The following is a 44558-nucleotide window of genomic DNA, read 5'->3' on the forward strand; positions in this document are numbered from 1 at the left end:
GTAAAGGAAATAACCGTATTGACGTTAATGCCCATAAGCATAGCCGCGTCATTATCAAAGGAAACGGCGCGCATAGCTTTGCCGAGCTTCGTATATTGCACGACGTAGGTCAGGATCACCATGAGGACGACAGAAACAACGAGAATTAGAATCTGCTGGCTATTAATCACGAGAGGTCCTAGGTTATATACATCGGCTGTAAAAATGGCCGGAAATGTTCGAGGCTGAGGCGTTACAAGCAATACACCGCCATATTCTAACAAGAGTGATACGCCAATGGCGGTAATTAAGACGGCAATTTTCGGCGCATGGCGCAGCGGGCGATAAGCCAGCCGCTCAATGACCATACCGGCAATACCAGTTAAAACCATCGATGCTAGAAGTGCGGGAAGAAAAGACATGTGTAAAAATGTCGTTGAGAAAAATCCTACATAAGCCCCCACCATATAAATGTCGCCATGAGCAAAGTTAATTAGACGAATGATACCATAAACCATGGTGTACCCCAGGGCGATCAGCGCATAAATGCTGCCGAGAGAAATGCCATTGATTAACTGTTGTAATAGTTGTTGCATAAAAGAATCCACTAGCTTTCTCCTCCCATCTTTTCGTAAAATTAGAATCAATTTGAGAATATCTTGGAATAATAAGGGATAAGGCCGCGGCCTTATCCCTTTGCTGCAGTATTTTTCTAATAAGCCTCTAGGGGCCTTTTCACTCTACTAGCTTTCCAAAGATCAAGGGTTAATTTTTTCTTTAAAGGTTTGTTTACCATCTTTCATTTCAATAATAACGGCACTCTTAATCGGATTATGGCTGGCATCAAGGGTGATAAGTCCAGTTACCAGTTTCAGATCCTTCGTAGCTGCTAAAGCATCTTTAATCTTAGCAGGTTCAGCGCTGTTAGCCCGTTTAATCGCGTCAACTACAGTCATCGCCGCATCAAAACCAAGCGCTGCTAAAGCGTCAGGATTCTGGTTATATTCTTTTTTATAGTCTTCCACAAATTTCACAACAGCTGGGTCTTTATCTTCCGGAGAATAGTGATTACTGAAGAAGGTATTATTCAAGACATCTTTACCAGCAATCTCTACCAGTTTCGGCGAATCCCAACCATCGCCACCGAGAATTGGTGAAGTAATGCCAAGTTCACGGGCCTGTTTTACGATTTTGCCAACTTCTTCATAGTAGCCAGGAACATAGATAACATCGGCATTGGCTGCTTTAATTTTCGTCAAAGTCGCTTTGAAGTCCTGATCTTTTTGCAGATAAGCTTCTTTGGCAACAATCGATCCGCCATTTTTCACAAAGTTTTCTTCAAAGAATTGAGCCAAACCTTTAGAATAATCGGAGCTGTTATCAATATAAATTACTGCCGTTTTCGCTTTTAAGGTTTTTCCGGCAAAATTAGCCATAACCGTGCCTTGGAAAGGATCGATAAAGCAAGAACGGAAAATATAATCTTTTACTTTTCCACTATCATCAACAGTAACTTTAGGATTCGTCGACGTAGGTGTCAAGAAAGGAATTTTGTTATCAGTAGCAACCTGTACAGCGGCTAAAGTATTCGAGCTGGCTACAGCTCCTAAGATCACAGATACTTTATCCTGAGTAATCAGCTTAGTTACAGCATTAGCTGACTCAGATGGCTCTGATTTATTATCAGCTACCACAAAATTGATTTGTTTTCCTAAAACCCCACCGGAAGCATTGACTTGTTTAAAAGCAAGCTTAGCCCCATTTACGGCTGATTGACCATAGGAAGCAACACCACCTGTTAATTCGAAGTCACCGCCGATTTTAATTTCTTTAGAATCAGCGCCGCTGCCGCCGCCACAGCCAGCTACCACACCAGCCAGCATCGTTAAGCCAATTGCTAAACTCAATAATTTTCTCTTTTTTGTAAACATAGTCCGCCTCCTCGAATTCAGTTCCAAAGTAATCATAAAATAATTTCGCTTTACAATTATGCACATTAATAATTAGTTACGTTCTTTTAAAACGTATTTTTGTGCTTGTTTTTAATTATATGTGCACATTTACATAGTGTCAATATCATATTTTTAATTTTGTTTTCCCAATAGAGACATTCGCTTTTATTATAATTAAAATAAATTATCTATGTTTAACTAATTGCATTTTGGCTTAATCCATATTTTAAAATTCTCATTCCCCTAAAATCATAATCTTTACGGCCTTGTATAAAAATGGACTTCTTTTGTTCATACTAGAATAAAATGCAAAAATGCAGGAGTTTTACTTATGTTAAATGACTTCATCAAGTCCTTTTGTCCGCAAGGAGAAAACTACCATGTCCATGAGGAAGAAACGCCCTTTAAGATTGCACAGAACTTGTCAGCATTCGCCGCTGCCGCTGCTGCCGCCAACCAACCCTTAGTGCTGGTTTGTATTGGTAGTGATCGTTCTACCGGCGACTGCCTTGGCCCGCTTACCGGAACAAAGCTAACGACTCTTTTACCTCAAATACCTGTATTTGGTACCCTTGATGAGCCGGTTCATGCCACAAACTTAGTAGAAAAACTTGACTATATTCACCAAAGCTTTCCTAACCCTTTCTTGATCGCGATTGACGCCTGCCTAGGGAAACTGGATCATGTAGGCTCCATATCATTAGGGCGAGGCTCTCTGAAGCCAGGAACAGCTCTGCGCAAAGATCTTCCGGCTGTCGGTGATGCGTACATTACTGGCATCGTAAACGTAGGCGGCTTTATGGAGCAACTGGTTCTACAAAGTACTCGCCTCAATCTTGTCGTAAAAATGGCAGAAACGATTTCTTATGGTATTTTCTTAGCCTTACTGCCCAATACCAAAGTAACCATGACTGCAACTCACGTTGAGGCTTTACCTAAGTATTAAAAGCAATTTCCTTGCCGATAAAAAATAGCGCTGACCATAGGAAATCAGCGCTAGCTTATTTTGAGACAACGATAGAATCTATAATTTTTCTAGTTCAGCTAGAATCTCTTCGGTCGTCTTACCTGAAGCGTTAATAATCGGTACATCAACCAATTCTTCCGTAGTATAGAGGTCCGGACTTTCCAACCCGCTTACTACCAAAGCGTCAATATCCTGCTCGGGCATCTTTACATCAAAAACAACGACCTCATAACCTTCCGTTTCTAGTACAGGCGATAAACGGTCAAGTTCTTTTTCCAAACCAATAATACCCTGCATAAAATTCACCTCGTCTTAACTAATTTTTATAAAAAATGGTAGTTACTGAAAGGGCGCTTGCAAGTTTTCAACAACCTGCTCTTTCGTTAAAGCGGTGGCATTAATAAACAAGGGGCTATCGCCATCGCAACGACAACAAAACTGCTCTTTCACTACGGGTCCAGCATAAACAATAGCCTGCACAGGTCTGATTGTTTCGGCCATATCAACAACTTCGTAGCCTTGACTATGCAAATGTTCTTTCACTTCCCGTAGCCCCGTTTCTACTGACACGCGAAACATAAAAAAACACCTCCTGTTCAAGACTCTAAGGTTAGTGTCTTTCAGGAGGTGCAAAATCATGCCTGCCATTGTTTTCAGAACAAAAGCCGCTATGCTATTAAGATTTTATTCTAGTACTGGTTCAGAACTGTAATTATTACTCATAGCGCAAGCGCCTTTAAATACGGCTCCTTCGCCAATGCTCAGTACATTCGCCGCAATATCACCGTAAAGCTTTCCTGTCGGTAAAAGCTCCAGCTTTTCCTGAACAGTAGCATTGCCTTGCAGAGTTCCAGCAATTGTCAAACTTTTTGCCTGAATCTGAGCTGTTACCACACCGGATTCGCCAATAATCAGATCACCACTTGATAGGACTTCGCCTTCAAAGCGTCCATCAATTCGAATCGTCCCGGTCGCTTCCACTTTCCCCTTAAAAAGAGTTCCTTGACCGATAATTGTTTCAATATGTTCCGTATGGACTGACTTTGTTTTTCCACCAAACATTCTCATCTCTCCTATTATCAGTTAGAAGCTGCTCTGGATTCAGCTAAAAATCAAACAAGCAGGCTATACTATATCAACTGCTATCGTTTTTTCTTATAAGAAGGAAGTAGGGTCAACGGCTGTTCCATTTACGCGAATCTCATAATGTACATGAGGTCCTGTACTTAAACCAGTGCTGCCCATTTCAGAAATAACATCACCTTTTTTGATAGTCTGTCCCACTTTTACGAGCAAAGCCTGATTGTGACCATAAAAGCTTACAATCCCGTTGCCATGATCAATCTGAACAAGCTTACCGTAGCCGCTATACCAATCCGCATATATTACAACGCCGTCGGCCACAGCATGAACGGGTGTTCCATAATTGTTGGCAATGTCAATTCCTGGATGAAAATCAGCACCGCCGCCAAACGGAGAAGATCGATAGCCAAACCGCGATGTAACATCGCCTTCAGCAGGCCAAATCGAAGGTGTCTTAGCTAATTTGGCATTTTTATCGGCAATTCTCTGTTTAATTTCGAGTAGGCTCTGTTCACGAGCGTTAATGGCTTGATCCAAGGAATTCAAATTGCTGGCAATATCAGTAATCTGGGGAATAGGACCTGGACCACCCTGACCATTAAAAGCACCTTTAGGGCGAGGAGCTTCCATCGATCTAGAAGTCTGAGCTGCTTCTTCTGAGTTAAGCATCCGCCGAATATCGGCGTCAAGAGCATTCAATCGATTCATATTTTCCTGCAATTTAGCCGCTTGCTGTGCTAAATTAATAATCTCTTGCTCTTGTTCGTGATTGACCTGCTGCAAACGAACATATTCGCTTTTGTCAAAAACAGCTCGTGCAGATTTGTACTGCAGATGAAATAGGGTTCCAAAAAACAGGAGTGTAACCACAAGTACGGAACTTACTGCATATTTAAAGTAGCGTATGGGAATGCGTATACTGCGAACGTCTTTGCCGTGATGAGGCACCAGCATTAGCGTATATTCCCGCTTATCTGGTTTTGCCTTTTGTTTCATTTCATTCATTTCTTTCACCGCCTAAAAAATGCGTTGTTCTAACCTTGATTACTTCTCCATGTTTTAAAAAAATCCTGCCAAAATTTAATTTTTTTGTGCCCGTTGTAAAGCTTCCTTTTCTTCATCTGATAAAAAGTAAGTAGACAGTCCAGCTTCAATCGGCTTAGCATAAACTCGTGCTTCATTACGGCCAAAAATATTGGAAAGAACAAAGCCATTGTTTTTCTCATCAAGAATAGCAATCGCAAAACTCAAGTCACTGCCTGTATCCTCAAAGGCATTGAACCGAACCATCCCAACTTTCTTCAAATTCGTCCGACTGTCTTCGCGAATGCTTTTGCACTCCTGTTCCACGGCAGTAATTGTTTTCATGCCTGTTCTTAATTCTTCAATATGCTGCATTAAAAGTTGTTCAATATTAGCCCCTTCGGCACCGCTCATCAGTTTGCGATACCGCTTATTTAAGCGTGATAATTTAATATTAATGCTAATGAAAATTAATAGGGCTAAAAATAAACAAACCGTTAAGCCAAGAATCATGGTTCCCAAATTTGCCATAATCAAATCTGTAATGTACTGCATAAACTCCATTTTCGTGCACACCTTTCTTTTCCTTAAATCAAAAGGGCCATAGCAGCGTAAGTACTAAAGCCGCAGGAATTGCCGGCAGCCAGTTTGCTACAGGAATTTCCTTTATTTCCAACATAATTAATCCAATTGCCATAATGAGAATTCCACCAACTGCAGTCATTTCATGAATCACAGCCTCAGACAGAAAAGGGCTTAAAAAACCGGCAATTGCTGTAATCGTACCTTGATATAGCAGAATCGTCAAGCTGGAAAGTCCAACACCGATCCCTAACGTAGCGGAAAAAATGACCGACGCAATTCCATCAAGCATACTTTTAGCATAAAGTGTGGTCGGATCGCCTGTCAGACCTTCCTGCAGTGAGCCCACAACGGCCATAGCCCCTACGCAAAATACGAGGCTTGCTGTAACAAAGGCCTGGCCGATTTTAGCGTCCTTGCCGCCGCATTTCTGATTGATCCATTGCCCTAAAGCTTCTAGATGAGCGGAAATTGCCAAAAACTCACCAATGATTGCTCCGATGATTAAACTAAGAATCACAATTAAAATATTCTCAGTTTTTACGGCCATCATCATGCCAATAAGCAAAACACAGAGCGCTAAAGCCTGCATAATACTTTGACGATATTTTTCTGGGAATCCCCGTTTTAATCCAGCCCCCAAACAAGTGCCGCCAAGTACTGCAACGGCATTTACAATCGTTCCTTTCAATACTTCATCTCCCTATATTCCTCTGCTCTTCTCTATTGTACGCATAAGAATTGTTCTAATGCTATTCTTCATCCTCATAAATCATCTTTGCTAAGGGAAACGGCCGAAGCGCTCGACTTAAAATGCCATGAAGATGAGCAATCAGTACACCATAATTTACAATTGGAACATTTTGTTCCCGCGCCATCGCTAAGCGATGCAGCATCTCACGACGATTTAGCATACAAGAACCGCAATGAATAATGAGGCGATAGGGTGATAGGTCATCGGGAAATTGGCTCCCAGCTACCCAATCAAATTCCAGTTCACCACCAACATGCTGCCGCAGCCAACGAGGAATTTTAACTTGTCCAATATCATCAGCCTGACGATGATGGGTACAACCTTCAGCAATAAGAATCTTATCACCAGGCTGCAATTGATCAACTGCTCTCGCTCCGGCTACTAGAGTATTTAAATCGCCCTTATGGCGTGCAAAAAGAATTGAAAACGAAGTTAACAAAACTTCAGGCGGCGTATCGGCCGCTACTTTTAGGAATTCCTGCGAATCCGTAACGACGAGTTTAGGTGGTTCCTTTAGATTCTCTAAGGCCCGCTTTAACTCCCGTTCCTTTACAACAAGACAAAAAGCATCATGATCAAGCAAATCACGGATCGTCTGTACTTGCGGTAAAATCAGTCTGCCTTTTGGCGCCGCCAAGTCAATTGGCACAACAAGCACGACCGTATCGCCGCCCTGTACTATATCCCCAATGACCGGAGTCCCTTCCCAGTCATCAGGCGCTTTCGCAATAAGCGTCTTTTTCAATTTCTCAATACCAAGTTTTTGAATTGCACTGACTGGAATTGGCAAAGCCTTCAGTTTCTCTTCCCAGTCTTTAGCCTGAGCTTCACTGAATGGTTTGAGATCTGTCTTATTCGCCACAACAAGTAGTGGGATTTTCTTTTCTATTACCTTGTCCGCCAATTCTATTTCGTAATTACTAATTTCTGCTTGGCTATCAATGACGAGTAACGCCACGTCAGCCTTATTTAAAACCTGCAGACTGCGCGCTACTCTTTTTTCTCCCAACTCACCTACATCATCAATTCCAGCAGTATCAATAATCATAACAGGACCAATCGGCAGAATTTCCATTGCCTTATAGACAGGATCTGTTGTTGTCCCTGGTACATCTGATACAAGCGCAATATCTTGATTTGTCAAAGCATTAATTAAGCTCGATTTGCCAGCATTACGACGACCAAATAGAGCTATATGGAGGCGCGATCCTTTTGGTGTTTCATTCATGGTATTCACCTTCTTGCTATAAAATTATCATTTTGCGAATAACTTTCCTGTAGTGACTATAAATCGGAGTGTTTCTTAGAAATATTTTTTTAGAAATATTTTTTAGAAGTTTTTCTTAGGATCGTTTTGACGATTTTACTTGGAGCGGTCGTGTCATTCGTTCTGGTTTTAACATTTCATTCAGATCCGCTTCATTCACCAATAAACTGGCAGCGGCAGCCTCACGAATTGACTTGTTTTCGGCTTTCGCCTGATGGGCAATTTTGCTTGCTGCATCATAGCCAATATGAGGTACAAGAGCCGTCGCCAGCGATAAACTTTCTTCCACCCATTGATGACAACGAGCTGCATCTGCTTCAATGTGCCGAATACATTTTTCGCCTAGCATTTTCACTGTATTCGTCAAGATCTGTCCATTACTAAGAAGATTCTGTGCTAATAGCGGTAGGAAAGCGTTTAATTCTAATTGACCACCTTGAGCTGCCAAAGTAACGGCCAGATCGCCAGCCATCACTTGATACGCCACTTGATTTACGGCTTCTGGAATAATTGGATTGACCTTGCCTGGCATAATGGAAGATCCGGCCTGAAGTTCTGGTAGACGAATTTCGGCAAAACCGCTGCGAGGTCCTGACGACAATAAACGAAGATCATTAGCGATCTTCGTTAGATTCACAGCAAGAGCTTTTAAAAGACCTGATACTTCAACGAAAATATCAGCATTTTGTGTAGCATCAATCATATCTTCCGCTCGCGATAAACCAAGTTTCGTACTATGTTGCAATTTTTCAATCACTAAATATATATATTTACGATTGGCATTTAAGCCTGTTCCAATCGCGGTTCCACCCAAATTTACTTGTCGTAAACGCTCTTCTACTTTATAAAGACGCCAACGGTCCCGCGCAATCGCCTGGGCAAAGGCGCCAAATTCTTGCCCCAACATCATCGGTACAGCATCTTGCATTTCCGTTCGTCCCACTTTTAATATCTGAGCAAATTCATTTTCCTTTTCCTGTAAAAAAGCTTGTAATTCAGCACAAGCCTCACTTAGATCTTTAATAAGCCAGATGACCGCTATTTTTAGTGCTGTTGGATAGACATCATTCGTAGATTGATGCAAATTCACATGATTAATCGGATGAATTTCCTGATAGTCGCCCTTAGCAAAGCCGAGTATTTCGAGAGCGCGATTGGCTAAAACTTCGTTCATATTCATATTGGTCGAAGTCCCCGCACCGCCTTGGAGTGAATCAAGGGGAAACTGTTCGAGCCAACTTCCCTCTAAAATTTCTTGCGCAGCTTGAGCAATAGCTTTTGCCTTGTTAGTGTCTAGTAATCCAAGCTCACCATTTGCTTCAGCACAGCTTTTTTTCACTAATGCTAGCGCTTTTAATAGAATGGGTTCTGTTCTCTGAGTGGAAATTTGAAAGTTCTCTCTAGCTCTAGCAGTATGGATTCCATAATAACAATCGTCAGCAAGCATTTTTTCGCCAAGCAAGTCTACTTCGCACCGCATATTTCGTCACTCCCTTGCAATTGTTTCACGTGAAACACAGAAATATCCCTAATTTGTCAAACGACGAAAGGAGTTCCGTTTTTCTTTTCATTCGACTTAGGTCCTTGTTGAAACAATTCCAGGAGACGTTCTAAATCTTCATTTGAGTAATATTCAATTTCAATTTTGCTTTTCATTTTACCCGGCTTAATTCTAACCTGCGTACCTAAAAGCAATTTCAAGCGATCTTCCGTTTCCATTAAATAATATTCTTTTGTTTCAGCTTCGCGTTGCTTTTGTTCTAGTTCTTCCGGTAAATTGTGATTTGCTGCTAATTTCTTGACAAGATCTTCTGCATCCCGCGCCGACAAATCATTTTCAATAATCAATTCTGCCCCTTTTATTTGTAGCTCCGTGTCCTCTAAAGCCAAAAGGGGTCGAACTTGCCCGATTGTTAATGTTTCACGTGAAACATAATCTTGCACGATTTCCGGTAAATTGAGTAAGCGAACCATATTCGCAATTAAAGAACGGCTACGACCAATTTTTTGTGAAACTTCCTCTTGAGTCAAACCGAATTCAGCCATCAATTTTTTATAAGCATAAGCTTCTTCAATAGGGTTTAAGTTTTCCCGCTGTAAATTTTCGATAAGTGCAATTTCGGTCATTTCACCATCGCTATAATCTTTGAGAATTCCGGGGATATCATTCAATCCAGCCAATTGAGCTGCTCGCCAGCGTCGTTCACCCGCAACAAGTTCATAGCCTTGCATCGTTTTTCGTACTACTATCGGTTGAAGTACGCCATATTGTTTAATGGACTGCGATAATTCAGCTAAAGCTTCTTCATCAAAAATCCGTCGAGGTTGAAAGGGATTGGGCTGAATTTCTTTGACGGAAATTTGTAATATTTCATGACTATGTTCTGTTTCTGATCCGGCAAACAAAGCATCAAGACCTCGTCCTAAACCACGTTTACTCATCACCAATCACCTCATTCGCTAAGTCACTATATACTTCGGCGCCTTTGGATTTTGGATCGTATAAAATAACAGGTTTACCATGGCTAGGCGCTTCACTAAGACGTACATTCCGCGGAATAATTGTTTGGTAAACTTTATGCCGAAAATGTTTTTTTACTTCCTCAACGACTTGAATCGATAGATTTGTCCGCCCATCAAACATAGTCAAGACAACACCCTCTAAGGTTAATGCCGGATTCAAATTCTTTTGGACAAGCGACACTGTATTCATAAGCTGCGTTAGACCTTCTAACGCATAAAACTCACATTGAATAGGAACTAATACAGAATTTGCTGCTGTCAAAGAATTAATCGTTAATAAACCTAATGATGGCGGGCAATCAATTAAAACAAAATCAAAATCATGCTTTACCTGATCAAGAATTCGCTTTAATTTTGTTTCCCGAGACATAACGGCAACAAGTTCAATTTCCGCCCCAGCTAATTGTATATTGGCTGGGATCAATTTTAAATTTTCCATCTCTGTCGCCACAATAATCTCTTCTGCTGGCATATCATTGACCAAAGCATCATAAACGGAACGAGTCATTGTCATTTTATTATGCCCTAAGCCACTTGTTGAATTTCCTTGCGGGTCCAAGTCAACAAGTAATACTTTCTTCCCTAGCATAGCGAGACAAGCGCTTAAATTTACTGATGTAGTCGTCTTACCAACGCCGCCCTTTTGATTGGCTATTGCAATTACTTTACCCACTATTTTCACCTCAACTTCACACAATAAGCTACAAATTCCACGAAAGAAGAGTCTTTTCCTGCTCTAAAAGGGCTGGCAGAAGCTTGCTTCTATAAATAAAAAAATAATCTTACCTTAATATAAGGCAAGTCAAGAAAAGCCAACTTGACATGATTACAATTCTATGATAGATTTTAGCAAAAACTGGTTGTGATATTATGCCTTTCTATCATGGGCAACTCTTATCCGTCTCTTTTGCTGAAACCAAACGTTATGCGGGATTACGTCAAAAAGAGTCCTTCCCTGATCATCTGATTGAAGAAGCCTGCATGGAAGCACAGATCTTATCAGTACCCAAAGGCATTTATGAAGTATTTGATTATGAGTCCCATTCAGACTACGGCCTTATTACGGCGCCAAGCCCACTATCCCTCACAGGGAAAAGCATCACGAATCATTTAGCGCAAAGTACGAAAGTAGCACTTCTTGCAGTAACCATTGGCGAAGCCATTGAAGAAGAAGTGCGCTCTCTCTTTGCTAAAGGCCGCTATACAGCCGGACTGCTCCTTGATGCCGCAGCAACAACAGCTGTCGAGAGTATTGCTGATCAAATTAATGAAGAAATCAAGCGCGTCGCTTCCCGTTCAGGGTTTCAGACAACCTGGCGATTCAGTCCTGGTTATGGCGATTGGCCTGTAACTATACAACAAAAACTCCTTGATACTCTAGATACAAAAAAAATTAATTTACAAGCAACCGAATCTTCCATGCTCATGCCTCGCAAGTCTGTTACAGCAGCAATCGGTTTTTTTCCCCATACAGATTGTTCTACTATTAAAGCTAAAACAGAACGAGGTTGCCCGCACTGTTCTAATACAAGTTGTATTGCTCGAAAGGAGACAAATTGAATGTTCTATATATTTGATGGTGCTATGGGCACTATGCTGCAAGAAAAAGGAATGCCTTCTGGCTATTGTCCCGAGGCCTATAACTTAGAAAATCCTGAAGCAATTCAATCGATTCATGAAATATATATTGCTTCAGGCGCACAAATTATTGAAAGTAATACCTTTGGCGCCAATCGAATTAAATTGTCCCATTATGGTCTTGCCGAAAAAGTAAGCGAAATTAATGCGGCTGCTGTAAAAATTGCAAGACAAGCCGCTGGAACAAAAGTCAAAGTAGCCGGTTCCGTGGGGCCAACAGGAAAATTAATTGCACCACTTGGTGATCTTGATTTTGAAACAGCTTATGAAGTCTTTGCTGAACAGATCAAAGCACTAGATCGTAGCGGTGTTGACCTTATCCTAATTGAAACAATTATTGATATTCAGGAAATGCGCGCTGCCCTGCTTGCAGCCAAAGCTGTATCGACGAAGCCTGTTATCTGTCAGCTCACCTTTGGTCCGGATGGACGTACCGTAACTGGAACTGACCCACAGTCTGCTGCAATTCTCCTAGAAGCTATGGGAGCTTCAGTTATTGGAGCTAATTGCTCCTTGGGACCACAACAGCTTATCCCCATTATTCGTCAACTCAGTGAAGCAACAAGCCTCCCCATCAGTGCACAGCCAAATGCTGGAATGCCGGAATTAAAAGACGGTCAAACCGTCTTCCCCCTCGATCCAGAAAGTATGGCCGCCTATATCCCTGAATTGATCGCTGCAGGCGCCACCTATATTGGCGGTTGCTGTGGTACAACACCGGAGCATATTCGCGCCATAAGTAAAGTAGTACAAAAATCGCTTCCGGCAACACGTAAAAAAATCGCGCCACAACTTCGCCTGACAAGTCGCAGCCAAACAGTTATTGCTGCCCACGGCCTAGCACCCATTCTGATTGGCGAACGAATTAATCCCACAGGCCGCAAACTTTTACAGCAAGACATTCGTGATGGCGCTTTTCTGCTGGTAAAAAAGGAAGCCCTGCTCCAGGTAAAAGCAGGCGCTCATGTACTTGATGTCAATATGGGCGTTCCCGGTATTGACCAGCCAGCGGCCATGAAAAAAGTCATTGAAATGCTGTCTCAACTCGTAGCAGTGCCACTGGCTATTGATACGACAGACCCTAAAGCACTGGAAGCAGGGCTTAGAATTTATCCTGGCCGAGCTCTAATCAACTCAGTTAGTGATGAGCCAGAAAGAATTGCCGAGTTTTTACCACTGGCCAAAAAATATGGAGCTGCTGTACTGTGTCTGCCCCTTTCCAACGAAGGCGTACCTGCTACAGCTAAGGAACGCCTCGCTGTAGTAGATCGTATTATCGCCGCAGCCAAAAAACATGGTCTAAAAGAAGAAGATCTATTACTTGACGCTTTAATTATGACTGCCGCAGCAGCCCCTACGGCCGGAGCTGAAGCTTTAAAAACAATTGAACTGTATCAACAAAACTACACCTCTTCCATTACAGGCGGACTAAGCAATATTTCATATGGGCTGCCTGAACGCGACGTAATTAACAGCACCTTCTGCGCTATGGCCTTTGCCAAAGGGCTGAATGCTCCAATTATCAATCCCTACAACGAGCGTATGGCCGAAACGGCGGCAGCAGCGGCTGTCTTATTAGGACATGATGCCGGTGGCAGAGAGTTCAGTCGAAAGCATAGTAAACCGAAAGAAGAACAGGTAACTACCCCTACCGCTGAACAACCCATCTTGGAGCAAATTAAAGCCTCTGTAGTCAACGGCGAAACTGACAGTGTCATTCCCCTTGTTATAACAGCACTGAAAGCAGGACATACGCCACTTGAAATTACCGATTTCAGCTTAACTGCTGCAATGAATGATGTTGGCGAAGCCTTCGGCTCTGGCCGTGCTTTCCTGCCACAAGTTCTCTTGTCGGCTGAAACAATGCGTCATGCCTTTACAACGATTAAATCTGAGCTTCCTGCTTTAAGTCTATCCAGCCAAGGTAAAGTACTATTAGCAACAGTAAAAGGTGATATACATGATCTTGGAAAAAACATTGTTGCCGCCTTACTGGAAAATAATGGTTTTGAAGTAATTGATCTTGGTAAAGATGTTCCCCCAGAAGAAATCGTGGCAAAAGCACAACAAGAAGCGGTCGATATTGTCGGCTTGTGCGCCTTAATGACAACGACATTACCGCAAATCGATGTAACAATTGCTCAGCTAAAAGCAGCAGGAATACCGTCAAAAGTCATTGTCGGCGGAGCTGTCCTGACAGCTGACTATGCAGCATCAGCAGGCTCCGATGCCTATGCAAAAGACGGTGTAGCAGCCGTAAATCAAGCTAAAGAATACTGTAAAAAATAAACAGAGCTCTCTGGCAGCCTTAACTAAATAAATGATTCCAAATTTAATAGACATAAAAATACCTTCAGTCGTGGATCTACCATTTACGACTGAAGGTATTTTATTATTAGGATTGGTTTCTATTGATTAAATTCAAAAAGAGTGCTGGAGATCTTATTATATAGATAAATATTTATTTGTCATATTTCTGTCACATTTGAAATTTATACTATAGGTGGATAATATTGAGCTAAAATAAGGGGGTGATTTAATGACAGTTACAAGTATTTCAACGCCATCATTAATTGCCGGTTTAATGAGTAGTTCATCTAGTTCTCCGACAAATTCTATTTCAAATCAACTAGGGAATGATATTACTGAACTTACTACAACATCTCCAGACTTTATGTTAATGCAAGACTTATATTCCCAACCAGATGATTCTTTCTTGTACAATTATACAAATAGTTTAAACTTTGTTAGTAGCCCTACATATCAAAGTTTGCTATCTGCAACCTTAACAACAGCCAGTTCAACACTAACTGATCAAGTATCACCAATCGACTTTAATCCTGTAGATCCTTTTGCTAATGATACGACAATCCCCTCAATTAACAACGCTGCATCACCTACTAGTACACCAGAGGCCACTGCTTCCTCTAACGATAATAACGCTCCTAGCTCTTCAAATACTAATTCGGTCAATAATACTCAAGCGCCACTTGCTTATGACAATAATTTTGGTTATATGGACCCCAGCAAACTGATTGCGACTTTAGGCGGAACACTAGCAACCTCTACATCTATGATAAGCAATACCTATAACACTACTCCTACAAATCTCGCTTCACTTGACATAAGCGTATAATAATAAAAGCCCTCATTCGAGGGCTTTTATTATTATATCCGCTGCATCACGAGCGGCATTTGGCTTAGCCAATACAGAGCACTGCCTTTTCATTACTGTCTGAAGGCTTGGCTGGGTCAAAATTAACTGGGCCAGTCTTGCTACATCAGGCATATCAATAGCGGTAAGCGCTACCCCAGATTCCTCAAGATAAGAGGCATTATCTTCTTCTTGGCCCCCCATGGCATCAACAAGTAACATGGGTATGCCAAGACACAAGGCTTCACAAGCGGTTAACGCGCCAGGCTTAGTAACAAGTAAAGCCGCCTTAGCCATAAGCTGATCTACATCAGGCGTAAAGCCGAGAACTGTGACAGGTTCCTTCGCGTAAGTCTTAGAAATCTCTTCTTTTAACTCTTGATTGTGACCGCACACGACAGTAATATGATCAATACTAGTAACCTTAGTAAGGGCTGATACAATATCACTGGTCGGGCCAAAACCTAGGCCGCCGCCCATTACTAACACCTCTCCCGCTAAAGGCTCAGCGGCACGTACAGCGAAACGCTCTTGTACGGGAATACCTGTTACATGAAATTTATCAGCAGAAAAACCTCTTGCCGCCATTTGCACAGCCAAAGGCACCGAAGCAACGCAATAATGATCAACTTCGTTATACTGCCATAAACGATGAACCGCAAAATCAGTTACAATCCCCACAATAGGCAGGGTCAGCTTCTGCAGACGCTTCAGTCCCGCTGCTGCTGCACAGGGAAAGGGATGGGTAAAAACGATCCCTTGCGGCTCAAAACGTTCAACTAAGTCAAGAATATGCTGCTCCATCGTATGGTAAAGCAGACTTTTGATCGGGATCGCCGCATAATGCGACACATCGGTATAGCGATAAAAATAATCATATACTTCTGGAAAAATTTGTATAGCTTTATAATAAGCTCCCTTAATGAGTTTGCCGAGATAAGGATTGCCTTCGCCTAAAAAATCCACAACAGTAACCTCGGCCTGATAGAGCGATTCTAATGATTGTTTTACAGCTGCTGCAGCCTGATTATGCCCATTTCCAACAGATGCTGATAGTATCAATATATTGGGCTGATTACTCATTCTTATCCTCCGCTAGGATTTTTTCTTAGTCCGGCTTGTCTTTTGCTGAATCCGCTTTGGAATTTTGAGTTCGATCGTAATATATTCGTCCGACTGCGCTTGGTTCATTTTTACTTTTAAACCGGTCTTTTTCATTTCACCGACTACTTTATTAATACTATTTAAAAAAATTCGTACGTCACGAATCACTTTTACAACATTTTGCCGCGGTTTTTCTGCGACTTCTATTTCCCGGGAAAAGTTTTCGATATAGTCTTCCGTTTCTCGCACATTCATTTTATGCTCAATAACTGCGGCAAGAACATTTTCCTGCTGCTCTGGTTCACTCACTTTTAATAAAGCCCGGGCGTGACGTTCAGTAAGATTTTCATCTTGTAGTTTTTTTCGTACAGGCTCGCTCAATTTGAGCAAACGAAGTTTATTGGCAATTGTTGATTGATTTTTGCCAACTCGCTGCGCCAAGTTTTCTTGAGTTAAGCCGAAATTTTGAATCAAGTGATAAAAGCCTTCCGCTTCTTCTAAAAAATGCAGGTCTTCGCGCTGCAAGTTTTCGATCATGGCGAGTTCTGCCATTTCTTTATCAGTGAGTTCCTTTACAATAACAGGAACAGTAGCTTGCTCTGCTAATTTAGAAGCTCTTAACCGCCGCTCGCCAGCAATCAATTCATAATGATCTGCTGTTTTGCGGACTAAGAGCGGTTGGATTACGCCAAACTCACGAATCGAAGCCGACAATTCCGCAAGTGCCTCATCGGAAAAAGTCTTGCGCGGTTGAAACGGATTAGGTACAATTTCGCTCACTGCTAAAAAGATAACTTCGGCAGCCGCTTTTTCCCGCGGCGCACTTTCTATTTCTGGTATTTCTGGTATTTCTGCCATAACGACAGGTTCAGCAGGAGCAGTTTTTTCAGTACTTAACCCCAAAAATTTTGCAAAACTTTTGATGGAAATCACATCCTTACAAATCAGAAAACAGCCGTTTTCTTAAAATAACTCCATGCTCACTATTCGTCAATTTGAAAGAAATTTCCTTTGTTTACAGGGGCTTTTTTTCAATGGAAACAGGACGACGCGGATAGGCCTGCGGCGTTTTCGCCGTTTTTTTCACAATGACCACAAAGCGTTCATCGGTAAGTTCCGGCAAAAAGACTTGCTTTACTGCCTCTATTTTTCCGCCCAAAAGAGTTAACGCACGTGACGCTTCTTTAGCTTCAGCCTTCGCATCACGCCCCTTAAGGGCCAGAAAAAAACCGCCTGGCGCTGCAAAAGGAAGACAATATTCCGTAAGAACATTTAAGCGAGCCACAGCACGGGAAACAACAACGGCAAAACGATCACGCAACTTTTTATCACGGCCAGTATCTTCCGCTCGTCCATGAATAAATTCAATGGGACCAAGCTCAAGCTCTGTTTGCAGCGTTTTTAAGAAGGTAAGCCGTTTGTTTAGTGAATCGAGTAAGGTTAACTGTATATCGGGACGGTATATCTTTAAAACCATACCGGGAAATCCCGCTCCAGTACCAACATCAATCACCGAAGCTCCCTGAGGAAATAAAGCTTCATCATAGCAAGACAAAGAATCGATCATATGTTTCACTGCCACTTCCTGCGGTTCCGTAATCGCAGTAAGATTCATCTTCTGATTCCATTCTACTAATAGTTCATAGTAGCGAACAAGCTGATTCAACTGTTTCTCAGAAAAAGAAAGACCTGCTTTCTCGCCTGCTTCAAGCAGAAAATCACGAAACTCCATTATATACCGTCCTTTCGGCGCTGCTGTTCTAAATAGATCAGCAAAATCGAAATATCAGCCGGAGAAACGCCAGAAATCCGTGAAGCTTGCCCCAGCGATACAGGCTGAATTTCTCCTAGTTTCTGCCTAGCTTCAAGCGACAAGCCTTGAATACTTTCATAGTCAATCCCACTCGGAAGTTTTTTAGCCTCCAGTTTAGCTGACCGCGCCACTTGTTCAAACTGTTTTTCAATATAACCTTCATATTTTGAAGCAATTTCGATTTGTTCGGCCACTTCCGCCGCCACTTCCGGCAGCGAAAAAGCTTGCTGTAACAAAGCAAAATTCATTTCCGAGCGTTTTAAAAGATCATAGAGCGAAATTGGATTCTTTAATTCAGTCGTACTGATCGAACGAATTTTTGTCTGATTTTCCGCTGTAGGCGTCAAAATCGTGTTTTTCATCGCTTCCGTCAATTGATCAATGCCCTGTTTTTTCGTTTGGAACATAGCATAACGTTCTGCTGATACAAGACCAATCGACCGTCCTTTTTCGGTAAGGCGCAGGTCCGCATTATCCTGACGCAAGATAAGACGATATTCCGCCCGGGAGGTCATCATCCGATAAGGTTCTTGGGTTCCCTTCGTAACAAGATCATCAATTAAAACGCCAATATAGGCGTCAGAACGGCTCAAAACGAAGGGGTCCTTACCTTGCACCTTAAGCGCGGCATTAATCCCCGCAATGAGCCCCTGAGCGGCTGCTTCCTCATAGCCTGATGTACCATTAGCCTGACCAGCCGAGAACAAATTAGCGACTTTTTTCACTTCTAACGAAAAAGTTAATTGCGTCGGATTGAGACAGTCATATTCGATGGCATAGCCAGGACGCATAATTTCGGCCTTTTCTAACCCAGGAATGGTCCGCAAAAATTCGGTCTGTACATCAATAGGCAGACTTGTCGACATGCCCTGTACATACATTTCATTCGTATGTAGTCCTTCCGGTTCAACAAAGACTTGATGATTCTTCTTTTCGGCAAAACGTTCAATCTTTGTCTCAATGGACGGACAATAGCGCGGTCCAGTTCCTTCAATCAGCCCGGTATACATGGGGGCCCGATGGAGGTTAGATCGAATAATTTCATGGGTTTTTTCATTCGTATAAGTAAGCCAGCAAGCTTTTTGCTGTAGCTTGCTAGGCTGATTGTAAAAAGAAAAAGTATGGGACTCTTCGTCGCCGGGCTGAATCGCCATTTTCGTAAAATCAACAGTTCTGCGATCCACCCGCGCCGGCGTCCCTGTTTTAAAGCGCATCAATTCAATTCCCAAATCTTTAAGCGACTGGGAAAGATTTATTGCCGCTCTTTGGCCATTTGGACCGCCATCATAAACAAGCTCGCCTAAAATAATACGGCCTTGCAAATAAGTGCCTGTAGCCAAAACCACGGCCTTGGCCTCATAACGATCGCCATTTTCCGCAACGACTGCTGTAACCTTCCCGTCCTCAGTTTCAATGGACTCAATAAGCAATTGACTTACCGTAAGATTCAGCTCATTTTCCACTGTCTCAGCCATTAATAATTGATAAAGCTTTTTGTCGGCTTGCGCCCTGAGAGCATGAACAGCCGGGCCCTTACCGGTATTGAGCATACGCATCTGAATGGATGTTTTATCAGTATTAATGCCCATTTGGCCTCCTAATGCATCGATTTCCCGCACCAAATGACCTTTCGCCGGGCCACCCACAGCGGGATTACAAGGCATTAAGGCTATATTATCAAGATTGAGCGTAGCAAGCAGCGTTTTACAGCCTAATCGCGCACTGGCAAGAGCCGCTTCACAGCCGGCATGGCCCGCCCCAATTACAATTACATCATAGGAACCTGCCTGAAACAAACCAATCATCTCCTACTTTCCAATACAAAATTGACTAAAAATCTGGTCAAGTAAATCATCCTGAACCGTTTCACCAGTTACCTCACCGAGAAATTCCCAGGCAGAACGTAAATCAATTACGACACAATCAACGGGAAAAGATTGCTCTAAAGCGCCAAGAGCTGCTCTTAAATGACCCGCAGCCCGTTCTAAAGAATGTTGTTGCCGTAAATTCGCTACATAGACACTTTCCGCCGTTACTTCGCCGGAATAGACAGTAGCTATAATCTGTTCTTCTAAAACATCAATGCCCTCGCCGGTCTCCACCGAAATAGGAATAAGCGGCCAATCAAGGAATTCTGCTACGTCCGCTTGCTCAATTAAAGGCTCTAAGTCGGTCTTATTCAAGAGAACAAAACCTTTTTGTCCTGATACAAGCGAAATAACTTTTCGATCTTCTTCGCTCAAAGCGCGGGAACGATCCAAAAGTAACAGTACTAAATCAGCGCTTTCTAAAAGTTTATGCGCTTTTTCTACACCGATTTTTTCTACTAAATCATCGGTTTCATGAATTCCTGCTGTATCAATCAATCGCAGCGGCACGCCGCGGACGCTCACATATTCTTCGATACTGTCTCTAGTAGTGCCTGGTACACTTGTTACAATAGCCCGCTGCTCTTTTACTAAAGCATTTAACAGGCTCGATTTGCCTACGTTAGGCTTACCGATAATGACTGTTTTAATGCCGTCTTTTATCATTCTACCACTTTCAGCCGAAGCAAGTAAAATCTCTACTTTGTGGTGAATCTCCTGGGTCGTTTCAGCTACTTTTTCTAAGGTCATCTCTTCAATATCTTCGTCGGGAAAATCAATCATCGCTTCAAGTTGAGCAATCATTGCCAACAGATTATGACGCAGCTGTCCTACTTCCTTAGAAAGAGCTCCTTCTAAATGACCAACAGCCTGCTTTAGCGAAGCATCCGTCTTAGCCCGGATTACATCCATAACCGCCTCGGCTTGTACCAAATCAAGGCGCCCATTTAAAAAAGCCCGTTTCGTAAATTCTCCAGGCTCCGCTAATCTAGCGCCATAAGTAAGTGTCAGAGCTAGAATCCGACGCAATGCTGCCGAACCGCCATGGCACTGAAACTCTACAACATCCTCAGTCGTATAGGAATGAGGCGCTTTCATGATAATAAGCAACGCTTCATCAACGACCTCGCCTGATTTTGGATCAATTACCCGGCCATAAACAGCCTCATGGGAACGGAAGGAATCTATGTTACGACCAGAAGCGCTTTGAAATAAAGCACCAGCAATACAAATAGCCTTATCGCCGCTCACGCGGATAATACCGATCCCGCCTTCGCCCATAGCTGTAGCTACAGCACTAATTGTGTCATCTGTCATAACCTACTATTCACTCCTAAAAAATAAAATGATACTCAAAACCCAGTAATAGAGTCTATTACTGGGTTTTCATTCAAACAATTATTTTTTTAATGCAATAACTACCTTACGGTAGGGTTCGTTGCCTTCACTATAAGTAGCAATTTTGGGATCGCCCTGCAATGCCATATGTATGGTCCGTCGTTCTTGCGGACTCATTGGTTCAAGAGCAACTCGATCGCCGCGGCGTTTTACCTTATCAGCCAACCGATGCGCTAAGGCAATCAAAGTGTCTGATCGACGTTTACGATAATCTTCTACATCAAGTAAAATACGAACACGGTGCTCCGCATCGCGGTTCGCCGCTAAATTGACTAAATACTGTAACGCATCAAGAGTTTGACCATGTTTGCCGATTAAAGTACCTAGATCATTGCCACGGACTACAAATTGAATCGCATCTTCTGTTTCACTTTGTTCTAACGTAGCATCTAGATTCATTTGACCAAAGATCTCGTTTAAAAACTTTTGTGCTTCTTCGACAGGGTTAATCGGAATCACTGATACCTTTACCTTTGCCGGTTTGCTGCCGAAACCTAAAAACCCTTTACTAGGCGCTTCAACAACTTCTACGGCAATTCGTTCACGCGGCACAGCTAGTTCAGTTAAAGCTAAATCCACTGCTTCTTCAACGGTTTTACCTGTTTTTTCAACACAGACCATGGTTCATTTGCCTCCTTATTAAACGGCAGGTTTCTCCCGGTACATCCACCATTGCTGTGCAATCTGAATAATATTGCCGAAGCTCCAATACAGTACCAGACCAGCCGGAAAAGTCAAACTAATGTAACCTACAAAGAGTGGCATAAAAATCATCATCATCTTATTTTGCTGTGTCGCTTCTGTCATTGTCTGATATTGTTGATAAAAAGTCGTGGCAGCTGATAACACAGGAAGAACATAAAGATGATCCGGTGATGCTAAATCGGCAATCCACAAAAAGCTGGCATTATCGCCAAAACTAAAATCGCGCAAAGCATAAAAAATTGCAATAAGGAATGGCATTTGAATCACTAAAGGCAAACAACCTGCCAAAGGATTCACGCCTGCCGAACGATAAAGTTCAGCCATTTCTTTATTGAGTTTTTCTTTGTCGCCTTTATATTTTTCCTGCAAGGCTTTCATTTTTGGCTGTAATTCCTGCATGGCTTTCATCGATTTGACTTGTTTTACCGTTAATGGATAAAGAGCCATTTTAATGACAAAGGTAAGTAATAAAATAGCTAAGCCATAATTTGCATAGCCGGTCATTGCAGTCAGTCCGTAAAAGAACACTAAAACTTCCTGCATAATCTGACTCAAAAAATCCAAAAAAATCCACTCCTCTAATCTCGATCGGAAACTTTATATACTAAACAGGATCATAACCGCCGGGATGAAAAGGATGACAACGTAAAATCCGCTTTAACGCCATCCAGCCGCCTTTAAAAATCCCGTATTTTTCAATAGCTAAGCGGGCGTATTCACTGCAAGTAGGAAAAAAACGGCAAGATGGTCCCTTTAGAGGAGAAATTCCGGTTTGGTAAAACCAAATTAACCAAAGTGCCAGTTTTTTCATCAGGACTGCCTTCTTTCTTCGTCCAGTAAAATTTTAGCCCTTTTACATAAATCTAAAAAAGCTTTCGTGACCGTCGCTTGACCTTGTCCGACAACAGGACCTCGTCCGATGACGATGAGGTCAAAACCATGTTTTAATTTTGACTGATTGAGCCGATAAGCTTCTTTAAAAAGCCGTTTGACACGATTGCGTACTACAGCGCCGCCCAAACGTTTTCCTGTTACAAAACCGGCGCGGCGGTCAACCGAAGAGTTTTTCATAACATAAAGCACAGCAAATCGATTTGCCACCGATTTGCCGCAGCGATAAACAAACTGAAATTCTTTATTTTTTCGCAGCAAGTGTGCTTTTTTCAAAAAGAAAGTTTTTTCTTTATCCAATCGCTAATCACACCTTAATCATAAGGAGAAAAAAAGGCCACTCATAGGCGGCCTTATTATGCGGACAGTTTTTTTCTGCCTCTGGCACGTCTTCTTTTTAATACAAGACGTCCGCCTTTTGTTTTCATGCGTTCACGAAAACCGTGAGTTCTTTTTTTCCAAAGCGTATTTGGTTGATATGTGCGTTTCATCTATTGACACCTCCCTCAAAAGAACGCGGATAATCCCATGTTAAAATTCATACATTTTAACTACTAAAGATTATAGACCAGCCTCCAGAGAGTGTCAAGGAAATTACCAAGAAAAATCGCCTATTATTCCAGGGTTTGTTTTCCTAACAACATATTTTATAAAGTTATCGACAAATTATGTGGATAAGTTGGTGATTATCCATAAATAAGTGTTGATAACCCCTAGCTATTTTGTTACTATTATCTTAATGAAATTTTAAATAGGATTTCTTTATTTATTATTATCCCACAAACAAAACGGAGTTATACACAAAATCGCCTCTTTATACACAGAATTATCCACATAAATTTATAAATCAATAATACCACTAAATACCTGAGCGCAAGATTGATCTTTCCTCGCTGATGTATTTTTTTTTCGCCTTTACTTCTGTTTTATAAAAAAACTTATGCACACCTGTTGATAAGCATGTGGATAACTTATGTTATCTTATCTATTTTATATGGAAACTGTGAAAGGATTGACATGACTTTGGATAATCACACAAGTATGGCCTCCGTTTGGGAGCAAGTTCTTCATATTATGGAAAAGGAAGTAATTAAGCCGCTGTTTGATACTTGGATCAAATCAAGCATTCCCATAAAAATGACAGATACTACTTTTCAGATCGGCACGCCCAAACAATTTATTAAAGAATGGCTAGAAAGTCGCTATAAGACAAAAATTGAACAAACCTTATTATTTATTACGGAGAAGCCTTACGAAGTCCAATTCATTAATCTTGATTTGGCTGATGAAGAAGAAAAAGAACCCATTGAGCCAGAGCAGCCAGCCATAGAAGCAATACCAACCACTACAAACGAGCTTTTTTCAGAAGAAAAACCAGCGCGACCGTCAGAAAAACCGGAAAAAATAGCAACTCCCGAAGACTTCCCCTCTACTTTAAATCCTAAGTATGTCTTTGAAACTTTTGTTATTGGTAATTCCAACCGCTTTGCCCACGCAGCTTCACTCGCTGTAGCCGAAGTACCTGCCAAAGTTTACAATCCCTTTTTTATTTATGGCGGCGTCGGTCTTGGCAAAACCCATCTGATGCACGCGATTGGCCACCGCATCTTGCAACATCATCCTGACAGCAAAGTCTTATATATTTCCAGTGAAAAATTCACCAATGAATTGATTAATTCGATCCGCGACGGCAATCCCGAAAGTTTTCGTAATAAATATCGGAATATTGACGTCTTATTAGTCGATGATATTCAATTTCTTTCGAAAAAAGAACATACTCAGGAAGAATTTTTCCACACTTTTAATACACTGCACGAAGCAAACAAGCAAATTATTATTTCCAGTGATCGACCGCCAAAAGAAATACCTACACTAGAAGATCGCTTACGGTCCCGATTTGAATGGGGTTTGATTACAGATATTCAGCCGCCTGATCTCGAGACACGTATTGCCATCCTACGAAAAAAAGCACTTCTCGAAAACTTAAACGTGCCCAATGATGTAATGGTTTATATTGCTAGCCATATTGATAATAATATTAGAGAACTAGAAGGCGCTCTGATCCGAGTCATGGCCTTTGCTTCGCTAACGAATAAAGCAATTGATATTACTGTCTGTACGGAAGCTTTAAAAGATATTTTACCGAATAATCGTCCCAAACAAATTACGCCTGATTTAATTCAAGAGGAAGTCGCTGCTTTCTTTAAAATTAAACTTGAAGATTTTTCGGCCAAAAAACGAACCCGTAATGTAACCTATCCGCGTCAAATCGCTATGTATCTTTGTCGCGAACTAACTGATATTTCGCTGCCGCGTATCGGCGAACTGTTTGGCGGCCGCGATCATACCACTGTAATTCACGCCCATGACAAAATTAGTCGTGAACGCAGCGAAGATTCAAAACTGCATAATATTATCATTGAATTAATCAAACGCATTGAAAATAACTAACCCCCACCTTTTGTGTATAACCGTCTAATAAAACTGTAGATCAAATGTGTATATCTTTTTCCCCATTTTTTATCTGGATTATGTGTAAAAGTTAGGCTACTTTATCAACACTCTATACACAGCTACTTTATTGAGTCTATATGAGCTTTATCGCCCTTTCCACAAATCCACAGGCCCTACTATGATTACGACTATCTTTTTTATTTATTTCTTCTTTAAAAATAATAATATAACTCACAAAATCTGTTCATAACTTACAAAATTTCGTGCTTAATTCCTACCAGACAAATTTCAAAAAGTAGGTTATACTATAAAAATTAACGACTCCTTTTATTTCGTACACAGTTTGGAGGAATAACACATGATAGTTACCTGTTCTCAGGATCGTCTTAATAAGGCAGTACAAACTGTCCAAAAGGCAATCGCATCAAAAACTCCTATGCCTATATTGACCGGTATTTATTTAGCCGCAAAAAATAATCGCCTTGAATTACAGGCGACTGATTATGAAATCGGTATTAGTTGTACCATTGACGCTGAAGTCGATGAAGAAGGCGTCACAGTATTATCGGGTCGTATGTTTCAAGATATGGTCAGACGTCTTCCCGGCGAGAAGATTCGCATTGAAACAGATCAACAAGATAAAACCATAAAAATTACAGCTGACACATCAACTTTTAATTTATTATGCCTACCGGCAGAAGAGTTCCCCGTACTAACTCCATTTGCTGATGACAATGTCTTATATATTAAAGATAATGTGCTAAGGGAAATGATCAAAAAGACCACCTTTGCTTGTGCCACCGAAGATTCACGCCCTATCTTTACGGGCGCTTTACTAGAAGCTTCCAATCAGAGTGTATGCATGGTTGCTACGAATACCCATCGCTTAGCACTGAAAAAAGATGCCATTGATAGTTTTGAAGGAATGCTCAAGATGATTATTCCCTCAAAAATTTTAAATGAAATTGCCCGTCTTTTGACTTCGGACATTCCTTTTGATGTAAAAATTTCCTGGCAGAAAAATCAAGTATCCTTCTTTTTTGATGATGTTTATATTGTGTCTAGACTCATTGAAGGAGCTTTTCCTGACTATAACAAAGTAATTCCTCAGGATTTTGCCACGATCGTTACTGTTAAGACGGATCTCTTTCTTGATGCCGTGGAACGTGTTTCGCTAATTGCCCGTGAAGGTGATTATAATATTATTAAATTCCATTTCAAAGACAATCAGATTGTAATTACTTCTGCCAATCCAGAGCTCGGCAAAGCTCAGGAAATTATTACTGCTGATATTAAGGGGAATGAACTGGATATTGCTTTTAATGCAAAATATGTCAGTGATATTTTAAAAAATAGCAATAGCGAACAGGTCATCTTTTCTTTAAATACACCGCTTAGTCCGGCTGCGATTCGACCGGAAGCAAATGATCAATATACTTATATTATTACGCCTGTAAGAGCAAACTAAGGACTAAAACGATAGAACGTAAGCAGGAGAAGTTATGGAATCTATTGAAATTAACACAGATACAATCCAACTTGATCAATTTTTAAAATGGGCAGGCATTGTGGAATCGGGCGGTCAAGTCAAGCTTTTGCTCGCTGATGAAATGATTTATTTGAATGACCAGCTTGTTACGGAAAAACGTAAAAAGTTAAAAGCTGGCGATATTATTACGATCGAGGGCGTCGGAACTTATCAAATCGTTACAGGGTGAGTTATGAGAATTGAACGCCTAATATTGACAGCCTACCGCAATTACAGTCATGTAGAACTTATTTTTCCTGAAAACATCAATTTGTTGATCGGAAAAAACGCCCAGGGAAAAACAAATCTACTAGAATCGCTCTATTTAGCGATTTTGGGACGGTCCTATCGGACAGCCCATGATGAAGAATTGATCCAGTTTGATCAGACGCAGAGCTTAGTGAAAATCATTTTTTCTACCGAACAAACCGATCATGAGGTTACTTTTCGGTATACCCGACACAAGAAAAAAGAGATTTTTCTCAACTTAACGCCGATTAAGCAAAATGAGCTAGTCGGTTTGTTTCATGCTGTGCTTTTTTCTCCAGATGACCTCTTGTTATTAAAAGGTTCACCGGCGCTTCGGCGTCGGTTTATTGACATTGAATTTTCTCAAACAAATTCCAGTTATTATAAACTGCTTATCAAATACAATCGCTTGCTGCAGCAACGGAATAACTTGTTAAAAGAAATTCGCGAACGAAAAGCGGCGGAAAACCTTCTGCCGCCTTGGGACTTGCAGTTAGCGGAAGTTGGTTCTTATATCGTCAATCGACGGTTGAACTCTATGAAAAAGCTTGCCATGCTATCTCATTTAATGCATCGAAAACTAACGGGAAACCTGGAGACTCTTACGGTGAAATATGTACTTCAAGGTTTTGAGGGAAATGAGATTCCGGTAGAACGAGAAGAAATCAAAGATTGGCTTTCTTACTGCTTAGAGCAAAACCGTCAGAAAGATATTTGGCGTGGCAGTACTTCTGTGGGGCCCCATCGGGACGATCTTGATTTTTTTATTGATCAGATTGATGCGAAGACCTATGCTTCGCAGGGGCAGCAGCGTACAGCGATTCTTGCCTTAAAACTGGCGGAAATTGAATACATTAAGTCAGAAACAGGCGGCTATCCCCTGTTGCTCTTAGATGATGTCATGAGCGAACTGGACATGAGCCGCCGCGCTTATTTACTGGACTTTATAAAAGACCGGATTCAAACTTTTATTACAGCCACCGATGACAGGGATTTTCCTGAAAACTACGGCGGTAAAGTATATCGCGTCAATCAGGGGGCGATTGTATGGAAAGAGTAGCTGCTGTATTGCCGAAAACTTTTCAGAAACTTGGACTTACGAAAAAATTTCGCGCTGAAACAGTCATGTACCGTTGGGGGGAGATTGTTGGCAGTGATATTGCTCAACATACAAGGCCTGTTTCGCTTCAATTTGGGTTACTCTTTGTCGCCGTAAATAATCCTGTTTGGATGCACCATTTGTCCTTGATGAAGGAAAAGCTGATTCGTCAGATTAATCAATTTGCCCAATTGGAGCTCCTTAAAGATATTAAATTTCAGCCGGGCGCTGTGAAGATCATTGCTGGTGATACGAATGAACAGCCTGATTTATCGTTAAAGCGGAAGCTGAATCAAATTGTTTTATCAAAAGAGGATGTCACAGAAATTCGCGCATTAATTAGCGAGGTTCAGTCAGAGCCGCTGCAAAAACAGCTTTTTTCTTTGCTAGTAAAAGAAAAGAGGTTACAGCGCTATAAAGAACAGCAAGGCTATCATCCTTGTCCTAATTGCGGGATACTTTGTCCTAAAGAAGAAGCGACTTGCTTTATTTGTTCGCTTCAGTCTAAGCATGATAAAATTGAAGTGGTCTATAAATTTCTTTATGACGCTCCCTGGCTGGCTTATCGTGAGTTAAACAAATTTCTTTCAGCCAGTGAGTTTGAATATAACAAAGCCAAAGAGCGGCTTATCGAAAAGTTTTCGCAAAAGATTTTTGAAACCAATCCGCCGCCTCTGACAGAAGAAACACTAGTTATGCTGCTTACAGGAGCCAAACCAGATCAGTTGAATCAGGCTCTGATTGAAAGAACCTTACGCAAAGTCAGGAGGAAGAAATATGTTTTTACACCTCGGCAGTGATTACGTAGTTCCTCTGAAAAATGTCATTGCAATTACTGATATGAAAAATGTAAAATCAGGAATCAATCAAGAATTTATTAAGGCAAAACGCAGTCAAAAGGTTGTTATTGACATTTCTGAGGGAAATCCTAAAAGTTTTGTCATTACTGATAAAAAAATTTATTTATCAGCTATTTCGGCTTTAACTTTAAAAAAACGAGCTGATCATGTACCAGAGTCAGAAGAAGAGTAAGTAAAGGTTGGAGGTAATTATGAGCAACGATACGAATGAAAGACCGGAAACAGAGGGGCTTTTTGCAGAAGAAGAAATTACGACAACAGTCAATGGGGATTATGGCGCGCAACAGATCCAGATTCTAGAAGGATTAGAGGCTGTTCGTAAGCGTCCTGGTATGTATATTGGCAGTACCTCGTCAAGAGGTCTCCATCACTTAGTATATGAAGTCGTTGACAATGCCATTGACGAAGCTCTAGCTGGCTACTGCGATACAGTCCATGTGTTGATTCATCCTGATAACAGTATTACTGTATCTGATAATGGCCGCGGCATCCCTGTTGATATGCATGAAGTCGGGAAACCTGCTGTGGAAGTTGTTATGACAGTTCTTCACGCCGGTGGTAAATTTGGCGGGGAAGGTTATAAAGTATCAGGCGGTCTTCATGGCGTCGGTGTCTCTGTTGTAAACGCTTTAAGCGAATGGCTGGAAGTTACGGTGAAGCGAGCCGGCTTTGAATATCAAATGCGCTTTGAACGGGGCGATACCGTAAAAACGTTGCAAAAAATTGGGCCGACTGAGGAAACGGGTACGAAAGTAACCTTTAAGCCTGATGCAGAAATTTTTGAAGATCTTGTTTATCATTTTGATACATTGCGTCAGCGCTTGAGAGAACTAGCATACCTCAATAAAGGGCTTGCGATTGATTTGACTGACGAACGAACTGGCGTACAGCAAAAGTATCATTTTGAAGGCGGCATTATATCCTTTGTGGAGCAGCTAAATCACAATAAAGATGTGCTTCATACGAAGCCAATCTATCTTCATGGCAGTAAAGATACGACGATTGCGGAAATTGCTATTCAGTATAATGACAGCTATATTGAAAATATTTATTCCTTCGTTAATAATATTAATACGCATGAAGGCGGTACGCATTTGAGCGGTTTTAAAATTGCTTTGACGCGGACCATTAATGATTTTGCCCGCAAGCTGAATCAATTAAAAGATAATGATGAAAACTTAAGTGGCGATGATATTCGTGAAGGTCTTACTGTGGTGTTGAGCGTTAAGCTGCAGGAGCCTCAGTTTGAAGGACAGACGAAAACGAAGCTTGGCAATAGCGAAGTGCGCGGAATTGTCGATAATATTGTGAGCGAAGGCCTGAATGAGTTTTTTGAAGAAAATCCTTCGGTCATTAAAAAGATTATTGAAAAAGCTGTTATGGCTTCAAGGGCCAGAGAAGCGGCTCGTAAAGCCAGAGAACTTACGAGACGAAAAAGCGCCTTGGAAATTAGCTCGCTGCCAGGCAAGCTAGCTGACTGTTCGATCAAAGATCCCATGCAGACAGAAATTTATCTCGTCGAAGGTGATTCGGCTGGCGGCAGCGCGAAACAAGGCCGTGACCGCCGCTTCCAGGCAATATTGCCGTTGCGCGGAAAAATTCTCAATGTAGAAAAAGCTCGTCTTGATAAAATTTTAAATAACGAAGAAATTCGTTCCATGATTACGGCTTTTGGTAATGGGATTGGTGAAGAATTTAATCTGGAAAAAAGTCGCTATGGCAAAATTATTATTATGACAGATGCTGACGTAGACGGTGCTCATATTCGGACATTACTGTTAACCTTTTTCTATCGCTATATGAAACCTTTGATTGAAGCAGGCCGTATTTATATTGCGCAGCCGCCTTTATATCAGGTAAAAAAGGGCCGGGAAAGCTGGTATCTGTACAGCGATAAGGAAATGGACAATTTACTCAATCGAATCGGCCGCGACGGTATTAATGTACAACGCTACAAAGGTCTTGGCGAAATGAATCCAGAGCAGCTCTGGACGACAACTATGAATCCGGAAGTACGTACCATTTTACAGGTTAGTCTTGATGACGCCCTTAGCGCCGATGAAACTTTCTCAGTGCTCATGGGCGACAAGGTAGAGCCTCGCCGCAAATTTATTGAAGACTATGCCCATACGGTACGAAACCTCGATATATAATAAAAAAAGACAGAGAAAAAATCTTTCTCTGTCTTTTTTTGCTGTTAGTAACGAAATCTGCGGCGAATTCTGGGAAAGTAACGAGGAAAAGTGGGAATAGTACCGAGATTATTGGCAATGGCCACTGATAGAATATCACTATAATCTGATGGAAGATAGGAAACCTGGCCGTACATGGTCTGGGAAGGATAAGCTGTTCCAAGCGGCGCGATATACGTATAAGGAGCATAATAATAATAGCCTGTAGATAGTACCGGCCAATGGGTAAAGTAAGGATTATAATAATGAATTCGCATTATAAAGCTCCTTTTTGGTTATTTTTATATAGTATGTTGTAAACTCGAGTACTGCTATATTTGGACTTGCCTAACGATTTATTCATTGCTAGAATAAAGAAAATGGGAGGAGGAATTATCATGAAAGAAGCAACAGTTACTTTGAAAAATCCTTCAGGGCTTCATGCTCGTCCGGCGGCGCAATTTACCCAAGCGGCAGCAAAATTTAAAACGACTACCATTAAGCTAAGCAAAGAAGATAAGGAAGTTGATGCGAAAAGTATCTTAGCATTGATGAGCTTTGGCGCTGCCTGCGGTTCGGTTTTGACGATTCGCGCTACGGGCGATGAAGAAGAAGCCGCTGTGAAAACTTTGGCCGAGCTTGTAGAAAGCGGCTTTGGCGAGTGAAAAATAATAGGTAAACTGGCAATTATGCTAGACTGAGAAAAATCAGCTTAGTTCATTGCCAGTTTTTTTTATTAGCGACAAATTTTAGTCAAGTATCTCATTTTCAAAGTAGCAATTTTCAAATTAGACTTGACATAAAAAAAATAAAGATCTATAATATTAAGGTGTCATGAAGATAGTTAAGTTAGTCTATTGGGGTATCGCCAAGCGGTAAGGCATCGGACTCTGACTCCGACATCCTAGGTTCGAATCCTAGTACCCCAGCCATTATGACTCACTAGCTCAATTGGCAGAGCAACTGACTCTTAATCAGTAGGTTCGGGGTTCGACTCCCCGGTGGGTCACCAATAAATACAAGGCTTTCAGCAATTATGCTGAAAGCCTCTTTTGTGTTTTGGGGATAGTCTAGATAAAACTGTATTGAAGGAATATTATAAAAAATAGATAATGTAGTGAGTAGGGAATTTGTTTAAATGATGAGGGGGAATTCTTTTGAAAAGAGTTTTAATTGTTGTACTTGTCATTGTTTTAAGCAGTATTTCAGTAGTTTTTGCCAGTGAAGGACGAGTGAGTGTTGACCTTAATGAACAAGCGATTATTGACTGGACCCAAGCAATTATAAATAATCCCAATGATGCAGTTGCATACTATAAGCGCGGCATAGCCTATAAAAATCAACAACGCTATGATGACGCTATTCGTGATTTTTCTAAGTCGATAGAAATAAATCCTCGTTACGCCGCTGCCTACCTAGAGAGAGGATATCTTAACCGTAATATAAAAAATCAAATAGATTTAGCTTTTGAGGACTATAATCAAGCCGTACAGTGTGACCCTAACTATGCGATTGCATATAATAGCCGTGGCTATATATACCTTTTAAGAAAGCAATATAATCTAGCTATTGTGGATTTTAGTAAAGCAATTGAACTTGATCCCACTTTCACTAAGCCCTATTTTAATAAAGGTACAGCTTACGAACAACAGCAGCAGTATCAAGAGGCCATTGATACATATAAAATGTTACTTATGAATGTATTACATCAGGATATACAGTCAATTCAAAATGCTAAAACTAGAATTCGTGCTTTAGGCGGCACTGTTTAAGCTATAATATCTCTATATTTGGAGGGGAGTATATGCTAAAAATTCGTTTATCTATAGCAGTTGTGCTTTGCTTAATCGTTTCGTTGATTACTTCCATTGCTGCGGCAGAATCGCCAGATCGTGCTAAAGAAATGGTGGCCATGACTCAGCAAAAGATGGCACTCGCTAAGAATTACCATATGATTATGGCAATTGATATGGCTATGAATACGCAGGGAAAGAATATGAATAGCACAATCAACATTGATATGGATATTTTCAGTAATCCATTATTAGCCAAAAATAAAACAGATATATTGTTTTCAGTCAGTGATAAGGAAAAGCTTATTCAAAGCTCCCAGACACATATGACATTGCTTCAATACATGGAGCAATCAGGCCCTAAAATACTGATATATACTTATACCGATGGCAAGTGGCATAAACAATCCTCATTAATTGGATCAGTTACTCCCAATAAGGAGTATGAAAATTTTCTCAAGCAAGTAAAAAGTGCTAGGATAACAAGCGAAGACCAAGATACTATTGTGATAGAAGCTGTTATGGATGGAAAATTTATTAAAGAGACGTTACAAAACAATGCGAGTACTGTAGGTTTAGCTAAAATGAATTTAAAGGATGACTTCATAAGTTCCATTGGCGATGTAACTTATACGATTACCATAGATAAAAAATCGATGACTCTGTCCCGCGTGGTTATGGATCTGTCTGATTTTATGCAAAGGTTTGGGGGGAAATTGGCCGAAGGCTCTACGATACCTACTGAAAAAAAGCAACAGTTAAAAGATCTGTTTAGCAATATGCAGATGCATATGACCATGACGATGAGTAAGTATGATGAAATTGAGTCGTTTACGATTCCTGACGAAGCAAAACTTGCAGTGGAAGATCAACCAGCTGTTAACCCTAATGATAAAGTAATTAATGATTTAACAAATATAATAAATCATAACCCTAATGACTTTGTTGCTTATGCCAAGCGCGGCGAAGCCTATTCCAATAAGAAAAATTTTGATTTAGCATTGAACGATTTTAATAAGGCAATAGAGCTAAATCCTAAGTATGCTTTTGCCTATGCTTGGCGCGGCTATATTTTGGCGAAATTAAACAAGGGAGACTCAGCTATAGCCGATTATAGTAAAGCAATCGAAATCGATCCTGATTATGCTTATGCCTATCAAAATCGAGGACTAGAATACGCTAAAAAGAAACAGCTTGATTTAGCTATTACTGATTATAATAAGGCGATTGAACTAAATCCAAGATATAAACAGGCTTATTTTAACAGAGGGATTGCCTATGAACAAAAGCAGCTATATCAGGAGGCTATTGATAACTATCGTAGTCTTATTGTGAATATACCTGATGATAAAGCAGCTGTTGAGTTGGCTAAAACCCGTATTCGAGCATTGGGAGGAACTATATAAAAGAATTGGCAGAATAAGAGTGAGCACCCTACTTTGGCCGCGAGGCTGAGGTGGGGCTTTTTTTATTTTTGCGGATCAATGGGGTGATTCATGACTAGAATTGTTTTCTATAACTTTTGGTATAGTTTTTTCATTGCTTTCAAAATGCTGTTAAACCTTTATGTTATCTGTGTTTTTTATTAAATAATAATTATTATAAAATATATCTTTTGGTAGAAGTAACTTCACTTTAGTTCTATTACACTATACTCAAGAGGAAAAAGAAAACAACAACAACAAGAAAGACGAGCTACCGGAAAGGAGCTGATTTTATGAAAAAGAAAGAGCTGCTCATGTTTCGCTGGGGCGCTGCCGAATATGGAATTCCACTAGAAATCGTTACAGGTATGATTCATGAGAAGTGGTTAGAGGGATTGGCTGAAAGCGATTCCATTCCCGTCATTAGAGATACGAGGGAAGAAGTGTCAGATACGAAGCGGGTGATTTTAATCGAATCAAATGGTCTGTGTCTGGCTCTTGTCGTCGATGAAATTCTTCCCCATACGAAAACAGTTACTAATGACCAAATCAAAAATATGATCGAATCATCCTTTTCACTCTTTCAATTCAAACCAAGTATCTATAATTAATAGCTAGGTTATCAAAATAAGAATAAAAAATAATAAAAAACGATTGAGGAGGCGATCCCCATGACCATAAAAAAGAAACTTTCGTTAGGTTTTTCCTTAGTAATTCTAATCAGCATACTTTCTTCATCCTTCGTATTCTACCAGCTCAATAAAGCACAAAGTGAAGTCAATGAACTTGCTACAAATTGGGTTCCCAGCATTAAAGCAGTTGGCAAAATCAATGATAATTTCTTAAACTACATCCGATTCCTTTACGCTTTTGCTCTCGAATCAGATAGCGCAGCTATGGATCGTTTAGATCAACTGATTACGGACAGGCAGCAAAAAGTAGAGAAAGACCGAGTTGCTTACGAAGCCTTAATTAGCAGCCCGGAAGAAAGAAAAACTTACGAGCAATTTGTAGCCAGATGGCAAGAATATCAAGGTATTGCAGGAAAAATCAAAGAATATGCCCGCAAAAATGATTTTGCTGGAGCCAATCGTGAGTTTGTCAAAGGTCGTCCCCTCGTAAATGAAATGGATGAGCTGTTACAAAAACTCGTGAAAATTAACGAAACTGGTGCGGAAGAGTCAGCTGCTCTTAGCATCCAAGCCGCTTCCTATAGCAAAATCAGCTTACTTGCAGCATCGATCATCAGTGCCATCAGCGGTACGATTATCGCGGTAGCCATTGCTTTATCGGTGGTACGGCCTCTTAGAACTTTGGAAAAATCGCTAGGTGATCTTGTGGAAAAAGGCGGCGATTTAACCCAGGAAATCCCCATATACAGCAAAGATGAAGTCGGTGATTTAGCAAAAGTCGTCAACGCCTTTATCGCCAACCTCAGAACAATTATGGCCGAAGTCATTGATGATGCGCAGCAAGTTGCCGCCGCATCGGAAGAATTAACAGCCAATGCGGAACAGTCAGCTCAGGCATCAAATCAAGTAGCTGTATCGGTTATTGCCGTAGCCGATGGTGTGAATAAACAATCTTCGGCCGCAGCCGATACGCTCAATGTAGTAACGCAAATGTCCGGCGGCGTTCAACAAGCCGCAAGCAACGCCACAGCAGTTGCAGCAATTGCCGACAATACAGCTCGCTCAGCTCTCAAAGGCAGCGAAGCTGTGGGCAAAGTAGTGGATCAGATGAATGAAATTGAGAAAACATCGGTGAATGCGGCTCAGGCAGTAAATAAGCTTAGCCTTCGCTCTCAAGAGATTGGTCAGATTGTGGAAGACATTACCGCGATTGCCGGACAAACAAACCTGTTAGCTCTTAACGCAGCAATTGAAGCGGCTAGAGCAGGCGAACAAGGCAGAGGCTTCGCAGTAGTGGCCGAGGAAGTTCGTAAGCTTGCGGAGCAATCGAAAGAAGCAGCAAAACGAATTTCCGGGTTGATCACGGAAATTAAGAAAGATACAGAAGAAGCCGTAGGCGCTATGAATAAAGGCTCTGATGAAGTAAAAACTGGCGCTCAGGTTGTCCAGACAGCTGGAAAGTCCTTTGATGAGATTCGCGGTTTGATTGACAATGTATCAAGTCAAGTAACCGATATTTCCGCAGTGGTACAGCAATTAGCGAGCAGCAGCGAAAATATCGTAGATGCAGTGCAAAGCATCACCGGAGTGAGCAAGGCAACAGCTACGGAAGCGGAATCCATCTCGGCAGCTACGGAAGAGCAGTCAGCCTCAGTGGAAGAAATTGCTTCGGCCAGCATGAATCTTGCTAAGCTTGCCCAAAATCTACAAAATGCTGTTAGCAAATTTAAAGTCTAAAAATAAAAAGGGCCGTTAAGGCCCTTTTTATTTTTTGGATTATGCATATGAAAGTGTCGGTAGTAGCGTGTTTTTAGAAGGTTTCAGAAGGATCATTTTCTATAGGCAGGAATTAAAAGGAAATAAGGCGAAAATAGCAACGTTTTTTATTATAACAATCGGAGGGGAAAGAGATGGAATATAAGTTATTAGGCAGAACTGGCGTGCTCGTATCGGAATTATGTTTTGGCACAATGACTTTTGGTTCGGAAGCCGATGAAACAGAGTCAAAGCAGCTATTTTATCGTTGTCGCGAGGCGGGAATTAATTTTTTTGACTGCTCTAATAACTATGGCGGCGGCAGAGCTGAGACTATTTTAGGGAATCTGATGAAAGAGTGCCGTAATGATATTGTTTTAACAACAAAAGTTTCGCAGCGGATTCATCAGGATGTGAACGGACTGGGATCATCGCGCCGACATATCATGACAGCAGTGGAAGAAAGCCTGCGCCGTCTGCAAACCGATCGGATTGATTTGTATTTCATTCACCACTTTGATCCCTGTGTTGCTATGGAAGAAACGCTCCGCGCCCTTGATGATCTGGTGAGACAAGGTAAGGTGCTGTATCTTGGCGTAAGTAATTGGGCTGCCTGGCAAATTGCCAAAGCGCTTGGCATAGCGGAATTAAGAAATTTAGCGCGCTTTGAATGTATTGAACCGATGTATAATCTCGTGAAACGTCAGGCGGAAGTGGAGATTTTGCCGCTTGCCTTGTCGGAAAATTTATCAGTAATTCCTTATAGTCCGTTAGGCGCGGGATTGTTAGCGGGAAAATATACGAAGCAAGCAGCTGGAGCTACAGGGCGAATTACTGAGAAAGAACAGTATGCTAAACGTTATGGCAATCCTGCTTACTATCAGATTGCGGCAGAGTTTGCCGCCTATGCCGAAAAGCTTGGCGTTCATCCGGCTACGCTCGCAATTCGTTGGGTTCAGTCTCATCCGGCGATTACAGCGCCCATTGTCGGGGCAAGAAATCTAGCGCAGCTTGAACCATCGCTTGCAGCTGTTGACTTTACTTTAACGCCGGAAATGCTTGCTCATATTGCTAAGATTTCGATGGATCCTGGCAATGCTACAGATCGCTTAGAAGAAACAATGGATGATAAATTTAAACTTCGTAATAGATAAAATAAACTTTGCTGAAGTTAGCGGCTCTGATTGATTTTTCCGTTCTGTTCGGCTACAAAGGAATCAATCAGCTGCCTAGCAATGCTGCCAGGTGTTGGAATTAAGGGAAGGTGATCTGCGTCAAACCAATTGGCAGAGAGGATTTCCTCATTGTCGATTTGAATTTCGCCGCTGGCCCATTCAGCTGTAAAGCCTAGCATCAGTGAATCAGGAAATGGCCAGGGTTGACTACTTACATAGCGAATATTTTTTACTTCAATGCCCACTTCTTCGCGGATTTCTCGGCGTACGCAGTCTTCGATGGTTTCACCTGCTTCGACAAAGCCAGCTAACGTACTGAACATGGGGGTTTTAAAACGGCTTCCCTGAGCGAGCAGAATTTTATTATCTTTTTTTACAGCTACAATAATTGCTGGTGAAATACGAGGATATACTATGTTTTTGCAGGCTGGGCAGACTAGAGCGAGTTCGGTTGGCGAAGAGGTAAGCGGTGCAGCGCAGCAACTGCAAAATTTATTTTTTTTAAGCCAATGCGTAATGTGATAGATATGATAAGCTGCTTGGGTAATGGGATGAGCCGGATTCACCGCTAGCTGGCGCAAGGTTTTCCAATGAAAATTTTCTGGCAAGACTTGGGGATTAGCCGAAGCCGTATAATAGGTCTGTCCGTCTAAGGCTGTAAGTGACTGCGGTGTATCAAAACCGGTCAGTCCAATAAGATCTTTGGTTTGGGGTAGTGTAAAATTTCCATCGCTCCCTTTGACGATCAATTGTTCGTCATGAAATAAGAGCCAAGATTGTTCTGGTTTATAAGCAGAAACAGCGGCACAAGCCGTTGCCTTCGATGTGTTTTTTAGCGAAGTCACTCGTTTCCCTCCTAATAGCGATACAGTATTTTTGTTTATTGTACAATGGTATGATTCGTTCGTCTATGTTTCGAGAATAAATAAAGCTTATAAGAAAAGAAGGGATAGGAATGATTCGCAGCGCCTGTGAGGCTGATTTGGTGAAAATTTCTCAGATTTATAATCATGCAATTCTTTATACGACTGCTGTTTATGATGAACAAGAACATTCTTTAGCAGAGCGAAAATTCTGGTTTGATAAGAAGTGTCAGAAGGGCTTTCCTGTGTTAGTTTTTGAGCAAGACGGCGAGGTCGCTGGATTTGCTAGTTATGGACCCTTTCGTGACTGGCCTGGTTATCGCTATACCATAGAGCATTCTGTCTATGTCGATGAGCAGTATCGTAAAAGTGGTGTAGGAACGAAGTTGTTACAAGAGCTAATCCGCCTTGCCGCAGAACAAGGCTATAAGACGCTTGTAGCTGGGATTGATGCGGCGAATGACGCCAGTATTGCTATGCATGAAAAACTGGGTTTTACTTTTAGCGGTACCGTAAAACAGGCTGGTTATAAATTTGATCGTTGGCTTGATTTAAGCTTTTATCAATATGAATTACCAGGACCTCAGCCGGAAAAAGATAAATAAAAGAACGCCCTTGCTTCGAGTGCGTAGAAGCAAGGGCGTTTTAGTTCGTTCTGTTATTTTTTTTGCATAAGATTTAATGCGCCATTTTGGCCATAAGTGAGGATTTGGTACAAGGACGAACTGCTGTCTTTACTATCTTGGAACATATAATCCGCCAAGGTTTGATTGGTATTGGTATCGGAGTCGGTAGTGTTTTTGGTAAGTTTACCGCTCGCTTTCATTTCTTTGGTCAGTTGACTGGATGCTTTTGTTTGATTTTCTGTTAGCATGTCAGCTAAGGTTGTACTGTCATCGTCTTTGTCATCTGATAAATAATTGGCGAGTGACAAAGCTTCCTGTGAAAAAGAATAGGAATCAAGGCTGGTGGCTGTCTTCGATGAGGAAGTCCCAGTCTTAGTTGAATCAGTACTAGCATCTTCGCTAGTAGTTTTTAGGGTATATTTCCCTGTGTTTGGTGTGAGACCTGTAACAATTGGCATAATGGGCACCGCCTAATTTATTTTTTGAACTCGACGAGTTCTTGGGTATCTTCAAGATAACGAGCGAAAATATAGATCAGATCAGAAAGTCGATTTACATATTTAATCAGATAAGGATTGATTGGCTCTAATTCATCGAGCGATAACATGATTCGTTCAGCGCGGCGGCAGACGGTGCGGCATACGTGCAGACTTCCTGAGGCCTGGCTGCTGCCGGGAACAATGAAACGCGGTTCTGGTTTGATTTTTTCTACATATTCGTCAATCCAGCCTTCAAATCGTTTAATTTCTTCGTCACCAAGATGGGATGGATAGTTTTTCCCTTCTGGATCAGCCAATTCTGCCGCTACAGAGAAGAGTTCTTTCTGGACAGTGTGAATTCTTTCCACAATTAATTTATCAGGGATAAAATGCTTGGAAAAGCCCAGCAACGAATTTAATTCATCAATGGTGCCATAGCTATCAACGCGAATACTGTTTTTACGGATACGAGTTCCGTCAAGTAAGCTAGTTGTTCCTTTATCACCAGTACGAGTATAAATCATAGTAAATCCCTCCTTTAGAATCATTGCTTATGCTTAATGTTCCGATATGCGGATACATTCTTTTAAGTAATAAATCAGCGCTTTTCCTTCTTCGGTTAAAATCGTTCCCGAACCTTTGCAGTGTGGACATTCCTGACCGTTTTGCCAGCCTGTACCATCACAAGAAAGACATTTTGTTTCGATTGCTAGTTCTTCGGCCATAAAATTCCTCCTACTAAAAGTATCGTAAAAAACGGGAGAAATCATTACTGTTTTAATAATTAGATTGTTCGACTAAGCGAGACAGGCCCGAAGCCGAGGTGGCCACTTCACTAGCTGCTCGTTCAATTTCCTGGGAATTTCGTGATAAATCATTTACGGAGTTATTTATCGTTTCCAATTGATTGTAATTATTCGAAATGGAACTAGCAATGAGCGTCATACGCTCAGAGCTTTCCGTTACAGCCTGCCCTACTTTTTCCATTGTTGTGGCTTGATCGGCCATACTTGTGACAACTTCTACGGTTGACTCGCTGTTTTGGCGAATTAAATGGGCAATTTCATCAGCGGCTGAGCGGCTTTGTTCGGCAAGCTTACGAACTTCATCGGCTACAACGGCGAAACCGCGACCTGACTCGCCAGCTCTCGCCGCTTCAATGGCGGCATTAAGGGCCAGCAGATTCGTTTGTGAGGCAATGGAGGTGATTGTTTCGATAATATTGCTAACCGATTTTGATGTAGCATCAAGCTGGCTGACCTTTTTCTGGGCATCCATATTTAAATCAATCATTGCAGAAAGCTGTGACAGAGTCGACTTAATGACTTTATCGCCTTCCAGTGCGGTTAGGCGGGTTTGATTGGATTCTTCTTTTGCTTGATGACAGGAATCTTTAATATTCTGGACGGATACAGCCATATGGGAAGCCGAGGCCGTTGTTTGCTCCGCTGCTGACGCTAGGACATGGGAAGAATCTTTCACATGTAATAAGAGTTTATTTTGCTTTTCTAACATGGCTTCTTCCGCTTTAATTTTTTCCTCGAGCTCTAAGGTATGACACTCCGTAAAGGATTTTACCGTTTCTGACTGAATCAGTTGGAGCTGTTGGTCGAAGGCTATCAGGATTTTTTCTAATTCTTTCGGGCTTGATCCATAGGTAGTTAGAATCATAGGGATCAAGATTCGCTTTAAGTTGGATAAGGCTAAAATAAACCACGACACTGGCAATCTAATATCATTATGCTTATTGCCAATTAATCGCATTCTAGCAATATATTCTTCGGTAATATTGCTTTCATAAAGGAGCGGGAGAAACTGATGAAAGGTTTTTTTCAGCCTTTCTACAGTAGAATGATTTTGGATAAATTCTCGGATTGAGGGAACTTCTAAAATCCGCTGGTAAAAACGGTCAGTAATGTCGTTGTGGTGTTGTTCGATAATTGGCTTTAGCGCTGTTAGATAACCTAATAAGTCTTGGTTTGTATCTAAAAAGGCTTTGGTAATGGGATCTTTGCCAGAATAAGATCCTGGCGTGATCGATACGCTTTTTTTCTTTTCAAACATAATCATACCTCCTGATTTCAAAATAATTCGAGGGACCGATTAGTTACGAAAAAAGGAATAAAATATAATTCATAATTATTTTCTTTTATTTTTATTTCTATAAGATAACAGTATTTCCTTGTTTCAAATTGATGATTATGGAGAATTTTGTCGGTTCAGAAAAATAAAAAAAGTACTTGTCCTGATAAAAAAGATATGGTAGAATGAACTCGCTAATCAAATAAAAAGGCATAAAGCAGACGGCTTACGATAAAGTTAGTCACACTCCTTTATCAGCAGCCGAATCGTAAGATGCTTTTCTTACTTGTACGAGTTGCATAAAAACAAGTTCATATTTCTTGATTGATAAAAAACTTCCAGCTAAATGCTGGAAGTTTTGGTTTTTAAAGCAAGAAGTATGCATGGGCGAAAAAAAATTGGTATTTATGTATCCATAATAAAACGAATTTTTTTACTGTTTGCAGAACTTGGCTCAGTTGGGCGCCGATTTTTAACAACTGGTCTATTTTTGCGGCAGATTCGTCCCATTTTCAATTACAAAATCTCTGTAACACTTTATAATAGACATAGACACAAAATTGCGTCATGTGTATATGAAGATGAGGAGAGATGGAACATGCAAAAGTACAATAAAGTAACTCCTGAGGTCATTGCGGAACTGAAATCGATTTTGGGTGACAAAAAAGTAATTACTGATCCTGATATCATGGAACCTTATAGCCATGACGAGGTTCCTGACAGTCAATATGCTCATATGCCTGATGTAGTTGTATTGCCAGAAACAACAGAAGAGGTTTCCGCTGTTGTGAAACTGGCTAATAAGTATCTGATTCCTTTAGTACCTCGCGCAGCCGGTACTGGTCTAGCTTGCGGCGTTGTACCGCAACTGGGCGGAATTGTGCTTAGCATTGAAAAAATGAACCGTATTTTAGAAATTAATGAAGACAGCTTGTATGCAGTGATTGAACCAGGTGTTAGAACGGAAGAATTCCAGAAAGAAGTAAAAGGAAAGAATCTTTTCTACGCTGGAGATCCTTGCAGCGGTGATAGTTGCTTTATCGGCGGTAATGTAGCAACAAATGCCGGTGGCAACAAAGCCGTAAAATACGGTACGACAAGACATCAAGTCTATGCCTTGGAAGTCGTTATGCCAAATGGCGAAATTACCACTTTAGGCGGTCGTCTGGAAAAAAACACTACAGGCTACAATTTAGAGCAGCTCATTATTGGTTCAGAAGGTACCTTGGGAATTATTACAAAAATTACTCTTAAATTAAAACCTCTACCGGCGAATATTATCGATCTTTTAGCGATTTTCCCTGACGTAGAATCGGCTATTAATATTGTCGGCAAGATTATCAAAGCTGGCATTACGCCGACTTGCGTGGAGTTTATGGATACGATTACGATTCAAAGCGTAGAGAAATTTTTGAATGAAAAACTGCCGCACAGCGATAATGGCAATTATGTCATTATTCAAGTAGAAGCAGATACAGAAGATCAGCTTGATGAAAAGAGTGTGACCCTCGACGAACTGTGCACCGACAATGGCGCATTGAGCGTTTTGGTAGCTGATCCACAAAAAATCTGGCGGGCCCGCAAGTCCTTTGCGGAAGCGGTACGCCACGAAAGCTTGACAGCAGCAAAAGAAGATATTGTTGTACCGGTAGATCAAATTGCTCCCATGATGCATGAAATCGCTATCTTGCGTGAAAAGTATGGTCTTGTGACTCGTACAGCTAGTCATGCTGGCGATGGCAATATTCACTTGAATATTTTGAAGGGCGATGTGCCTGATGCACAGTGGACGAAGAAAATTGCCGATTTCCAAAATGATCTATATACCGTAGTTTATCGCCTTGGTGGCAAACTCTCTGGTGAACATGGTATTGGTTATAAACGGAAAGGGCTCATGGAACAATTTACGGACCCTGTAGAACTTGCTGCGATGAAAGCAATTAAAAAGGCCTTAGATCCTAACTTGATTTTAAATCCCGGTAAAATTTTTGATGTAGAATAAGGGCTTGGCGGCTAAGCCGCCGCCCCCACTTTCTTGGTTGGAGGTGAACAGATTGAAACTGAAGCAAATCATCAACCGTTGTAAAGGCTGTGGGATCTGTGTGGCGTTCTGCCCGAAACAGGTTCTTAAAGTCAATGAAGTAGAAAAAGTGGAAATTGTCGATGAAGCAAGCTGTATCGGCTGCAAACAGTGTGAACTGCGCTGCCCGGATTACGCTATTTTCGTTGAAAAATAAAGGAGTGACTCTCTATGGCAACTGTCCTGATGCAGGGCAACCAAGCTTGCGCAGAAGGCGCTATCGCTGCTGGCGCTCGTTTTTTTGGCGGCTACCCTATCACGCCGTCCACTGAAATTGCCGAATTAATGGCAAAACGCCTCCCTCAGGTAGGCGGCAAGTTTATCCAAATGGAAGATGAAATTTCCGGGATTGGCGTTATTATCGGCGCTTCTTTAGCTGGTAAAAAAGTTCTTACCGCTACTAGCGGCCCTGGTTTTTCTTTAAAACAAGAACTCTTAGGCTATGCAGCAATTGCTGAAGTACCCATCGTGATTGCCAACGTACAGCGGGTAGGTCCTTCGACTGGCCAGCCGACATCTCCGTCACAAGGCGATGTAATGCAAGCTCGCTGGGGAACCCATGGCGATCATCCGATCATTGCGTTAAC

48 protein-coding genes, 2 tRNA genes and 1 pseudogene are annotated in these 44558 nt (G+C 41.3%); 23 read left to right on the forward strand and 28 right to left on the reverse strand.

Annotated features, from left to right (window positions below; translation table 11 throughout):
- Positions 1 to 575, reverse strand: a 575-nt coding sequence (locus AC0MXB_RS17780) for a branched-chain amino acid ABC transporter permease (RefSeq protein WP_474041109.1), incomplete at its 3' end; no start/stop codon positions are given.
- 162 nt (positions 576 to 737) lie between these two features.
- On the reverse strand, positions 738 to 1862 hold the full coding sequence (locus AC0MXB_RS17785) for an ABC transporter substrate-binding protein (protein WP_474041110.1): 1125 nt from the start codon (positions 1860 to 1862) through the stop codon (positions 738 to 740).
- A gap of 400 nt (positions 1863 to 2262) precedes the next feature.
- Here AC0MXB_RS17785 and yyaC point away from each other — a divergent pair, with 400 nt between their 5' ends.
- Positions 2263 to 2877 (forward strand): spore protease YyaC, encoded by a 615-nt coding sequence (gene yyaC, locus AC0MXB_RS17790; RefSeq protein WP_474041066.1) that lies wholly within the window; start codon positions 2263 to 2265, stop codon positions 2875 to 2877.
- 78 nt (positions 2878 to 2955) lie between these two features.
- Here yyaC and AC0MXB_RS17795 read toward each other — a convergent pair whose 3' ends face one another.
- From AC0MXB_RS17795 to AC0MXB_RS17840, 10 genes are all read right to left on the reverse strand, one after another.
- Positions 2956 to 3195 carry a YkuS family protein gene (locus AC0MXB_RS17795; protein WP_474041067.1) on the reverse strand — a complete coding sequence of 80 codons (240 nt, stop codon included), beginning with the start codon at positions 3193 to 3195 and terminating at the stop codon, positions 2956 to 2958.
- 42 nt (positions 3196 to 3237) lie between these two features.
- Positions 3238 to 3477, reverse strand: a complete 240-nt coding sequence (locus tag AC0MXB_RS17800; RefSeq protein ID WP_474041068.1) for a YkuS family protein — start codon at positions 3475 to 3477, stop codon at positions 3238 to 3240.
- 105 nt (positions 3478 to 3582) lie between these two features.
- Positions 3583 to 3960: a bactofilin family protein gene (locus AC0MXB_RS17805; protein ID WP_474041069.1), complete on the reverse strand. Its 378-nt coding sequence runs from the start codon at positions 3958 to 3960 to the stop codon at positions 3583 to 3585.
- Between the two features lie 93 nt (positions 3961 to 4053).
- Entirely contained in the window at positions 4054 to 4986 is a 933-nt protein-coding gene (locus AC0MXB_RS17810; RefSeq protein ID WP_474041070.1) for a M23 family metallopeptidase, read from the reverse strand.
- Between the two features lie 75 nt (positions 4987 to 5061).
- Positions 5062 to 5568 (reverse strand): DUF4446 family protein, encoded by a 507-nt coding sequence (locus tag AC0MXB_RS17815; RefSeq protein ID WP_474041071.1) that lies wholly within the window; start codon positions 5566 to 5568, stop codon positions 5062 to 5064.
- Between the two features lie 28 nt (positions 5569 to 5596).
- Positions 5597 to 6277, reverse strand: a complete 681-nt coding sequence (locus AC0MXB_RS17820) for a DUF554 domain-containing protein (protein ID WP_474041072.1) — start codon at positions 6275 to 6277, stop codon at positions 5597 to 5599.
- A gap of 61 nt (positions 6278 to 6338) precedes the next feature.
- On the reverse strand, positions 6339 to 7568 hold the full coding sequence (hydF, locus tag AC0MXB_RS17825; RefSeq protein ID WP_474041073.1) for a [FeFe] hydrogenase H-cluster maturation GTPase HydF: 1230 nt from the start codon (positions 7566 to 7568) through the stop codon (positions 6339 to 6341).
- A gap of 115 nt (positions 7569 to 7683) precedes the next feature.
- Positions 7684 to 9087 carry an aspartate ammonia-lyase gene (locus tag AC0MXB_RS17830; RefSeq protein ID WP_474041074.1) on the reverse strand — a complete coding sequence of 468 codons (1404 nt, stop codon included), beginning with the start codon at positions 9085 to 9087 and terminating at the stop codon, positions 7684 to 7686.
- Positions 9088 to 9143: 56 nt separating this feature from the next.
- Positions 9144 to 10049: a ParB/RepB/Spo0J family partition protein gene (locus AC0MXB_RS17835; RefSeq protein ID WP_474041075.1), complete on the reverse strand. Its 906-nt coding sequence runs from the start codon at positions 10047 to 10049 to the stop codon at positions 9144 to 9146.
- Positions 10042 to 10803: a ParA family protein gene (locus tag AC0MXB_RS17840; protein WP_474041076.1), complete on the reverse strand. Its 762-nt coding sequence runs from the start codon at positions 10801 to 10803 to the stop codon at positions 10042 to 10044. Before AC0MXB_RS17840 ends, AC0MXB_RS17835 begins: the two co-directional genes overlap by 8 nt.
- Before the next feature lie 197 nt (positions 10804 to 11000).
- On the opposite strand from AC0MXB_RS17840, the gene AC0MXB_RS17845 reads away from it, so the two are divergent.
- The 3 genes from AC0MXB_RS17845 to AC0MXB_RS17855 all read left to right on the forward strand — a co-directional run bounded on the left by AC0MXB_RS17845 (position 11001) and on the right by AC0MXB_RS17855 (position 14904).
- Entirely contained in the window at positions 11001 to 11690 is a 690-nt protein-coding gene (locus AC0MXB_RS17845) for a methionine synthase (RefSeq protein ID WP_474041077.1), read from the forward strand.
- On the forward strand, positions 11691 to 14057 hold the full coding sequence (locus AC0MXB_RS17850) for a homocysteine S-methyltransferase family protein (protein ID WP_474041078.1): 2367 nt from the start codon (positions 11691 to 11693) through the stop codon (positions 14055 to 14057).
- A 250-nt stretch (positions 14058 to 14307) separates the two neighbouring features.
- Positions 14308 to 14904 (forward strand): hypothetical protein, encoded by a 597-nt coding sequence (locus tag AC0MXB_RS17855; RefSeq protein WP_474041079.1) that lies wholly within the window; start codon positions 14308 to 14310, stop codon positions 14902 to 14904.
- Positions 14905 to 14916: 12 nt separating this feature from the next.
- On the opposite strand, the gene AC0MXB_RS17860 is transcribed toward AC0MXB_RS17855, so the two are convergent.
- The 10 genes from AC0MXB_RS17860 to rpmH all read right to left on the reverse strand — a co-directional run bounded on the left by AC0MXB_RS17860 (position 14917) and on the right by rpmH (position 23192).
- On the reverse strand, positions 14917 to 16005 hold the full coding sequence (locus tag AC0MXB_RS17860; RefSeq protein WP_474041080.1) for an MGDG synthase family glycosyltransferase: 1089 nt from the start codon (positions 16003 to 16005) through the stop codon (positions 14917 to 14919).
- Between the two features lie 12 nt (positions 16006 to 16017).
- Complete coding sequence (gene noc / locus AC0MXB_RS17865) at positions 16018 to 16929, reverse strand: nucleoid occlusion protein (protein ID WP_474041081.1); 912 nt, start codon at positions 16927 to 16929, stop codon at positions 16018 to 16020.
- A gap of 112 nt (positions 16930 to 17041) precedes the next feature.
- The gene (gene rsmG / locus AC0MXB_RS17870) at positions 17042 to 17758 is read right to left on the reverse strand and encodes a 16S rRNA (guanine(527)-N(7))-methyltransferase RsmG (RefSeq protein WP_474041082.1); all 717 of its coding nucleotides are present in this window, start codon (positions 17756 to 17758) and stop codon (positions 17042 to 17044) included.
- Positions 17758 to 19635 (reverse strand): tRNA uridine-5-carboxymethylaminomethyl(34) synthesis enzyme MnmG, encoded by a 1878-nt coding sequence (gene mnmG / locus AC0MXB_RS17875; RefSeq protein ID WP_474041083.1) that lies wholly within the window; start codon positions 19633 to 19635, stop codon positions 17758 to 17760. The genes rsmG and mnmG overlap by 1 nt, the downstream gene beginning before the upstream one ends.
- A 12-nt stretch (positions 19636 to 19647) precedes the next feature.
- A complete protein-coding gene (mnmE, locus tag AC0MXB_RS17880; RefSeq protein ID WP_474041084.1) occupies positions 19648 to 21024 on the reverse strand; it encodes a tRNA uridine-5-carboxymethylaminomethyl(34) synthesis GTPase MnmE in 1377 nt (458 codons plus the stop codon).
- Between the two features lie 81 nt (positions 21025 to 21105).
- Positions 21106 to 21726, reverse strand: coding sequence for an RNA-binding cell elongation regulator Jag/EloR (gene jag / locus AC0MXB_RS17885; RefSeq protein WP_474041085.1), 621 nt, complete (start codon positions 21724 to 21726; stop codon positions 21106 to 21108).
- Between the two features lie 18 nt (positions 21727 to 21744).
- Positions 21745 to 22353: a YidC/Oxa1 family membrane protein insertase gene (locus AC0MXB_RS17890; RefSeq protein WP_474041111.1), complete on the reverse strand. Its 609-nt coding sequence runs from the start codon at positions 22351 to 22353 to the stop codon at positions 21745 to 21747.
- A 61-nt stretch (positions 22354 to 22414) separates the two neighbouring features.
- Entirely contained in the window at positions 22415 to 22621 is a 207-nt protein-coding gene (gene yidD, locus AC0MXB_RS17895; RefSeq protein ID WP_474041086.1) for a membrane protein insertion efficiency factor YidD, read from the reverse strand.
- Positions 22621 to 23001: a ribonuclease P protein component gene (gene rnpA / locus AC0MXB_RS17900; RefSeq protein WP_474041087.1), complete on the reverse strand. Its 381-nt coding sequence runs from the start codon at positions 22999 to 23001 to the stop codon at positions 22621 to 22623. Before rnpA ends, yidD begins: the two co-directional genes overlap by 1 nt.
- Positions 23002 to 23057: 56 nt before the next feature.
- On the reverse strand, positions 23058 to 23192 hold the full coding sequence (rpmH, locus tag AC0MXB_RS17905; RefSeq protein ID WP_092074531.1) for a 50S ribosomal protein L34: 135 nt from the start codon (positions 23190 to 23192) through the stop codon (positions 23058 to 23060).
- 583 nt (positions 23193 to 23775) lie between these two features.
- Here rpmH and dnaA point away from each other — a divergent pair.
- The 7 genes from dnaA (at position 23776) to gyrB (ending at position 31044) form a co-directional block, all read left to right on the forward strand.
- The gene (gene dnaA / locus AC0MXB_RS17910) at positions 23776 to 25152 is read left to right on the forward strand and encodes a chromosomal replication initiator protein DnaA (protein WP_474041088.1); all 1377 of its coding nucleotides are present in this window, start codon (positions 23776 to 23778) and stop codon (positions 25150 to 25152) included.
- Between the two features lie 361 nt (positions 25153 to 25513).
- Entirely contained in the window at positions 25514 to 26623 is a 1110-nt protein-coding gene (dnaN, locus tag AC0MXB_RS17915; RefSeq protein WP_474041089.1) for a DNA polymerase III subunit beta, read from the forward strand.
- Positions 26624 to 26657: 34 nt separating this feature from the next.
- Positions 26658 to 26873, forward strand: coding sequence for an RNA-binding S4 domain-containing protein (locus AC0MXB_RS17920; RefSeq protein ID WP_474041090.1), 216 nt, complete (start codon positions 26658 to 26660; stop codon positions 26871 to 26873).
- A 3-nt stretch (positions 26874 to 26876) separates the two neighbouring features.
- Positions 26877 to 27992 carry a DNA replication/repair protein RecF gene (recF, locus tag AC0MXB_RS17925; RefSeq protein ID WP_474041091.1) on the forward strand — a complete coding sequence of 372 codons (1116 nt, stop codon included), beginning with the start codon at positions 26877 to 26879 and terminating at the stop codon, positions 27990 to 27992.
- A complete protein-coding gene (locus AC0MXB_RS17930) occupies positions 27980 to 28831 on the forward strand; it encodes a DciA family protein (protein WP_474041092.1) in 852 nt (283 codons plus the stop codon). The genes recF and AC0MXB_RS17930 overlap by 13 nt, the downstream gene beginning before the upstream one ends.
- Entirely contained in the window at positions 28809 to 29063 is a 255-nt protein-coding gene (gene remB / locus AC0MXB_RS17935; protein ID WP_474041093.1) for an extracellular matrix regulator RemB, read from the forward strand. The genes AC0MXB_RS17930 and remB overlap by 23 nt, the downstream gene beginning before the upstream one ends.
- 19 nt (positions 29064 to 29082) lie before the next feature.
- Positions 29083 to 31044 (forward strand): DNA topoisomerase (ATP-hydrolyzing) subunit B, encoded by a 1962-nt coding sequence (gene gyrB / locus AC0MXB_RS17940; RefSeq protein ID WP_474041094.1) that lies wholly within the window; start codon positions 29083 to 29085, stop codon positions 31042 to 31044.
- Between the two features lie 44 nt (positions 31045 to 31088).
- On the opposite strand, the gene AC0MXB_RS17945 is transcribed toward gyrB, so the two are convergent.
- Positions 31089 to 31340, reverse strand: a complete 252-nt coding sequence (locus tag AC0MXB_RS17945) for a hypothetical protein (RefSeq protein ID WP_474041095.1) — start codon at positions 31338 to 31340, stop codon at positions 31089 to 31091.
- Positions 31341 to 31460: 120 nt separating this feature from the next.
- Between AC0MXB_RS17945 and AC0MXB_RS17950 the strand changes: the two genes are divergently transcribed.
- From AC0MXB_RS17950 to AC0MXB_RS17985, 8 genes are all read left to right on the forward strand, one after another.
- A complete protein-coding gene (locus AC0MXB_RS17950; protein ID WP_474041096.1) occupies positions 31461 to 31727 on the forward strand; it encodes an HPr family phosphocarrier protein in 267 nt (88 codons plus the stop codon).
- A 193-nt stretch (positions 31728 to 31920) separates the two neighbouring features.
- A tRNA-Gln gene (locus AC0MXB_RS17955) sits at positions 31921 to 31994 on the forward strand.
- A gap of 4 nt (positions 31995 to 31998) precedes the next feature.
- Positions 31999 to 32074: transfer RNA gene (locus AC0MXB_RS17960), tRNA-Lys, on the forward strand.
- A 145-nt stretch (positions 32075 to 32219) separates the two neighbouring features.
- On the forward strand, positions 32220 to 32834 hold the full coding sequence (locus tag AC0MXB_RS17965; RefSeq protein ID WP_474041097.1) for a tetratricopeptide repeat protein: 615 nt from the start codon (positions 32220 to 32222) through the stop codon (positions 32832 to 32834).
- Between the two features lie 32 nt (positions 32835 to 32866).
- On the forward strand, positions 32867 to 34261 hold the full coding sequence (locus AC0MXB_RS17970; RefSeq protein WP_474041098.1) for a DUF6612 family protein: 1395 nt from the start codon (positions 32867 to 32869) through the stop codon (positions 34259 to 34261).
- Positions 34262 to 34572: 311 nt separating this feature from the next.
- Positions 34573 to 34890 carry a hypothetical protein gene (locus AC0MXB_RS17975; RefSeq protein ID WP_474041099.1) on the forward strand — a complete coding sequence of 106 codons (318 nt, stop codon included), beginning with the start codon at positions 34573 to 34575 and terminating at the stop codon, positions 34888 to 34890.
- A gap of 60 nt (positions 34891 to 34950) precedes the next feature.
- Positions 34951 to 36648, forward strand: coding sequence for a methyl-accepting chemotaxis protein (locus tag AC0MXB_RS17980; protein ID WP_474041100.1), 1698 nt, complete (start codon positions 34951 to 34953; stop codon positions 36646 to 36648).
- Positions 36649 to 36821: 173 nt separating this feature from the next.
- Complete coding sequence (locus AC0MXB_RS17985) at positions 36822 to 37820, forward strand: aldo/keto reductase (RefSeq protein ID WP_474041101.1); 999 nt, start codon at positions 36822 to 36824, stop codon at positions 37818 to 37820.
- Between the two features lie 17 nt (positions 37821 to 37837).
- On the opposite strand, the gene nudC is transcribed toward AC0MXB_RS17985, so the two are convergent.
- A complete protein-coding gene (nudC, locus tag AC0MXB_RS17990; protein WP_474041102.1) occupies positions 37838 to 38686 on the reverse strand; it encodes an NAD(+) diphosphatase in 849 nt (282 codons plus the stop codon).
- Positions 38687 to 38796: 110 nt separating this feature from the next.
- Between nudC and AC0MXB_RS17995 the strand changes: the two genes are divergently transcribed.
- On the forward strand, positions 38797 to 39309 hold the full coding sequence (locus tag AC0MXB_RS17995) for a GNAT family N-acetyltransferase (RefSeq protein ID WP_474041103.1): 513 nt from the start codon (positions 38797 to 38799) through the stop codon (positions 39307 to 39309).
- 53 nt (positions 39310 to 39362) lie between these two features.
- On the opposite strand, the gene AC0MXB_RS18000 is transcribed toward AC0MXB_RS17995, so the two are convergent.
- Genes AC0MXB_RS18000 through AC0MXB_RS18015 form a run of 4 tightly spaced genes read right to left on the reverse strand, consistent with a single transcriptional unit; the run spans position 39363 to position 41873 of the window.
- Positions 39363 to 39788: a hypothetical protein gene (locus AC0MXB_RS18000; RefSeq protein WP_474041104.1), complete on the reverse strand. Its 426-nt coding sequence runs from the start codon at positions 39786 to 39788 to the stop codon at positions 39363 to 39365.
- A 17-nt stretch (positions 39789 to 39805) separates the two neighbouring features.
- Positions 39806 to 40333: a cob(I)yrinic acid a,c-diamide adenosyltransferase gene (locus AC0MXB_RS18005; protein ID WP_474041105.1), complete on the reverse strand. Its 528-nt coding sequence runs from the start codon at positions 40331 to 40333 to the stop codon at positions 39806 to 39808.
- Positions 40334 to 40366: 33 nt separating this feature from the next.
- Positions 40367 to 40534, reverse strand: coding sequence for a hypothetical protein (locus AC0MXB_RS18010; RefSeq protein ID WP_474041106.1), 168 nt, complete (start codon positions 40532 to 40534; stop codon positions 40367 to 40369).
- A 52-nt stretch (positions 40535 to 40586) separates the two neighbouring features.
- Entirely contained in the window at positions 40587 to 41873 is a 1287-nt protein-coding gene (locus tag AC0MXB_RS18015; RefSeq protein WP_474041107.1) for a methyl-accepting chemotaxis protein, read from the reverse strand.
- A gap of 616 nt (positions 41874 to 42489) precedes the next feature.
- Here AC0MXB_RS18015 and AC0MXB_RS18020 point away from each other — a divergent pair.
- The 3 genes and pseudogenes from AC0MXB_RS18020 to AC0MXB_RS18030 all read left to right on the forward strand — a co-directional run.
- Positions 42490 to 43893, forward strand: coding sequence for an FAD-binding oxidoreductase (locus AC0MXB_RS18020; protein WP_474041108.1), 1404 nt, complete (start codon positions 42490 to 42492; stop codon positions 43891 to 43893).
- Positions 43894 to 43951: 58 nt separating this feature from the next.
- Positions 43952 to 44128 carry a 4Fe-4S binding protein gene (locus AC0MXB_RS18025; RefSeq protein ID WP_474041112.1) on the forward strand — a complete coding sequence of 59 codons (177 nt, stop codon included), beginning with the start codon at positions 43952 to 43954 and terminating at the stop codon, positions 44126 to 44128.
- Positions 44129 to 44142: 14 nt separating this feature from the next.
- Positions 44143 to 44558: pseudogene (locus AC0MXB_RS18030) on the forward strand (2-oxoacid:acceptor oxidoreductase subunit alpha); the annotation flags it as partial.

Source organism: Pelorhabdus sp. sgz311001 (genome assembly GCF_055901755.1).

What these genes read in the sequence shown, in the direction of transcription:
- AC0MXB_RS17785 (WP_474041110.1), bottom strand. Translation starts at nt 1,862, where the DNA reads ATGCTGGCTGGTGTGGTAGCTGGCTGTGGCGGCGGCAGCGGCGCTGAT.
- yyaC (WP_474041066.1), top strand. Translation starts at nt 2,263, where the DNA reads ATGTTAAATGACTTCATCAAGTCCTTTTGTCCGCAAGGAGAAAACTAC.
- AC0MXB_RS17795 (WP_474041067.1), bottom strand. Translation starts at nt 3,195, where the DNA reads ATGCAGGGTATTATTGGTTTGGAAAAAGAACTTGACCGTTTATCGCCT.
- AC0MXB_RS17800 (WP_474041068.1), bottom strand. Translation starts at nt 3,477, where the DNA reads ATGTTTCGCGTGTCAGTAGAAACGGGGCTACGGGAAGTGAAAGAACAT.
- AC0MXB_RS17805 (WP_474041069.1), bottom strand. Translation starts at nt 3,960, where the DNA reads ATGTTTGGTGGAAAAACAAAGTCAGTCCATACGGAACATATTGAAACA.
- AC0MXB_RS17810 (WP_474041070.1), bottom strand. Translation starts at nt 4,986, where the DNA reads ATGAATGAAATGAAACAAAAGGCAAAACCAGATAAGCGGGAATATACG.
- AC0MXB_RS17815 (WP_474041071.1), bottom strand. Translation starts at nt 5,568, where the DNA reads ATGGAGTTTATGCAGTACATTACAGATTTGATTATGGCAAATTTGGGA.
- hydF (WP_474041073.1), bottom strand. Translation starts at nt 7,568, where the DNA reads ATGAATGAAACACCAAAAGGATCGCGCCTCCATATAGCTCTATTTGGT.
- AC0MXB_RS17830 (WP_474041074.1), bottom strand. Translation starts at nt 9,087, where the DNA reads ATGCGGTGCGAAGTAGACTTGCTTGGCGAAAAAATGCTTGCTGACGAT.
- AC0MXB_RS17835 (WP_474041075.1), bottom strand. Translation starts at nt 10,049, where the DNA reads ATGAGTAAACGTGGTTTAGGACGAGGTCTTGATGCTTTGTTTGCCGGA.
- AC0MXB_RS17845 (WP_474041077.1), top strand. Translation starts at nt 11,001, where the DNA reads ATGCCTTTCTATCATGGGCAACTCTTATCCGTCTCTTTTGCTGAAACC.
- AC0MXB_RS17850 (WP_474041078.1), top strand. Translation starts at nt 11,691, where the DNA reads ATGTTCTATATATTTGATGGTGCTATGGGCACTATGCTGCAAGAAAAA.
- AC0MXB_RS17855 (WP_474041079.1), top strand. Translation starts at nt 14,308, where the DNA reads ATGACAGTTACAAGTATTTCAACGCCATCATTAATTGCCGGTTTAATG.
- AC0MXB_RS17860 (WP_474041080.1), bottom strand. Translation starts at nt 16,005, where the DNA reads ATGAGTAATCAGCCCAATATATTGATACTATCAGCATCTGTTGGAAAT.
- rsmG (WP_474041082.1), bottom strand. Translation starts at nt 17,758, where the DNA reads ATGGAGTTTCGTGATTTTCTGCTTGAAGCAGGCGAGAAAGCAGGTCTT.
- mnmE (WP_474041084.1), bottom strand. Translation starts at nt 21,024, where the DNA reads ATGACAGATGACACAATTAGTGCTGTAGCTACAGCTATGGGCGAAGGC.
- jag (WP_474041085.1), bottom strand. Translation starts at nt 21,726, where the DNA reads ATGGTCTGTGTTGAAAAAACAGGTAAAACCGTTGAAGAAGCAGTGGAT.
- AC0MXB_RS17890 (WP_474041111.1), bottom strand. Translation starts at nt 22,353, where the DNA reads ATGCAGGAAGTTTTAGTGTTCTTTTACGGACTGACTGCAATGACCGGC.
- yidD (WP_474041086.1), bottom strand. Translation starts at nt 22,621, where the DNA reads ATGAAAAAACTGGCACTTTGGTTAATTTGGTTTTACCAAACCGGAATT.
- rpmH (WP_092074531.1), bottom strand. Translation starts at nt 23,192, where the DNA reads ATGAAACGCACATATCAACCAAATACGCTTTGGAAAAAAAGAACTCAC.
- dnaA (WP_474041088.1), top strand. Translation starts at nt 23,776, where the DNA reads ATGGAAAAGGAAGTAATTAAGCCGCTGTTTGATACTTGGATCAAATCA.
- dnaN (WP_474041089.1), top strand. Translation starts at nt 25,514, where the DNA reads ATGATAGTTACCTGTTCTCAGGATCGTCTTAATAAGGCAGTACAAACT.
- AC0MXB_RS17920 (WP_474041090.1), top strand. Translation starts at nt 26,658, where the DNA reads ATGGAATCTATTGAAATTAACACAGATACAATCCAACTTGATCAATTT.
- recF (WP_474041091.1), top strand. Translation starts at nt 26,877, where the DNA reads ATGAGAATTGAACGCCTAATATTGACAGCCTACCGCAATTACAGTCAT.
- AC0MXB_RS17930 (WP_474041092.1), top strand. Translation starts at nt 27,980, where the DNA reads ATGGAAAGAGTAGCTGCTGTATTGCCGAAAACTTTTCAGAAACTTGGA.
- remB (WP_474041093.1), top strand. Translation starts at nt 28,809, where the DNA reads ATGTTTTTACACCTCGGCAGTGATTACGTAGTTCCTCTGAAAAATGTC.
- gyrB (WP_474041094.1), top strand. Translation starts at nt 29,083, where the DNA reads ATGAGCAACGATACGAATGAAAGACCGGAAACAGAGGGGCTTTTTGCA.
- AC0MXB_RS17945 (WP_474041095.1), bottom strand. Translation starts at nt 31,340, where the DNA reads ATGCGAATTCATTATTATAATCCTTACTTTACCCATTGGCCGGTACTA.
- AC0MXB_RS17950 (WP_474041096.1), top strand. Translation starts at nt 31,461, where the DNA reads ATGAAAGAAGCAACAGTTACTTTGAAAAATCCTTCAGGGCTTCATGCT.
- AC0MXB_RS17970 (WP_474041098.1), top strand. Translation starts at nt 32,867, where the DNA reads ATGCTAAAAATTCGTTTATCTATAGCAGTTGTGCTTTGCTTAATCGTT.
- AC0MXB_RS17975 (WP_474041099.1), top strand. Translation starts at nt 34,573, where the DNA reads ATGAAAAAGAAAGAGCTGCTCATGTTTCGCTGGGGCGCTGCCGAATAT.
- AC0MXB_RS17980 (WP_474041100.1), top strand. Translation starts at nt 34,951, where the DNA reads ATGACCATAAAAAAGAAACTTTCGTTAGGTTTTTCCTTAGTAATTCTA.
- AC0MXB_RS17985 (WP_474041101.1), top strand. Translation starts at nt 36,822, where the DNA reads ATGGAATATAAGTTATTAGGCAGAACTGGCGTGCTCGTATCGGAATTA.
- AC0MXB_RS17995 (WP_474041103.1), top strand. Translation starts at nt 38,797, where the DNA reads ATGATTCGCAGCGCCTGTGAGGCTGATTTGGTGAAAATTTCTCAGATT.
- AC0MXB_RS18000 (WP_474041104.1), bottom strand. Translation starts at nt 39,788, where the DNA reads ATGCCAATTGTTACAGGTCTCACACCAAACACAGGGAAATATACCCTA.
- AC0MXB_RS18005 (WP_474041105.1), bottom strand. Translation starts at nt 40,333, where the DNA reads ATGATTTATACTCGTACTGGTGATAAAGGAACAACTAGCTTACTTGAC.
- AC0MXB_RS18010 (WP_474041106.1), bottom strand. Translation starts at nt 40,534, where the DNA reads ATGGCCGAAGAACTAGCAATCGAAACAAAATGTCTTTCTTGTGATGGT.
- AC0MXB_RS18015 (WP_474041107.1), bottom strand. Translation starts at nt 41,873, where the DNA reads ATGTTTGAAAAGAAAAAAAGCGTATCGATCACGCCAGGATCTTATTCT.
- AC0MXB_RS18020 (WP_474041108.1), top strand. Translation starts at nt 42,490, where the DNA reads ATGCAAAAGTACAATAAAGTAACTCCTGAGGTCATTGCGGAACTGAAA.